The following is a 57,671-nucleotide window of genomic DNA, read 5'->3' as shown; positions in this document are numbered from 1 at the left end:
GAAGATTATCGGCAAATGCAAATAGTAAAATACCGATTATCGTACCAAAAGTAAGCGCGTACTTATATAAAAGTTGTTTTAAAGCCACCAAATCGTTGTCAGTAAATAAGATGGCGAATTTTGCAGTGCCAAGTTGAAAAGTCATTCCTAAAAAGGATAGAACTAACAGCAATGTAATTAGCAAAGCAGCCTCGCTATATGCTGCCGGACCAAGCAATCTACCTAAGACTAAATTATAAAGATAATTACCACCATTAACCAGAAGTACGCTACCCATAAAGAGTTTTTCTGGAGAAACTTTGTTAAGTACTACTTTAATTGCTATCATGGTTATTATTTTTAAAAATCTAAACTTCTACCAATTTATACGTCAAATATCTTTAAGCCTACCCTTGTAATTTGGCTGCTTTAGGCAGATGACCAGTTGCTGTAGACGAATGGCAATTATCTTACTTCCGTAACCGTAGATCCAGTTTTATCTTTACAATATTGATAATGACAAATAAATTGCAATAATTACCGTTAGGTATTTGTAGTATTAATCTCACTTTAAATGATTCATAGAGTACTTTTTCTTTTTTTGATTACAACTTCGCTATTAAGAGCACAATCTGACATGACAAAAGGGTTTGGTATGTTAGAAAAGGGAAACTTTCAAGAAGCAGAACTTTTTTTTGGTGAATACCTTAAAACTGAACCTGATAATAAAACTGCCAAATTATGTTATGGCAGAGCTGTTGGGCTTAGTGGTGAACCAGAAAAAGCAACTAATTTATTCTCTGAACTTTTAAAAGAATATCCGGGTGATTTTGAAATAGAAATTAATTATAACGAATCGTATCTATGGGCAAAAGAATACGAAAAAGCTAAACCTTTATATGCTGACTTGGTAGAGAGAAACCCTAAGCAGTTTGCAGCAGTTTTAGGGTATGCAAATACCCTTAGTAACCTAAAAGAGTATAAATCTGCTTTAAGTTGGGTTGAAAAAGCTATAGAACTTCAACCAGATAATAGCAGTGCTAAAACCTCCAGAAAATTTATGCGATTGGGCTATGCCAATGAATATGTAAATAACCAGGAATATGGTCAAGGTGAGCAATTGTTAAAAGAAATCTTTAATGATTTTCCAAATGACAAAGATGTGCTAATCAACTTGGCAAATCTTTATCTAATTACGAAACAAGTTGATAAGGCTAAGAGCATGTATATAAGGTATGCCACAACACCTAAAGATTCAATTACCTCATTAAATGGAATTGTGTTAGCAGAGCATATAGATGAAAATGACAAAGAAGCACTTAATATTTCAAAAACAGCCACTTTAAAAGCTATTAAACTAAATGATACTAAGCTTACCGAACAAACCTATGATCGTTATATACAAGCACTGATTTGGAATAGAAAATTTATTTCAGCAAAAAAACAAATTGATAGTCTTGAGAAACATTACCCAAATAGAAATTGGATTCACGCATTAAAAGCAACACGTGGTTTATACACTGGTGACCCAAAATCTAGTATAGAAAGTTATGATAAAATTTTAGTGAATGATAGCGCTTCTTTCGACGGTAATTTAGGTAAGGCAAACGCATTATTTGCGGCAGACTTAATCATACCCGCCTATAACATGGCCAACCAAACTCTTAAATTTTATAAGAATCAAAAAGATGCTAAAGGTTTTATTGAAAAACTTAACTTAATGCACACCCCTACTATTGAAGAACATGCTGCCTATACTTTCGATAATGGTAATAACATAGCATTTTTTACCAATACTACAATCGATGTTCCATTTACCACAAAGTTTAGAACTACGGTATCTTACTTTTTTAGAACGACTGAAAATAGTGTAACTGATAATAAAGCGACTTCTCGCGTGTTATTGGCTGGTTTACAATACAAGTTATTTCCTAAAACAGTTTTGAAAACAGTTATAGGTTTAAACAATTCTCGATTTTTAGATGAAGCATATACACAACCAGTTTTAGATATCAAATTAGATTTACAACCCTTTAAGTTGCAAAACTTAACACTTGGGTATCAGCGAGAAGTACAAAGTTTTAATGCCGAATTAATAGAGCGTGAAATTATACAAAACCATTACGGACTAAACTACAACTTAGGCACCAATGTTAATTTTGGTTGGTATACCCAACTAATGCACACCCAACAAAGTGATGATAACGTTCGAAATCTATTATTCACTTCTTTATATTATAATGTTCTACGTAAACCGGCACTAAAAATGGGTGTTAACTACCAGTATATTACTTTTAAAGATCAAGTACCCACCATATACTTTAGTCCCGAAAAATACAAGGCCGTTGAATTATTTGCAGATATACGTGGTATAATCTCAGAAAAAACAACCTATATGGCAAGTGCAGCCACAGGTATTCAACAAGTAGAAGATGACCCTAAAACGACTATTTTCAGAGCCGAAACTTCTATGCAACATCAATTTTCTAAACGTTTTAGTATAAGCGTTTATGGCAAGTATAGTAATATTGCCTCTGCCACTGCTGCTGGTTTTGAGTTTACAGAAATTGGATTAAAAGCTAAATGGCTGTTTTTAAAGAATCCTATATTTTATAAAAAACTAAATCTCGATTAATTTACACCAACTTATCTAGTTAACTAAATAATATTTGAAATGGCTTTACAGATGTTAAAGCCAGCCATTATTTATAGCATGTACAACCTATTATTTACATTCTATTTTTATTCTAAATGAAATCATTTTTTCAAATAAAAATTTGATGAATTATCAAGAAAATTGGTAATCGAACGCGAAGGTTTACTGAATTTTTTATTAAAGAAGATTTAGGCGTCTCATTAATTCTGGTCTATTAGAGCGACTAATAGGCACAACATTTTTCGCAATTAAAACACTGTTATCTTCAATATCAATAATCTTAGTAAAATTGATTATGTAAGACCGGTGTATCTGCAAAAATAATTTTTCAGGTAGTTTTTCCTTTATTTTTTTCAAGGTAGTATGTACCCTATATTCTTCTTTTTCCGTTTTAACATCTATATAATCTCCCTTAGCTTCAATGACCAAAATTTCATTTAATTTAAGCTTTATGAGTCTTCTATCAATATTAATATATAAATCTTCACCTTCTACAGCATCTTGTTTACTTTCAGAAATGACTCTAGGTGGTTTACTAGCCAGCCCAGAAATTTTTGTAATACATTTTTCAAATCGTTCTTGTGTTATAGGCTTTACCAAATAATCTACTATACACTCATATTCATAAGCAGTAATTGCAAAATCAGTATCTGAAGTAGTCAAAACAATATTTGGAGGATCTTTTAAGGTCTGTACAAAATCCACTCCGCTAAAACCAGGCATGTGAATATCCAAAAATATGATTTCGATATTCTGTTGGTTTAAAAACTTAATCGCCGAAATGGCATTATCAAATTCTTCAATTATATCAAGCTCAGGGATTTTTGAACACAACTGTCTCACAATTGCTCTTGCCGTAGCTTCATCATCAATTATAATACAGTTCATTTAAATTGTTTTTATATATTCTTCAATAGTTTCCAGAACCTCATTAAATTTAGATTCACTACCATTTTTTCCATCTAATAATTCCATTTCGTACGCAACTGCTAGTTTGTATGAATTCTCCATACCTAAAATATTGAATTTATGCTTAAGCTTATGAACAATTTCAGCAGTAGCTTTTACTCTATTATTAGTTACATGACCATGATATTCTTCCTTTTCTAAAGGAAACTCATCTTTGATAATCGTGATAAATTGATTTCTAAATTCAATATCATCACCTGCAAGCTCATCGACATAATTAAGATTTGGTTGTTCTATCATGAATTCTTTTTTAAGGTAATAAAAAAAGTTGTTCCTTCATTTTCCATTGATTCTAACCAAACATCACCTTCATAAAGTACAGCAATTTTCTTAACAATTGCAAGTCCGATACCAGTGGCATTGTTAGCGGTTTCTAGCTTTTTGAACATTTGAAATATTCCTTCTTGATGATTTTCTGGTATACCTTTACCATTATCGGCAACACTAAATTTCCAAAAAACTTCATCTGGTTCATAGTCAATTTTGATTACTCCTTTTTCTACATTTTCGGTAGCAGTAACGGCATTGGTGAACAAGTTCATGAACAATTGCTCTAACCTTGCTCTTTCAAACAGCATTTGTGGCAAATTATCAGCGTACTCAAAAGTAATATTCTCAGGCACGTAGATAGTTTGCACGATTTCCTTTAGAACATCGCCAACATCAAAAGAAACTCTATGCTCCTTAGTTTCACCCATTGTAGCATGGTCTAATATACCGGTAATCAATTTATCCATTTTGCCAAGATTTTGAGATACCAATGAACAGTTTTCCTTGCTTGCATCAGAAAATTTTTCCTTTTCATCATCCATAATCCAACTCATCAGGGCATTGATATTTCGTATCGGAGATTTTAAATCATGGGAAACCATTTGAGCATAGTTATTCAACGATTGGTTTTGATTCTCTAAGCTTTTAAGAAGTTTATCTTTTTCTGCGGTCATCTCAGAAACCTTTGTCGCTAAATTACTTATATAGGTGGCTAAATTCTCGGCATTAAATTCGTCTTTTATATTCTGACCAAATAGTTCTTCTTCGTTTAAATTCTCTGTTAAACTACGAATGGCATTTGCTAGAGATACCAAAATATTCTTCTGTTGAAGGGCCTCTGTTTGCAATTTACTATTCGCATCATAAAGCTCGTCTGAACTTATCTTAGAAGCTCTATGTAGCATAGACAACTTTTCATCATGATTTTCATATGACTTGTCTATCGCCTCTAAAAAACGTTCCATATCTGGATGCTTATCAAGGTCTGAAGAAAGGTGTTTTCTAAGCTGTCTTTTTAATAAAGAATGCATTATTCGCTAAATAAAGTTAAGGTCATTGTTTGATTGTGCAATTTACATTCCTGTTGACCACTAAATGGTGCCATTTCGCCATAGGAGTAAAAACCACTTATGAAAGTATCATTTCCTATAACAGATTTCACTTCCTCAATCTCTTCTTCGGTTCTTTGGTCCATGACCAATTTACGACCAATACAACTTATTAGAAGTGCCAACTCAGGATTATTTTCGCGCCCTTTCATTGCCAACTCTGCTGCATGAATGGCACCACTGACAATATCGTCTACCGATGACATCATTAATTGAACCTTTGACCCTTCTGGCACATCACCCGCTAAAATCATCGTATTTTTATCGTTATCTATATTTAAAATGGTACGAACCAACGGTTCTGAATCTTCTTCTATTCGAACACTTAATGGATACAATAACGCAGATTTAGGCAATTCGTTAGCCTTTTCACCTAAATACGTTTTATATAGGTCCAAAGCAGGTTTACCATCAAGTTCAAATAAAACATTGCCTTCAGATTTTGTGATTATTCTTTCAGGACCAAAAGGTGTCCATCCACCATAATTTGAACTCGTAATTTCTAAAGTTTCGCCATAAAAGCCAATAGCAATTATTTCGCCTTCCTTAGGGTTTTCATTATACGAAGCCAAGGTTCTTTCGAAACGACCATCGTCACCACAAAGACCTCCAGATAAGCTTATCCCCGTATTCTTAACCTTCTCTAAACCATTAATTAATGCACTACCATTAACCGAACTACCTTCTGAAATAATAAATAGGTGTTTTAAATTCTCCTTAGGAAATTCAGCCATTAAGCTCTCACCTAACTTATAATCGTTATTTTTAAAATCATTAATATTACTTCGCTTTATTACCACTGAACTTTTTTTAAACTCAATAGCAGTTAAAACAACAGTACCTTCTAAAACGCTATCATCTATGATTTCACCAGAAGTGGTACCGAACACTATATGTGAATTAGGAAATAAATCTTTCACCTCAGCATAAATATGTTCACTTTCTAACATATATCTATTTCCGAAAACCAAAACTAAAGGTTCTTTTAATAGTATTCTTTTCTCATTAAAAACAAAAGGTTCATTCGGTTTTTTAATTGCTTGAACTATTGTCATCGGTTATTTTTTCAGATTTCGTTTTTCTTAATTGTAAAATGGAATTGAGTTCCTTCTCCAACAATACTATCTACCCAAAGGGTACCATTGTAGCGATCAACAATTTTTTTAACTATTGAAAGTCCAATACCTGTTGATCTTTCATTATTACCAATAGATTGAAATATGTCGAAAATCTTTTTATGATATTCTTTAGGTATACCAACACCATTATCACTAATCGTAAATTGCCATTGATCGCCCAAATCTTTATATAAAACTTCAACTAGCCCTATTTCTCTTTCTATGTGGACAACGGCATTACCTATTATATTTTGAAACACTTGATGCATTTTAATACGATCGGCAACAATTGTGGGTAACGTTTTAGGCACTACTAACTTAACATGTTCAGGGATATAAATGGTTTCTCCAATATCAGAAATAACGTTATTTAAATCTACTAAAGAATCATCAAGTTCAGAACTGTTTGCTGTAGAGTATTCTAAGATACCGTGGATCAATTTATCCATTGAGGCAACCTTTTCTTGCATAAGCTCTAAATTCTGCTTTCCGCCTTCATCTAAAACTTCCTTATAATCTTCATATAACCAAGTAGCTAATGCACTAATGCTTCGCAAAGGTGATTTAAGGTCATGCGAAACAATGTGAGCATATTCTTGAAGCCCTTGATTACTATTTTCCAATTCGCTAAGTAATTTTTCTTTTTGAAGTTCAAGTTCCTTTTGATCTGATATATCTAAAAAAATACCTATGGATCCAATTACAGATCCCGAATCATTATATCTCGGAGCACCGCTAATGAGCCAATGCTTTATATTTTTTTGTTTATTAAATACTTCTACTTCATAAGAATCAGATTCTCCTTTCAATCTTCTGCTAGTCTTTTCAGAGAAAAATTTATTGTTTTTAAAATTAACAACATCTGCTAATACCTGACCCAACAATTCATCCTCATCATAGCCACTCATTTGATAAAAACTTTGGTTAACCATTTGAATTTTATCGTCAATGTCAATCTCTACCAACCCAAGATTCATATTAGCTATAATACTACTGTATTTTTCACGTTCTGCCTCTAAATTTTTTCGGTAATTCTTACTTATGGTAACATCATGATATGCCCATAAATAACCTTTATAATCCCCATCATTATTGATAGGTATATAGTCCCTTTCTAAGATTCTACCATCGTTCATTTCAAGTTCATCTGATAAGACGGTTTCTCTTTTTGCTAGTATTTCTTCAATTCGACTAACAAATTTTTCAGAATTCTTAAAAAACTTTTTATTATGTTCTTCAGATTCTTCACAGTCATTACCAATAAGCTGATTTGGAGTTTGCTCAATATTAAAAAGGTTACAGTACATTTGATTTGTCAAGGCAATTTTTCCATCCTCATCTTCTAGAAGCACACCTGTTTGTAAATTAGATATTAATGCCGCTAATCTATTTTCAGAGGCTTTCAGTTTTCTATCAGCTTCAAGTTCTTTTGAAATATCTTCAATTATAACCACCTGATAATCTGTCTTAACCTCATTATCTATGATTGCAGTTATCCTGGTTTTAGCCATAAACTTAGACCCATCTTTCTTTACAAACTTTAGTATAGAGGTATAGTTATTTAAATCACCAGCATGCATCTGGTCGATTGGATCATGTTTACCAGAGTCATTTTCAGGTTTTGAAATTGTCTTAAGAGAAATATTTTTAAGTTCATTGTAGTTATAACCAAGCATGTCAACAAAAGTGTTATTGGCTTTGATAATTATATCATCTTTAGCCAAAACAATTCCTAGTGGAGAATTTTCTACAATAATATCTAATTGTTTCTTCTGTTCAAAAACGAGTTTTTTCACCTCTGCTTCTTGAGTAATATCTCTAATAACGCCTTGTGCTGCAATAGGTTTATGGTCTTTATTATAAATAAGACTAGCGTTTATTTGAACAAATTTTTCTGTATGATCATCTAAGATAAGTTTTGCCCGATAATTTGTTAGCGTACCAATTTCCATCATAGAACGCATCGATTCGTTTGTGTATGATATATATTCTGGGTGAATAAACTGAGAAAGGTTTACATTTTTGGAGGTGTGATCAAAGCCTAAAAATTCTTTGGCTGATCTATTCATATTGATAACATTAAATTGAAGGTCCATAACTACATATGGGTCAATAATGTTAATGAACACACCATCTAATTCAGAAGATTTTTCACTCAACAAATTCTCTAGCTTACTGTTTGCCTCCCTTAAATGATGGGAAACATCGTAAAGCTCTTTAGATTTAACTTCTAAAATTCTCTCTGCTTGTTGACGTGCTTTTTTTTGTCTTTCTAAGGCCTTTTTTAAAAGAACAACTTCCTTATTATCCATTCTGTACGATATCAAATTTTACTTCGGTACCGTCTTCTTTTAAAAGTTCATAGGTTATTTCAGCTTTACCATTAAAATGTTCAAATGCTTTTTCAATTAACCCTTGGGCTAACCTATACAATCCTCGAGAGGAACTATAAATCATTGAAATAGAAGTATCTGTCTTTTCAAGAATCTTAAAAGTTGGCAATTCTGCCTCTGGATATAACTTTTTAACGTGTACGTGTATATGGTCTTCTATAGAATATAGAAGTGCGATTGGTGATCTATAACTCTGTATGACTTCTGGATGGGCATTCTTTAAACTAGAAAATAAGTAAAGCCCAAAAGCATAGATTAAATCTCCTGCCGGTAAATTCACCTCTTCACTGAGTTGTGTGATTAGGGCAACCATTTCATTAAACTCATAGGTTGCTACCGAGGTGTATATACCCTCTGATGGTAAGTTTGATTTTTCAATAATATTGTCAACGGTTTCTAGACCAAATTCAGCCTCAACCATTTCTAAAAACTCAGTAAATACAATTCCTTTCATTTGAAACTTTTTAATTACGTTCTAAACGTAGGAAAATTAATACGTAATTGCATAAAAATGTTGTGAAATGAGCTTTTTTGTTAGCCTTTCACTAGTTGATTAACACTCCAGTACTCTAAAACGGCATTTAACTTGTACTCATAATCTTCATATTTCAACGGCTTTATTACATAACCGGCAATACCAGCTTGATAACATTTTAGCAAATCGGCTCTATTTTCTGATGTAGTTAAAATGACCGTTGGCAAATACTGCAACAATTCATCTTCCTTTAAAATAGTTAGAAATTCTATACCGTTCATTCGTGGCATATTTAAATCTAGAAGAATGATGTCTGGTAATTTCTCCCCAGACCTTAGATAACTTAATGCTTCTTCACCATTTTTTGCCTCAATAATCGAATGCTTTAAATTCAGTTTAGAAACAGTACGTTTCAACTTCATTACTTCGATTAAATCATCTTCTATTAATAAAATATCCATTACCTATATATTTTAGTAAAACAAATATCAAAGTTAAGGAACTATTAAAATGTCTACTGTAGGTGAATGGACATTTACTGTAGGTGAATGGTAATTTAGTAACGATGAATTTTTAAACAATTTCCTTAAAATGTTCTTTCTGGACTAAAGGCTGCTAAATTCATGGAGGTTTTTTTATCGTTTATTAACTCAGAAACCAACTTTCCAGTTACAGGCCCAAGGCTCCAACCCATCATCGCATGACCCGTAGCGATAATTAAGTTTTTAATACTTGCAGACTTGCCTATATACGGCAAACCGTCAGGTGAAACTGGTCGTAGTCCCGTTTTTGCACTTTCTATCTCAGCAAAATTAATTTCTAAATCAGGATAAAATGAATGTGCGCCATTGGCAATTGCCAACACACGTTCTTTTCTAACTATATTATTATTCCCAGAAAATTCCATAGTACCTGCGAAACGTGTAAAACCATTCATGGGTGTCACCGCCATTTTGGCTTCCATCAGTATAGCGGGCATTGATATACCTGTATTACGCGCAACATTAATACGATAACCTTTTCCACCTTGTAAGGAAAGCTTTAAACTCAACTTCTTAGAAAGTTCACCACTCCAAGACCCTGCGGCCAAAATCACTTCATCTGGGTGATAATTGTTCTTATCGGTTATAACTTCCTTTATTACGCCATTACTAGTCTTTATATCGATAACTTCTTCGTTGATGCAAATATTAACTCCAACACTTTTAAGATAATTTAACATCTTGGGCATAATTTCGGTTGGGGTCGTATGGCCGTCACATTCATAATGAATGGCTCCCTCTGCATCGATATTCACGTTAGGTTCTATCTTTTTCAATTCAGAATTATTCAAATCTGAAACTTCAAGACCTAAGTAACTAGCTCTATCGGCAACCTCCTTTTCATGCAAATAGCTTGCTTGGGTTTTATATAACATCAATAAACCTTTACGTTCAAGTTGAAACTCACCTAAATCACCCGAATTTCTAATATCTGTAAATAATTCTCTACTGATGAGGTTGATTTCTTTAATAACCGGAATCGCTTTTTCAACTTTAGCCTTTGTAGAAGACTTATGAAAATACCATGACCATTTCAAGAATTCGGCATCTAGTCTTGGTTTCATATAAAACGGACTTGCAGAATTGAACATCATTTTTATTCCTTTTGCAATCATACCTGGTGATGCTAAAGGTATTATATGGCTAGGAGTTATATAGCCCGCATTTACAAATGAGGCTCCAGAGGTAATATCTCCCTTATCGATAACCGTTATTTGATGGCCTTCTTTACTTAAGTAATACGCAGAACATAACCCTACAATACCACCACCAATTATTACTATATTTTTTGCCATACTACTTGCTACTTAACCATTTCACGTTGACGAATTAAGGCTTCTAAAAAGTAATAATCAGCATAATTAATGGGCACATCAATTTCAGAGTCATTAGGTAGATGCCCTGTAGAATGTTTTAAGAGAAAACCTTCGTTCGTTCCCACTTCGGCCAAATAAGGCTCCTTGCTTAAAGTTTCTAAGATTGTATTGGCTTCATTAATATAAGCTGAATTTAAATCATCTTCAACATAGGTGCTGAGTTCATAAAGTGCCGAAGCAGTAATTGCTGCCGCAGATGCATCACGAGGTGTTTGTGCTGTAACAGGTGCATTGTAGTCCCAGTAAGGAACTTTATTTTCTGGTAGGTTTGGATGATTCATTATAAACCGTGCAATATGTTTTGCTTGATTTAAATATTTAAGATTTTTAGTTTCTCTATACATTACTATAAAACCATACAGACCCCATGCCTGCCCCCTAGCCCACGCAGATTCATCTTTATACCCTTGAGCTGTGTTTCGCTTTAAAACCTCTCCTGTCTTGGTATCATAATCCAATACATGATACGAACTATAATCTTTTCTAAAATGCTTGGCCATAGTCGTATCTGCATGTATTACAGCAATTTGATAAAAAGTAGAATCACCAGAAATCTTTGTTGCCTCGAACATCATTTCTAAGTTCATCATATTATCAATTATTACTGGGCATTGCCAACGGTCATTAGATTCCCAAGACTGTATAATTCCTGCATTCGGTTTAAATCGCGAGGAAAGCGATTTAGCTGCTTGAACCATTACTTTTTCATAGTCAGCATTATTCTCATACTTTAATGCATTACCATAACTATCACCTATCATAAAGCCAAGGTCATGGGTACCTTCCCAATATTGTGTCGTATCTAAAAGTTTTGTGTAGTGGGTGGCCCTATTCTTCCATTCCTCGTTATTGGTTAGTTTATATAAATTCCACATAGATCCTGGGTGAAACCCACTCGTCCAATCATAAACACCAACAGTATGCAATTTACCATCAACAATGGTTCTTGGCATAGGGGTGTCAGTATCCATAAATGGTAATGCATTATCATACAAAAGTTCGTACTGTGCCGAAACCTTATCTAACAAGGGAACCGGCTGTTCAGATGCTACTTGCTTTTCTTTACAACTTCCTAATACTATTAACAGGAAAACATAATACAGACTAAATTTTTTCATTGGTTGATAGTTTAAAATTTTAAATTACTTGAAATCCATAAGCGTATGGATCATCATCATCAATGGTAATGGTGTTTTGACCATAAATTTTGGCCCAACCTTTTATACTAGGTATAATTGCCGGTTTCCCAGCTAAAGTAGTTTCTTCTTCAACCCGACCTATAAACCGAGAGCCAATAAAACTCTCATGAATAAAATCTTCTCTTAATGCTAACTTACCTTTAGCGTACCACTGTGCCATTCGTGCAGATGTACCAGTACCACAAGGTGATCTGTCAATAGCTTTATCTCCATAGAAAACAGCATTTCTAGCAGTTGCGGTTTCAGAAATAGTAGTACCCGTCCATAATAAATGACTTACATTTCTAATGGTTGAATCTATTGGATGTATAAAAGTATCTGGATATTTATCATTGATTTTCTCCCTTATTTCCTGACTGAACTGAATTAATTTGCTCGCAGAAAAATCTTGTATTCCTGTGAAGTTTTCTTGCGGGTCGACAATAGCATAAAAATTACCTCCATAGGAAACATCAAAAGTTAGCTCTCCCAAATCTGATGATACTATCATTAAATCTGTCGCTGCTAAATACGATTTTACATTCGTCAATTTCACCCAATCAACTTTAGATTTCGTCTGCTGATAACTAATATTAACCAAACCTGCAGGGGTTTCCATACGCACTTGTCCCGGAATTTTAGGACTTATTAATCCTTCTTCAATACCTATTGTAATAGCGCCAATTGTACCGTGACCACACATGGGTAGGCAGCCACTTGTTTCAATAAACAAAATTCCGAAATCATTGTTTGGATCACTTGGTGGATAGAATATACTACCGCTCATCATATCATGGCCTCGCGGCTCATACATTAACCCCTTTCGAATCCAATCAAATTCTTTTAAAAAATGTTGCCGCTTTTCGCTCATGGTAGCACCGACCAAATCTGGACCGCCATGTTTTATTACTCTAACAGGATTGCCACACGTATGGGCATCGATACAAACAAATGTATTACTGGCCATAAAAAAAATTATTTCGTACGATTAATATAATCGTTTACCCTGCGCTCTAAAATAGGTAATGTCACCGTACCCTGTTCTAAAACGATTTCATGAAAATCACGAATATTAAAATTCTCAGCTAAAACTTCTTCAGCTTTTTTCCGAAGTTCCCTGATTTTCAACTCTCCTATCTTATATGATATTGCTTGACCCGGCCATGCGATATAACGATCCGTTTCAGTGTTTATCTCATGTACCGATAAGGCTGTATTATTAGTCATGTAAGCAATCACTTCTTCTCTACTCCATCCTTTTGCATGAATACCGGTGTCTACAACTAACCTGCATGCACGCCACATTTCATAAGTCAATTTACCAAATTCTTCATAGGGCGTTCTATAAATACCTAGCTCATTACCTAAAAACTCGGTGTACAGTGCCCAACCTTCACCATAGGCAGATAAGTACATATCTCTTCTAAAATATGGTATACTATCGCCCAACTCCTTATTTAAACTGCCTTGTAAATGATGACCAGGTACAGCTTCATGTGCAGTCAATGAAGGTAAAGTATACAATGGTCTACTTTCTAGTTTATAAGTGTTCACCAAATAATACCCAGGTTGTGTTTCTGATGAAGGCCCCGAGTATCTGCCACCCGTATATTTGGGTGCGATGGCATCAGGTACTTTTATAACACCATAAGGGCGGCGCGGTAATGTTGAAAAATATTTTGGTAATTCTGCATCGATACGTTTTGCTATATCTCGTGCATTCATCAAAAGTTCATCACCTGTTTTTGCATAAAATTGAGAATCGGTTCTAAGAAAGGTTAAAAACTCTGAAAAGCTTCCTTTAAAATTTACCTTTTCGATAATAGCATTCATTTCAGACTTAATACGAGCGACTTCAGAAAGCCCTATTGTGTGGATATCATCTGCTGAATATTCGGTTGTAGTTGTATAATAATTAATTCTATTTTGGTAGAATTCTAAACCATTTGGTGTTTCAGATACTCCGATAGCATTTCGTGTAGACGGTATATAATCCGTTTCAAAAAAAGTTTTGATTTTTTTGAATGATGGCACCACCTTGTCCATTATAATGTTCTGGGCAGCAACTTTAACAGAGTCTTGTTGCACTTTGCTAATTACTTCAGGTAGCTGTTGTAAGGGTCCGTAGAAACTACTTTGCGAATAATCGTTTACAATATGAGTATCATAGGTAGATTCATATCCTTTAAAAATGATTTTAGGTTGAGAAACACCTTCTTTCAATCCCTTTTTTAATAAAATAATATGTTCATCAACAAAATCAGGTATAGCACTAAGCATTTTCAGATACTGTTTTGCATCTTCATAACTTAAAATTGGTGTTATCCTATAATTAAGATTTAAATGAAAACCTTGATCTGCTTGAATAGGATTCAAATACATTTTATATTGATACTCGTCAACCTCATTTTGGAGTTGAAATCTTAACAATTCACAAGAGATCAATTCAGTTTCAGTAAGTTCGGTTTTATCTAAACTCGCTAATATGGCAAGTTGCTTTTTAGCAAATTCAGCATCTTTTTTTGCTAAAGATTCTTTATGAACGCCTAAGGGGTGTTCACTTCTGTCAAAAGAACTGTACCCTTCAATTTCTGAAAGTATCGATGATAATGCTATTTCACTTTTTTGAGCTTGAGAATATATCGTAAATAGAAGTAACGACATATTTAAAATCGTAATTACATAGTTGAATTTATAACTCAAGCTTTTCATTAGTTCCATTTTTAATTGGTATAACTGCCTTCTTCTAAACGTACTATCCCTAAAGGATTTTCATCTTGTAGTGCTTTTGGAAGAAATTTATTCGGCCAATCTTGAAAAGAAACTGGGCGCACCCATCTTTTGATAGCCGACGTACCCACAGAAGTGAAACGAGCATCGGTCGATGCAGGAAATGGCCCACCATGAACCATTGAAGAACAAACTTCTACACCGGTAGGTACGCCATTAAATAAAATTCGCCCTACCCTGCTTTGAAGTGTATCAACAACATTACCATACGTTGCAAAATCCTTTTCGTTTCCTAATATTGTACCTGTTAGTTGGCCTTCTAAATTATTTAATACTTCTTCTAGTTGTGCCGCGTCTTTGCAACTTACAATTACAGAGAAAGGCCCGAAAACCTCTTTATGAAGTTTTGCATTCGCTAAAAACTTAGCACCACTTACCTTTAGTATTGTTGGTCGCGCTACATTCGCACTAGTTTCTTTTGTATAATCTGCGATAACAGTAACCCCATCTTGCCCAGACAAATCATTTTTACCCTCGGTATATTTACCATATATATTTGGATGCAACATGGAAGTAGGCTCAAGCTTAAGAATTTCTTGAGATAAGGTTTTGGCAAAAGCATCCATTTGCTCTCCTTTTATACCTAAAACCAAACCAGGGTTGGTGCAAAATTGACCTGCCCCCATAGTTATAGATGATGCGTATTTGGTTGCCCAAACTTGGCCAGAAGCCTCAAGTGCAGAAGGAAAAATTACTACTGGGTTTATACTGCCCATTTCTGCAAAAACAGGAATAGGCTCATCGCGTTCGTTTGCCAATTTATATAAGGCCATACCACCATGTAAACTACCAGTAAAACCAACAGCCTTCACTTTAGGGTGTTTTACCAATTGTTGACCAACCTCAAAACCACTACTATTTAAGTTTGAGAAAACTCCATTTGGCATTCCTGTTTGCTGAGCGGCTTTTATAATTGCCATAGAAACCAATTCGCCAGTTCCTGAGTGCATTGGGTGACTTTTTACAATCACAGGGCATCCTGCCGCAAGCGCGCTTGCGGTATCACCACCAGCAGTCGAAAATGCCAATGGAAAATTACTGGCTCCAAAAACCACCACCGGACCTAATGGAAATAACATTTTTCTAATATCGGCTTTAGGCATTGGCTCTCGGTCTGGTTGTCCTTTTTCAATTACAGCCTCTACCCAAGAACCTTCTTTCAATAGCGCCGCAAACGCTCTTAATTGTCCCATAGTACGACCACGTTCTCCGCGGGCCCTACCTTCTGGCAAACCAGATTCTTTACAATAGGTTTCTATCAATTCATCTCCCAAAGCCTCAATTTCAAGAGCTATCGCTTCTAAAAAACCAGCTTTTTTAATGCCAGAAATATCTTTATAAACCTTATAAGCTTCAGAAGCCAATTCAACCGCTTCATTAATCTCGACCGATGTCGCCTCGTAAAATGTAAAATCGGTCTCTTTATTGGTTTTAGGATTGAATGTTTTATAGGTTACATCTCCTTGTTTTGATAACTTGTTTCCTATTATATTTTTTCCGCTTATCATTTTCTATTTTTATGTGGTACTCAAAAATAAAGAAAGAACCTGTAATAATTTCTGATTCTTACTTTACTTTTCAATCTAAATAATTTTCTGATTTCATCATAACTAATTAAAATACAACTAGTTAATTCCTTTATACTCTGGTAATTTAGGTCTAGATGCCATTCCTTTTTTAATAACAGCAGCTACACGTTCTCTTTCCGCACCGATTAAAGGCAACCTTGGCGCACGTACATTTTCAGTACCGATACCTGTAGCCACTTCTGCCATTTTAATATTTTGAACCAATTGCGGACTAATATCTAATTCTAATAATGGCAAGAACCATCTATATATCTCTAAAGCTTCTGCTATTCTTCCTGCTTTTGCAAGCTCGTAAACAGCACAAGTTTCTGCTGGAAAAGCACATACAAGACCAGCTACCCAACCATCGGCACCCATTAAAACACTTTCTAATCCTAAAGTATCGACACCTGTTAAAACTTTTAAACGATTACCGAATCTAGATTTTATTCGGGTAATATTTGAAATATCTCTCGTCGATTCTTTAACTGCTTGTATATTATCACAAATCATTAGCTCATCGAACATATCTAAAGTAACCATAATACCGTAATCTATAGGGTTATTATAAATCATAATCGGTAAGCTTGTGCTTTTGGCAGTTTCCTTAAAGTAAGTTACCGTTTCGTAATCATTGGCCTTATAGCGCATTGGCGGCAGCATCATTAAACCAGTAGCACCACATTCTTCGGCAACTTCTGCAGCATGAATAGCACCTTTAGTAGTCTGCTCTGCTATATTAATTATTACAGGAACCTCGCCCTTAACAAGCTTTACGGTTTCCTTCATTAATATTTTTTTCTCATCATAGGTAAGTGTACTCGCTTCTCCTAAAGTACCCCCAAGTATTATTCCGCTAACACCAGCGTCTAATTGCGCTTTAATGTTAACTGAAAACATATCTAAATCTAATTCATCTTTATTGGTAAACTTGGTAGTAACCGCAGGCATAACGCCTTTCCATGATATACTCATCTTATCTATTTTTAGTGATACCCAAAACTACAAGTAGCATACTAAACTTTGTACTAACATATTAACCAGACCTGAGACTATTCTACCCTATTATTATCTTTTATATGATTTAAAATGATAAATTAGATGCAAATGAAAGTGTATCCTTTTAAAATACCGAAACCTGTAGATGAACATTTAATTGTTCAGATTGACAAAGAGCCTTTATTCTATAATCGCTTACATCAACACGAAGAAATACAGATCAGCTATATCATAAATGGTACAGGAAAATTATTGGTTGGTGATAGTATACATCAGTTTTCAATAGGGGATATTTATGTAATAGGTAGTAATCTTCCACATATTTTTAAGAGCATACCGGGTGAATTAAACGCTCATATGGTTACTATTTTCTTTACCGAAAATACATTCGGAGTTGATTTTTTCAAGTTACCTTATTTCAAAGATTTACAATCTTTTTTCTTGAATTCAAATTGTGGATTCAAAGTATTATCAGGCAAAAAACAGACATCAGATTCCATATTAAAACTATCATCTCAAGACAAGTTAGAACGATTTGTTACTTTTTTAAAGCTATTAGCACTCTTAAGTACAGTAACCATTGAGCCATTGAGCAAATTTATTTACTCGAAAACCTTAACATCCAATGAAGGTGAGCGCTTACAAGTGATATTCGATTTTGTTTTCAAGAACTTTCAAAAACCAATTGCGTTAAAAGAAATCTCTAAAATGGCTTTCATGACACCCAATGCATTTTGCCGCTTTTTTAAACAACGTACCAATAAAACTTTTTTTCAATTTTTAATCGAGCTTAGAGTAGAACATGCATGCCAATTACTCAGTTCTAAGAATGAATTGAACATTAACCTTATTTCTGATTTGTCTGGTTTTAATTCAATTTCGAACTTCAACAAAAAATTTAAAAAGATAAAAGGCGTAACCCCTACACAATACCAACAATCCATTTTCATCTAGAATAGTGGTTTTCCTTATTTATTATCCACAAATATTTTATAATGAAAGATAGGTTTCTATATTTGCGCTTCTATAAATAAACAATTGCCCACGTGGTGAAATTGGTAGACATGCTACCTTGAGGGGGTAGTGTTCGTAAGGACGTGCTAGTTCGAATCTAGTCGTGGGCACAAAAAGGCTAGATTTGTATCTAGCCTTTTTTATTTTGATAATTTTAACTTTCCAGTAGTACTAGACAAACCAATTAATTGTAAATTTGTTTAATCCTTTTTTAGAAAACATGAACAATGTAAAAAAGCAATTTAGTATTAGAGATTTAGAAAACCTCTCTGGTATTAAAGCACATACTATTCGAATTTGGGAAAAAAGATATAATCTATTATCACCAGAAAGAACAGACACTAACATTAGAATGTATAGCCTTTCAAGCTTACAAAAACTACTCAATGTTACGCTTTTGTATAATAACGGTCATAAGATTTCTAAAATCGCAAAAATTTCAGACCATGACATACCCTATGTTGTAAGAGAAATTGTAGCAAAGCATAGTCATAAAAGTCAGGCCATTAATGCGTTTAAATTAGCGATGATCAATTTTGACCAGACCATGTTTTTTAATACCTATAATGCTCTTTTAGGAGAGAATTCTTTTCGTGAAATATTTAAGGAAACATTTGTGCCCTTGTTAAACGAATTAGGTCTTTTATGGCAAACAGATACTATTAGTCCTGCACATGAACATTTTATCAGTAGTTTAATTAAACAAAAAATTCTGCTGAATACCGAAAAGCTTCAACACTTAGAACCAACAAAAAAAGATAAAGTTTTTGTCGCTTTTTTACCTGAAAACGAAATTCATGATATAGGCCTTTTATATATTAATTATGAAATAATCTTAAAAGGATATAAATGTATTTATCTAGGACCAACCATTCCGATGGAAAATCTAGAAGACGTTTTAAAATATTTTGATGATATCTATTTTGTATCATATTTCACCGTTTTTCCTGAGAAAGACCGCATAAATAAGTACCTAGAAGATTTTAATACATTGGTGTCAAATTACAACAATCCTAATTTTTGGATATTGGGAAGACAAACCCATTATATTGACGAAAAAACAAAACCAAGCTTTTGTAGAACGTTTCATTCTATAGACAATTTGGTGAGTAACCTTTAATTGAAAGTTAATAAATGAAGAAAAATTGCATCGTAATAGGTTCTGGTTTCGCATCTTTATCAGCAGCGTGTTACTTGGCAAAAGATGGGTGGAACGTTTCTGTTTATGAAAAAAACGACTCTTTAGGTGGTCGAGCTTCTCAATTTGTTAAAGGCGGTTTCACCTTTGACATGGGGCCAAGCTGGTACTGGATGCCAGATATTTTCGATAAATTCTTTGCTGATTTCAATAAGAAAACTTCCGATTATTATCAACTAGATAAATTAAGCCCTGCATATAAAATCTTCTTTTCTGACGACATCATTACCATTGGTGATTCGATGGATAAAATTTGTGTGGAATTTGAAAGAATTGAATCTGGTAGCTCAAAAGAATTGAAAAAGTTCATACGAGAGGCTCAAATTAATTATGATATTGCCATCAATAAAATTGTTTTAAGACCTGGCCTTTCTCCCTTAGAGTTAGTAACCAAAGAAACCATTTTAAAAGTCGACCAATTTTTTAAGACTATAAGTTCTCAAGTTAGAAAGCGATTTAAAAATCCAAAATTGATATCTACTTTAGAATTTCCCGTACTATTTTTAGGTGCAAAACCTAGCAAAACGCCCTCATTTTATAGTTTTATGAACTTTGCTGATTTTGGTTTAGGTACGTGGCATCCTAAAGGCGGAATGTATGAAGTGATAAAAGCCATGCAAAATCTTGCTATTGAACTGGGTGTTACTATGCATACTTCCATGCCCATTGATAAAATATTAGTATCTAACGGAAAAGCAACAGGAGTATCATCTGGCGGAAAAATATTTAATGCAGATGTAATCTTGAGCGGTGCAGACTATCATCATTCAGAAAGCTTACTTGAACAAAAATATAGGCAATATTCAGAGGAGTATTGGGACAAGAAAGTATTTGCGCCATCATCATTACTCTTTTATATTGGCTTTGATACCAAATTAAAAAATGTTGAGCATCATAATCTGTTTTTTGATACCGATTTTGAGTTGCACGCAAAAGAAATATACGATAACCCACAATGGCCATCGAATCCATTATTTTATGCGAATTTTCCATCAATAACGGACACTAGCATGGCTCCAAAAGATTGCGAAACCGGTTTTTTCTTGGTACCCATTGCTACCAATTTAGAAGATACACAAGATTTAAGAGACCAATATTTCGAATTAATTATGAATAGATTCGAATTAAGAACTGGTCAAAACATCAGAAATAATATTATATTCAAGGAAATATTTTGCGTTAATGATTTTAAGGAGCGGTACAACTCATATAAAGGAAATGCCTATGGCATGGCAAACACTCTTACGCAAACGGCGTTTTTGAGACCCAATTTAAGAAGTAAAAAAGTAACTGATTTATATTTTACAGGGCAACTGACTGTACCTGGCCCCGGAGTTCCTCCCGCATTGATCTCTGGTAAATTAGTGTCAGAATTAATTATAAAAGATAATTAGTTTAACGCATGAAAGTAACTTTTGACGAAGTCTCGTACCAATGTAGTAAAGTCGTTACTGAACGATACAGCACTTCGTTTGCTTTAGCAACAAAGATGCTTCATTCTTCTATTCGTGGCCATATATATAATATTTACGGTTTTGTTCGCTTTGCCGATGAAATTGTAGATACATTTCATGATTATAACAAAGTAGTACTCTTTGATAAATTTGAACAAGAGCTAGAGTCCGCTCTAATTGATAAAATTAGTCTGAATCCTATTTTAAATTCTTTTCAACATACCTTTCATACGTTCAATATTCCTAAGCATTTGGTAGATTCTTTTATGAAGAGCATGCGAATGGATTTAGTAAAGAATGTATATCTAACAGATGCAGAATACAAAGATTACATTTATGGGTCAGCAGATGTTGTTGGTTTAATGTGTTTAAAAGTATTTGTAAAAGGCGATGTTAAGGAATATGAAAGATTAAAGGAATCTGCAATGGCTTTAGGATCGGCATTTCAAAAAGTAAATTTCTTAAGAGATGTAAAGGCAGATTTTGAAGAATTAAATAGATCATATTTCCCAAACACCAATTTAAAAGAGCTTGATGAAAATTCTAAAAAACGAATTGTTGAAGAAATTAAAGCAGATTTCAAGTTAGGTTATGAAGGAATTGTCGGCTTACCCACAGAAGCTAAATTCGGTGTTTATACAGCTTATAAATATTATTATAAATTATTGAAAAAACTGCAAAATACACCTTCTTTAGAAATTAAAAATGCGAGAATAAGGGTGCCTAACTATGAGAAATTTGGTCTTTTGGCACGGTCTTATGTTAAATTTAAAATGAACTTAGTATAATGAATATAGTAGTTTGGATATTAATATTTTTAGGAACCTTTTTGTTCATGGAATTTATGGCTTGGTTTACGCATAAATTTATAATGCATGGTTTTCTATGGACTTTACATAGAGATCACCACAAGAAAGATCATGAATCATGGTTTGAAAGAAACGATGCCTTCTTTATTTTTTACGCTATCGTTAGTATGTCTTTATTCTATTCTGGCAACACTGGTTTTTGGTACGGCTATCCACTAGGGTTTGGAATATTGGCGTATGGCATAGCTTATTTCTTAGTTCATGACATATTCATTCACCAACGCTTCAAACTCTTTAGAAACGCTAATAATTGGTATAGCAGAGGTGTTAGAAGAGCTCACAAAATGCATCATAAGCATTTAGGAAAAGGTGATGGAGAATGTTTTGGTATGCTCTTCGTTCCTTTTAAGTATTTTAAAAAGTAATTATGGCTAAAGTTCTGGTAATTGGTGCCGGCATTGCTGGTATAGCCAGTGCTTTACGCTTTCGAAAGAAGGGCTATGAAGTCATAGTTTTAGAAGCCAATAGTTATCCTGGCGGTAAATTGCATGCAAAAGAACAAGATGGTTTCCGATTTGATCTAGGGCCATCATTATTTACAATGCCTCATTTAGTAACTGAATTATTTGAGCTGTTTAATAAACAACCAGAAGACCACTTTCAATTCAATCAAAAAAAAAATATTTGCAACTACTTTTGGGAAGATGGACATCGTTTTAATGCCATTTCCAACAAACAGGACTTTATAAACTCTGCGGCCAAAAGTTTTAATGAACCAGCAGAGCATATTTCAAAATATATTGAGCGAAATAAAAGAAAGTATGATCTGACCGCTTCCTTATTTCTAGAAAAATCACTTCATAAATTACAAACTTATTTATCTAGACAGACTATACAGGCAATATTGCAAATTGGAATTCTAGATGTAAATTCCACATTAAACAAAATAAACGAGCGTAGTTTTAAGAATCCTAAATTGGTGCAATTATTTAATAGGTATGCCACCTACAATGGATCCTCCCCTTATCAATCTCCTGGAATTATGTCAATGATTCCACATTTAGAAATGGATTTTGGTACATTTTTTCCAAAAGGTGGAATGCATCAAATAAGTTTAAGCCTCTATAAATTAGCCTTGGACCAAGGTGTCCAATTTAATTTCAACGAAAAAGTTGAACAAATTATAATAGAAAATAATAGTGCTACAGGAGTAAAAACCATTAAAAAAAATTATATAGCTGATAAAATAGTTTCCAACATGGACATCTACCCTACGTATAAACAATTATTACCTAATGAAAAATCACCTAAAAAAACCTTGGCACAAGAACGTTCTAGTTCAGCGTTAATTTTTTATTGGGGAATTGAAAAAGAATTTCCAGAACTGGATTTACACAATATTTTTTTCAGTGCGTCATATGAAAAAGAATTCTCTGCTATTTTCAGGGATAAAACAATATTTAATGACCCCACGGTTTATATCAACATTACTTCAAAAGAAAATCCAACAGATGCTCCAAAAGGTCATGAAAACTGGTTTGTTATGGTTAACGCACCAGGAAATTATGGGCAAGATTGGGAAGCATTAAAGAAACGGGCAAGAAAAAATATAATACTGAAACTGAACAGGATATTAAAGATAGATATAGAAAAATTAATTACTACAGAACATGTGTTAGACCCTATGGGTATCGAATCTAATACAAGTTCCTATAGAGGTGCATTGTATGGAGCTGCGAGTAATAACAAATATGCAGCTTTCTTGAGACATCCAAATTTTTCACGTTTAATTAAAAATTTATATTTCTGTGGTGGGTCGGTGCATCCTGGTGGTGGCATTCCATTATGTCTATTATCCGCAAAAATAGTTGATGACTTAGTTCCCGAAACAATTACCCATGCTTGATATATTAAAAAAAAATAAAGTTTGGCTGAGTGTTGGAATCATCTGGTTATTCCATATCTCAGCAGTTATTGGTATCACTTTAGGCAATTTAAATTGGTTTATTGAGAAAACACCAATAAACCTAGGACTCTCATTTTTTCTTTTTTTATTTATTTATCCAATCAACAATTTAAAGAAAGTTACAGCGCTTCTTCTCTTTTTTGTTGGAGGTATGTTTGCAGAATGGCTTGGCGTAAACTATCAAATTCTATTTGGCGAATATAAGTACGGACATAATTTTGGGCCTAAATTAGACGGAGTGCCTTACTTAATTGGTGCCTATTGGGCGTTATTGACATTTATAACAGCAAGTATATTAGATTTTACCACGCTGCCCTACCGTGTAAAAATAATAGGTGCTGCTGGGTTAATGGTAATTCTTGATTTTTTTATGGAAAAAAGCGCTCCAACATTTCATTTTTGGACGTTTAGTGGTGGTATGCCAACTTTTGAAAATTATTGGACTTGGCTTTTGGTGGGCATTCTTTTTCAAGTTGTACTTAAACTATTTAACATAAAGGGGAACCAAGTATTTTCCCTTAACTTGTATTTAGCACAGCTATGTTTTTTTGTTTATTTTTATTTTTATGATTGACAACTAGCCTTAAAACTAATGAAGTATATTAATAAAAAAGCGATTGTTTTTTAAATAGGTTTAGAGAAATCGGGATTAGAAAGGGAGTTCTCCCATTGCCTCCCAAGTACCAATTGACTTATAGGGTTGAAATCTAGAAAAAAGCTCCTCACTATACCAATTTAATTTTTTTGTTTTTTCAATTGCCTGTACATGCTCTTTACTGCCATAAGCAAACTGCATAAGCGACTCTTTATCCTTCCAAATACTGAACGTAGCCATTTGTAAAAATGGAACTTCGCCTATCCCCTTTGTAAACATAAGTCCTTTATTATTTTCTAATGATTTTTGGGAAGTGGGCACATATTTCCAAAATTTATATAGTAAACTTAACTTAATGGTTGCCCTAGTTATAACGGCTATATATGGATTATTCTCAGTTATACTATCACTTTTGACAAAAGGATTTATACCAGACCATTCACCTTTAGCTTTAATGTTTTTCAAAAATAGCGAACAACGCTCTGTGGCCTTTTTTAGATATCTTTTCATTAATTCAGATTCTTCAAAAAAGACATTGGCTTCTTCCTCGTTCTCCCAAATTTGAAGTAATACGTAAACTGACCAGTCTGCAAATGGATTGAACCCATCCTTTCCACTACCCATTAATTTATAATCCTGGAGCCCTTTAACCTCGGATAATGCTACATGTGCAAATTGCATCATACCAAAAGCCCAAATTTTATTTCGTAAAGTGTGGTATTTAAAAAAAGTTATCGTCGTAACTTGAGACATATTTTATTCCGAAATAAGCTCATTTAGCAGTGTATCCACTTTTTCATTGTCCCAATCAGCAATAGCGTTTTGGTGAATTACGATAAAACCGTTTTTATCTATTACGTAAGAACCTGGTGGCTTAAGTAATGATAATGGACTCTTTTCTCCTATAATTTGGTACGTTACAGGAAATGTGTACCCCTGCTCTTTCATAAAAAGTTCAACAGGCTCTCTTTCCTCGTTTGTTATAATATAGAACTTTATCTTATTCCCAAAAGTATCATACAAGTACTGAATGTCTTTTAATTGTGCCTGTGATGGCATGTGCCAGGATGTCCAAAAAGTAATGAAGGCTACTTTTCCTTTAGTTTCATTAAAATTGATAAATTTCCAACTCTCATCTTTAAGCTTCCAATCATAATCGGAAATTTTACCTCTTTTTTCTAGCTGTATAATGGTTGGTGAAGTAGCAAAAATTCTATTAAGGAGTATTTTGCTGTAATCACCCAAAGGCGTAACAAAAAATGAAAGCACAAATGCAATAATCATTAGGGTAAAAACCGTCTGTCTCTTCATTGGAATTTAATAGGGTTCAAAACTAAAAAACTCCTGATAATAATCAGGAGTTTTGCTTACTTATTTTAAGCTATTGATTTATGAAGCGTTTTCTCTCTTAATTACATTAAGAGCAGAACCTTCTCTATACCATCCTATTTGGGCAGCATTATACGTATGATTTACTTTAACTACATCTTTACTACCATCAGCATGAACAACCTCGATTGTTAATTGTTTGTCTGGTGCAAATTCTGAAATATCAAGAAAGTTAAATGTATCATCTTCTTGAATTAGGTCATAATCACTTTCATTTGTAAAAGTCAAACCTAACATTCCTTGTTTTTTAAGGTTTGTTTCATGTATACGTGCAAATGACTTCACTATAACGGCTGCAACCCCTAGATGACGTGGCTCCATTGCAGCGTGCTCACGAGAAGACCCTTCACCGTAGTTATGATCACCAACAACAATACTTCTTACACCAGCAGCTTTATATGCCCGTGCTGTATCAGGAACACCACCAAAGTCTCCTGTTAATTGATTTTTAACCAAATTAGTTTTGTGACCAAAGGCATTAACAGCACCAATTAAACAGTTATTCGATATATTATCTAAATGACCACGAAAACGTAACCACGGACCTGCCATTGAAATATGATCAGTAGTACATTTACCAAAAGCTTTAATCAATAATTTAGCTCCTTTTAAGCTTTCATCTTTTATCGGGGTAAATGGCTCTAATAATTGTAGTCTTTCAGAATCTAAAGCTACTTTAACAGCTACACCAGAACCATCTTTATCTGGAGCAAGGTAACCTGCATCTTCTACTTCAAAACCTTTTGGTGGTAATTCCCATCCCGTTGGCTCATCAAACATTACTTCTTCTCCATTTTCATTGATTAATTTATCCGTCATCGGATTAAAATCTAATCTACCTGCAATTGCAATAGCTGCAGTTATTTCTGGAGAAGCTACGAAAGCATGCGTATTTGGATTACCATCTGCACGTTTAGCAAAGTTTCTATTGAAAGAATGTACAATACTATTTTTAGGTGCATTTTTAGGATCACTGTAACGAGCCCATTGACCGATACATGGTCCACAAGCATTTGTGAATATTTTAGCATCTAATTTCTCGAATATTCCAAGAATACCATCACGAGCAGCTGTAAAACGTACTTGTTCTGAACCAGGGTTAATTCCTAATTCAGCCTTCATTTTTATTCCTTTATCGATAGCTTGTTGTGCGATTGAAGATGCTCTAGACAAATCTTCATAAGAAGAGTTTGTACAAGAACCTATCAGTCCCCACTCAACAGCTAGTGGCCATTCATGAGCAGTCGCCTTTTCAGTCATATCATGACCAACTTTAGTGGACAAATCTGGTGTAAAAGGACCATTCAATAATGGAGTTAATTCTGACAAGTTAATTTCAATAACTTCATCAAAATATTTTTCTGGGTCTGCATATACCTCGTCATCAGCCGTTAAATGTTCTCTAACTTTGTTTGCAGCATCAGCAATATCAGCTCTATCGGTAGCTCTTAAATAACGCTCCATAGAGTCGTCATAGCCAAATGTAGATGTAGTAGCACCAATTTCAGCGCCCATATTACAAATAGTACCTTTACCAGTACATGATAAAGATTTAGCACCAGAACCAAAATATTCTACGATTGCTCCTGTTCCACCTTTTACGGTAAGAATTTCAGCAACCTTAAGGATTACATCTTTAGGTGCCGTCCAACCAGAAATTGTTCCAGTTAACTTAACACCGATTAATTTTGGAAACTTTAATTCCCAAGCCATGCCTGCCATAACATCAACAGCATCAGCTCCACCAACACCAATTGCAACCATTCCTAATCCACCAGCATTAACAGTATGTGAATCTGTACCGATCATCATACCTCCTGGAAATGCATAATTCTCAAGTACAACTTGGTGAATGATACCTGCACCTGGTTTCCAAAAACCAATTCCGTATTTATTTGAAACCGATTCTAAAAAATCGAATACTTCAGCACTGGTTGTATTTGCAGATTTTAAATCTGCAGTAGCACCATTTTTTGCCTGAATCAAGTGATCACAGTGAACAGTAGTTGGCACGGCTACTTTAGGTTTACCAGCTTGCATAAATTGCAATAAAGCCATTTGAGCGGTTGCATCTTGACAAGCGATACGATCCGGAGCAAAATCAACGTAATCTTTACCTCTTGTAAACGCCTTACTTGGCGTGCCATCCCATAGATGAGAATACAAAATTTTCTCAGAAAGAGTAAGAGGTTTCCCTACAATATTCCTTGCCTCGTCAACACGTTTAGCCATATTGGCGTAAACTTCTTTTATCATATCAATATCAAATGCCATTCTTTATCTAATTTTATGTTAGCGCAATTCGGTAAATTTAAGAAAATCTATAACGCAATTAAAATTAAATAAGTATGATTATTAGCTTTTTCTTAAATAGGATAAAATAGCAAGATGTACCACATTCTATTGAAAGTGACTATTCCATAATTTTACTTACGAAAAACTTAGAAAGTAAGGGATTGTTTTAAAGCAATTTATCTATGATATCCTCTTCTGTGATACCTTCGGCTTCTGCTTTATAATTTTTGATAATTCGATGGCGAAGTATACCTTTTACTACCACATGAACATCTTCTATATCTGGAGAAAATTTACCATTAATTGCAGCATTTGCCTTGGCACCTAAAATAAGATTTTGCGATGCCCTTGGGCCAGCACCCCAATCTAAATATTGCTTTACAAAATCTGAAGCTGAATCTAAATTTGGTCTAGTACTATTCACTAATTTAACAGCATACTCTACAACATTATCAGCAACAGGAATTCTTCGAATTAATTCTTGAATTTCTATAATGTCTTTGGCGTTAAAAAGCGGGTTTATTGTCTGCTTAATATTAGCTGTTGTATTCTTAACCACTTGAATTTCTTCTGCAACAGAAGGGTATTTTAATTCTATCGCAAACATAAAACGGTCTAATTGGGCTTCTGGTAAAGGATAAGTTCCTTCTTGCTCAATAGGGTTCTGGGTTGCCAAAACAAAATATGGTAATTCTAATTTATGCTGATGGCCGGCAATAGTAACCGATCTTTCTTGCATTGCCTCTAAAAGTGCCGCCTGCGTTTTTGGTGGAGTTCTATTAATCTCATCAGCCAAAATGATGTTAGAAAAAATAGGGCCTTTAAGAAATTTAAAATTTCTATTCTGATCTAATATTTCACTACCAAGTATATCACTAGGCATTAAATCTGGTGTAAATTGTATTCTTTTAAAATCTAACCCTAAAGCTTGAGCAATGGTATTCACCATCAACGTTTTTGCTAGACCAGGAACACCTATCAATAATGAGTGACCACCCGTATAAATTGAAAGCAGAATCTGTTCAATTACCTCTTCTTGACCAACAATAACCTTTGCTATTTCTTTTTTAAGCTCGGCATGTTTTACAACTAGGCGTTCTATAGCGGCAACGTCTGACATATATCTATTCCTTTACCCAATTGTTAGCGAACTCACAATCTCTGTTATCGTCGTTCACACTAATATAGGTCTCTTCAATATGCTCGTCCATCCATTTTTTAATGGCATTATACTTTTTCTCAGTAAGTGCTAAATCTTGAATTTTGGTATAATCTTTTGAGAAATTAGCCACGTGCTCATCATATCTATTGGTAATCTTTAGAATCTTATATTTTGGTGGACCACCTCGGGGATCTTGCTCTAATACCGGATAAGTAATTTCATTATCCTTTAAATTCTGAACTTGATTATATAAAGTAGGATCCATTTTAGTCAGTTCGAATCTTGAACTGAAATCTTGAGGATTTCTTAGCAATCCGCCATCAAACTTAGTTTCTTTTTCATCAGAGAAATTCAGTGCGGCTTCAGCAAAAGTAAATTCTTTATTGATTATTTTTTTACGAATACTATCCAATTCCTTCTTTGCTTCATCAAGCACATTTTGAGAAATTTCTGGTTGAATAAGAATATGTCTTAAATCTAATTCTTGACCTCTAATCTTCTCAATAAAAATTATGTGATATCCAAATGTAGTTTCGAAAGGCTCAGAAACCTCACCCTCTTTTAAACTAAAGGCAACATCTTTAAAAGTCTTATCAAAGCCTGTAGTTTTTGTAATACTATAAAAACCACCTTTAGATTTTGAACCAGGATCTTGAGAATATAATATAGCCTTTACACTAAAACTTGCATCGTTATCGTCAACATCGGCTTTAATCTGACTAAGCTTATCTATTACTTTTTGTTTTTCTTCTTCAGATGGTTTTGGCTCCTTTGTGATTTGTGCTATTTCTAATTCAGCACCAAAATTTGGACGTTCATCTTCAGGTATCTTGTTAAAGAATTGACGAACCTCTTCAGGTGTAATTTCAATTTCTTTAATGATATCTTGCTGCATACGCTCAGAAAGCATTCGCAATTTATTTATTTTGTATAACTCTTCTCTAAAAGTCGCTTCATCTTCTTTCTTGTAGTACTTCAAGACTTTATCCATAGAGCCTATTTGTTGCACTAAAGATTGTAATTGACGATCACCTGTTGCATTCACCTCATCATCAGACACCAAAATACTATCTTGAACAGCCTGATTAGCATATAAACGGTCTTCCATCAATTTACCTAAAAGGCCACAGTGGGTAATATCTTCTGTCGAAGCTCCCTGACTTTTCAAATCAATTAATGTTTTTTCTATATCAGAATCTAAGATTACATAATCACCAACAACAGCGGCAATACCATCTAATTTAACTCTTTTGAAATTGATTGATGAGTCCTTTTTTGAAACAGTTGCTTCTGCAACAGCCTCGATTGGCTCCACTTCATTATCGGTTACTGTAGGTATGGAATCTTGTGCTGCAACAACACTAGAAAACAGCATAACCGAACCGATATAAATACTATTTGTTACTTTCGAAAACTTCAAATTCTTTATCCTTGATTGCTTCATCTAATAATTCAGTTTCTAATTTACGCAGGTAGTCCATTTTTCTGCGGCTTAATAAAACTTGTTCTATGGTAGGCTTAATAAAAGATAAGGGTGCAATTTCATTAACATCCTTTATTTCTTCTATTTTCCCCAAATATACCCCGATTGAATCCTCCAATTCAAAAAATTGTGAATTTTTTAAGTACTTATCGGCATTGTCAATGTTAATTGGCGGTATTTCTTCGAAAATTCTCGTGTAACGTACCCAAATAGAATCGTTAAAGTTTAACTTATTGAATTGAACACCGATAGAATCTAAATAACGAACATCTTCATTCTTAAACCTCTTTAACCGTTTAGACACCTCATCTTTATCCATAAATCCTTTTGGTAAAGAGACAAAGCGTACTCTAGCAATTCTTTCTTTAAGTTTAAAGTTTTCTTTTCCCTTTTCGTAGAAAGCTTCTAGTTGAGCATCCGTAATAACGGTATCTGTAGCTTGCGAAACCAAAGCTTCCTTATAAACACGGGTATACAAATCAGTTCTATAGTCGTCTACCAGTGCATTGTACTCCGCTAATTTGTCTTCAGACAAATTAATTTTGGCTTTTGACAGTAGTAATTGTTTTGATGCCCAGTTATTAATATAGTTGACAGCAAAAGAAGCACTGTCCCCTTTTGTCATGTTTTCAGTAATCAATGGCGCTAAATCTTTTTGAAATAAATAAACATCTCCTACTCTAGCAATTGGGTTCTTCTGCTCTTCTTTTTTAAAAAGACCATCACAAGAAACGACTACAACAGATAGCAATCCTATTAGTAAAATAGAATATGCTTTAAGGACTATAAGTTTTGATTTAATAATAAACATCAAGCAAAAATAGCAATAACCCTATCGTGTGCAAATGCTTATTGATTTACTTAACACAAATTTTGGTGTTACAATATAGAACGAAAACCTTATTATGGATTAAAAATGAAGGTTTGCAATGTTGTAAACTATTGCACATTAGCAAATGAACTAATGATTTTTAGGTAAATTTGCCTATCTATAGTCGTTAATTTTAAAACCATCAATTACTTGAGTAGACAAATAAAATTACTTTGGGATTTTAGAGGACCCGCTGCGCTAAAAACAGCTGAGCACCATGAAAAGCATTTAAAGGAGTTTATTGCTATGGAAAATACAGCCCTTAATATTACAGGTTTTAAAGAAATCAATGATATGCATAGCATCGCCTTTATGGTAGTGGAAGAAAAAGAAATGATTTCGGTTAGGGATATGCTAAAACCACATCGTGGCGAAGTATACACACCTTAAAAAATTCATTATTCATGAAACAACTCTTACTTCTTATATCCTGTATTTTTTTAATCTCTTGCTCTTCAAAAGAGCAAAATTTAAATTTTCTTGAGACGGCTTTATCTTCCAAAAATCCAAAAATTAAAAGGGTGATGGATAGTATTGAAAATTATCAGGTTCAAATACGATACACCCAGATTGATAGAAGAAATGATAGTGTGATTTTCACTGACTATGATTTTCAAGTAAACGATAGTAATTATTTTTATCCAGCAAGTACCGTTAAATTCCCGACCGCAGTATTGGCCTTAGAAAGATTAAACACTACCGATACACTAACTATGAACACCAGATACTATGTAGAAGGTGATACCATTGAAAGTACTTTCAAACAAGATGTATCTGAAATTTTTGCAGTAAGTGATAATTTAGCCAACAATAGGTTAGTAGAATTATTAGGCTTCGAGGAAATTAATAATTCCTTAAGAAAAAAGGGCATTACACCCGTTAGAATTGCACATAGGCTTGGGCAACATTCAGATGATTTAAGAACCAAACCATTAATAGTTTATTTAAATGATTCTTCCACTGGTATAACCAAATCAATATTAAACAAGACTCCTTTAGAACTAAACCTTTTGAACATAACTAAAGGATCTGGTTATTACCAAGATGATATTTTGATTATAGAACCTTTTGATTTCAGTAGCAAAAATTACTTTCCTATTTCATCGCAACACAATCTTATAAAAAGAGTCATCTTCCCTCAAAATTTCGATATAAGCGAACGTTTTAATCTAAGTGTTGAACAGCGTAAATATTTGTTATCAACTATGCATACCGTACCTCGAAAAGCAGGGTATGACCAAAATTCATATTATGACGGGTACTGCAAGTTTTTCATCTATGGGGATACCAAAGAAAATATACCTGAACATCTTGAAATTTATAATAAAGTGGGCTTTGCATATGGAACCTTAACCGATTGCGCCTATATAAAAGATACCGAAAAAAATATCGATTTTCTTTTAACTGCCACTATCTTGGTAAACAAAGATGGAATATTCAATGATGATGCATATGAATATGATGAAATTGGTATTCCATTTTTAGCACAATTAGGGAGAGAAATATATCAACAGGAATTAAAACGTAAATAATACCCGAAACCGCAAGAGAAATTATGCAAGAAAATTCCAATAAAACAAGAATTAATAAATATCTAAGCGAAGCAGGGTATTGTTCTCGAAGAGCCGCAGATAAACTTATAGAGCAGGGTAGGGTTACTATTAATGGTGCCGTACCAGAAATGGGTACAAAAATCTCTACAGGTGATCTTGTAAAGGTTGACGGTGAATTAATAAAGGAACCTAAAGGAAAATCAACTTATTTAGCTTTCAACAAACCTGTCGGAATAGTCTGTACCACAGATACAGGTGTTGAAAAAGATAATATCATTGACTACATCAATTACCCTAAACGTATTTTCCCTATTGGTAGATTAGATAAACCCAGTGAAGGACTTATTTTTCTTACTGATGATGGTGACATCGTGAATAAAATTTTGAGAGCACGTAACAATCATGAGAAAGAATATTTAGTAACTGTTGACAAACCTATTACTATAGATTTTCTTAATCGTATGCGTAGAGGTATTCCCATCTTAGATACAGTAACTAGAGAATGTGAAGTTTTTGAAGTTAGCACGTATCAATTTCGAATTATTTTGACTCAAGGTCTCAACAGGCAGATACGTCGAATGTGCGAGTATTTAGAGTACCGAGTAAAAAAGTTGAAACGAATTAGAATCATGAATGTACATTTAGATGTACCAGTTGGAAAATGGAGAGACCTTACCGAGGAAGAATTGAAAGAAATTAATAGACTAGTAAGTTCATCTTCTAAAACCTTCGACAGCAACCAGTAATTTGAATTAAATTCTATGGTTTTCAAAAGGTTTAACAGTCAAATTATTGCTCAAAAATCAAGCTTAATTCACTAAAAATCATTACCTTAATATGAAAAAGAAACGTAATGAAAACAGTACAAAATATCAAATCAGGAAAGTATAAGACAAAGTTCCTGCTACTTATTTTTCTCTTTATAGGTACAGGAGCAAATTTAATTTTTGCGCAAAATCCAAATTTCATAGAATATACAGGTGAAGTTCTCGATTCGAACAATAAGAAACCTTTAGTATTTGCTACACTAACAATTGAGAACACTAATCACAGCACTATTACCAATTCAGAGGGGCATTTCGCTCTCAAAGTACCCAATGATGCCGTAAATGGAAATTTAATAATTGGATTTTTAGGATATAAAACAAAGTCAATTCCGCTAGCTGAATTGGATAAGGATAGCAGCAAGATATTGATGGATGAATTTGCAATGGCACTATCAGAAGCAAGAATAGATGCTCCTAATGATGCTAAAACATTAGTAATGGAGACGCTTAATCAGAAAGGCGAAAATTACCTGAACGAGAATACAGTAATGACAGCTTTTTACAGAGAAACCATTAAAAAGCGAAGAACAAATGTTAGTTTATCAGAAGCTGTTGTAAATATCTATAAAGCTCCATATTCATCTAACAAAAATGATGCGTTAGAATTATACAAGGCAAGAAAGAGTACCGATTACAATAAATTAGATACTGTTGCCTTAAAGTTACAAGGTGGTCCTTTCAACACATTATTTGTAGATATGGTTAAGTATCCTGATTATATCTTCACTGAAGAAACCCTCTCCTATTATGACTTTTCTTTCGATACATCAACACGGGTAAATGATCAATTAATTTATGTGGTCGATTTTAAACAAAAGCCAGAAATCATTGACCCTTTATTTAAAGGGAAATTATACATCGATGCAGAAAATAAAATTTTAACTAGTGCCGTATACTCATTAAATATAACGGACAGAAGATTAGCTTCTCAAATGTTTGTGCGCAAAAAACCTAGAAATGCAGAAGTTTGGCCAACTGAAGTATCTTATAGAGTGGATTATCGGGAAAAAAATGGAAAATGGTATTACGGGTATAGTAATGTACTTTTAGAATTCAAGATTAACTGGGACAAGCGCTTGTTTAATTCTGTCTATAGTATGAGCTGTGAAATGGCCATTACAGATTGGGAACGAAATATTGATAATGTTATACCAAAGTCAAAAAATAGAATTAAGACCTCTATAATCTTAAGTGACGAATCTATCGGTTTCGCGGATCCAAATTTCTGGGGAGAATATAATATTATTGAACCTGAGAAATCAATAGAATCTGCCATTAAAAAAATACAACGACAGTTACGTAGAGGTAAGTTTGATACTGACGGTACATCTAAACCATGAGCAAAAAAAAATAAATTATAAAGCCCATCTAAATTATAGATGGGCTTTTATTTTAGGGGAAACTAAAATTACTTAGGCATTACAACAGTATCAATTGCATGTATAACACCATTACTTGTAGCCACATCTGCCATAACAACAGTAGCCATGTTTCCTTTTTCATCTTCCAACATTACTTTATCACCATTCAATGATAATATAATTGTACCACCTTGTACAGTTTCAACAGGAAAAGAACCTTTATTTCCCTTAATAGCTTTTACGACATCACCAGCCATATATTTACCGGCAACAACGTGATACGTTAACAAACCAGCTAAAGCCACTTTACTTTCAGGTTCTAACAAGCTTTCTACAGTACCAGATGGTAGTGCGTCAAAAGCACTATTTACAGGAGCAAAAACTGTAAATGGCCCTTCACTACTAAGTGTCTCTACTAAATCAGCAGCTTTAACGGCAGTAACCAAGGTTGTGAAATTTTCATTCCCAGCGGCAACACCGACAATTGTTTCAGATTGGGCGAATGAAGTAGAAACAAATAATAAAAAGGCACTTAACGTTGTAATTTTTAAAATTTTCATAGTTCTTTTTTTTAGATTTCTGTAAATGTAGTTGGTTACATTTCAAAAGAATCTTAAATTTTGTTTAATTTATTTTAAATTATGTTAAACAAAATTTAAAATGCTAAAAATCAACAATTATAAAAGTTATTCGCTATAAACTAGGAGATAAAAATGAAAGCTTACTAGATACTTCGGATAAAAAACTTTGTAGTAAAATTCATCTAAGAATTACAATAGCAATTAATAAGTCTTAAAACCAGTAAATATCTTCATGAAAATTTATATGATAAGAGGCATTAATTAATAAGAGGTGATATTCTCCGTTTTATTGGGTCACATCACCTCTTAATAATATGTTCTAAAGGTCGTTGAACTATAGAGACTATACTTTTTACTATATATTGATTATTAAATCACAAATTCACTTTCTAGTTAGCAACCTCGCTGATGAATTTCAATCGGTATAGGCGAAGTTCCTCTTCTTCGTATTCACCGTCAAATTCACTCATAGCTTCCTCCAAATCATCGGTATCAGCTTCTAAAAAGTACTCATGAATTTCTTCTTGTTGATCCTCATCTAAGATTTCATCAATCCAATAATTCAAGTTTAATTTAGTACCACTATAAACGATTTGCTCCATTTCTTTAATAAGATCCGGAATTCCCAAGCCTTTCGAGGAAGCTATATCCGACAAAGGTAATTTTCTATCCACGTTCTGAATCACATAAAGTTTCAAAGCAGAATTAGCACCAGTACTTTTAACAACCAAATCATCTGGCCTAATAATATCATTTTCGGTTACATAATCATTAATAAAAGTAATGAAAGGCTTACCGTATTTTTTTGCTTTCCCTTCACCTACCCCATGAACATTCAACAATTCATCATGAGTAATAGGGTATTTCAATGCCATATCTTCTAATGAAGGATCTTGAAACACAACAAATGGAGGCACTCCTAATTTTTTAGCTTGTGCCTTTCTTAAATCTTTTAATTGTTTTAAAAGTCGCTCATCTGCAATACCACCAGATTTCGCAGCTCCTACAATAGCATTATCATTTTCAGCATTATAAACATGATCTTTGGTCATCATAAATGAAACCGGAGTTTTCAAAAATTTCTTTCCATTTTCGGTCAAATGCAAGACACCATACTGCTCTATTTCTTTTCTTAGAAGACCTGCTACTAGAGTTTGGCGCACTAATGCCATCCAATAACTTTTATCTTTATCAGAGCCAATTGCAAAAAAATCTTTTTCGTTGGTTTTATGAGAAGATATAATGGCATTCAATTTACCACGTAATGCATTTACAATCTCTTTAGACTTAAATTTTTCGCTTGTACCCTGTACTACCTTAAGTAGCTTTACAACATTATTCTTTGCTTCTTCTTTCTCCTTTGGATTTCTAGTATTATCATCCATCTCAGCACCATCACCATTGATTTCATCAAACTCCTCACCGAAATAGTGTAGCATAAATTTACGTCTAGACATAGACGTTTCAGCATAAGCGACAACTTCTTGAAGCAGTGCATTTCCAATTTCTTGTTCAGCTACTGGTTTACCCGACATGAACTTTTCTAATTTCTCAATATCCTTATAAGAGTAATAGGCCAAACAGTGACCTTCACCCCCATCACGACCAGCTCTACCTGTTTCTTGATAGTAACTTTCAATACTTTTTGGAATATCATTATGAATAACAAAACGAACATCGGGCTTGTCTATTCCCATACCAAAAGCAATTGTTGCTACAACGACATCCACATCTTCCATCAAGAACATGTCTTGATATTTAGACCTTGTCTTTGCATCAAAACCTGCATGATATGGTACAGCACTTACACCATTCACTTGCAATACTTGAGCTAACTCTTCAACTTTTTTACGGCTTAGGCAATAAATAATTCCAGATTTTCCAGAATTTTGTTTTACAAATCTTATAATATCAGCTTCTACATTTTCGGTTTTAGTGCGTACTTCATAGAAAAGATTAGGGCGATTAAAAGATGCTTTAAATAACTTCGCACCACCTATGCCTAAATTTTTAATAATATCCTCTTGAACCTTAGGTGTCGCTGTTGCCGTTAAACCAATTATTGGAATATTATCGCCTAAGCGTTCTACAATCGATTTAAGGTTACGATACTCAGGTCTAAAATCATGTCCCCATTCAGAAATACAATGTGCTTCATCGACTGCAACAAAAGAAACCGTCACTGACCTTAAAAACTCGACATTTTCTTCTTTCGTTAATGACTCTGGGGCAACATATAACAACTTAGTAATACCATCGGTTATATCTTGTTTAACTTGTTTTATCTCACCTTTATTCAATGAGGAATTTAAAACATGGGCAATTCCTATTTCAGAGGAAACACCACGAATGGCATCAACCTGATTCTTCATTAAAGCAATTAAAGGAGAAACTACAATCGCGGTACCTTCTTGCATAAGGGCCGGCAATTGGTAGCAAAGTGATTTACCCCCACCTGTGGGCATAATCACAAACGTATTATTCCGTCGTAAAACATTTTTGATTACTTCTTCTTGAAGTCCCTTGAACTGAGAAAAACCAAAATATTTTTTTAATGAGGAATGTAAATCTATATTCTCAAAATCTTTACTATCTGTCACATTTTACATTTAAGGGGGCACTACGTATACTAAAACTCATAAGTGAACAAAAATATTATTTACCTTGTTTGGCTATTCTAAATTATCATACGATAATCAGCATATAAAATTAAGTTTGTTTAATTTTGTATTCTTAAAGATAACACATTCTTTTAGGAATACAATCCATAATTTGAATAATAGATTGATAGCTACGGACACCATTATTGACTTGGCAAAAAAAACCATTGAAACTGAGCGTGATGCCATAGAACATCTCTCAACACTTCTAACAGACGATTTTGCGAAAGTTGTAAATTGCATAATTGAATCAAAAGGCCGCGTAATTATTTCCGGTATTGGAAAAAGCGCCATAATTGCCACAAAAATAGTAGCCACTTTAAATTCCACTGGTACTCCTGCAATTTTTATGCATGCCGGAGACGCTATTCATGGTGACTTAGGTACAGTTCAAGACAATGATGTAGTTATTTGTATTTCTAATAGTGGCAATACTCCTGAAATTAAAATGTTAGTTCCACTTTTAAAAAGAGGTACGAATAAATTGATTGCCATGACTGGCAACACTGAATCTTTTCTAGCAAAACAAGCAGATTTTATTCTGAATACATTTGTAAAAAAAGAAGCTTGCCCTAACGGATTGGCTCCTACTACGAGTACCACTGCCCAATTAGTAATGGGCGACGCCTTAGCTATAGTTCTTTTAGAGATAAAAGGATTTAGCAGTACAGATTTCGCGAAATACCACCCAGGTGGATCATTGGGCAAACGACTTTATCTAAGAGTTGCAGACTTGGTAAGTAAAAATCAAGTGCCAAGTGTTCAGAAAGATTCCGAGGTTAAAAAAGTTATCGTAGAGATTTCTGAAAAAATGCTTGGGGTTACCGCTGTATTAGATGGTAAAAAAGTTGTTGGTATCGTAACCGATGGTGATATTAGACGAATGCTTAATAAGTATGATAATATTAAAGACTTGACAGCCGAAGATATCATGACAAGTAACCCAAAAACCATACCTGCAAACACCTTAGCTATTAAAGCATTGGAGCACATGCAGAAAAAAGGAATTTCACAATTACTTGCCATGGATAATGGCACCTATGTTGGTGTTATTCATTTACATAATTTAATTAACGAAGGTATTTTATAATGAGTTCCAAAGCTACTAAACCTCACAACGAGATGTCATTTCTCGACCATTTAGAAGAATTAAGATGGCATTTAATTCGGTCTACTGTGGCAATCGTTATCATAGGCTCTGCAGCCTTTTTAATGAAAGATTTCATTTTCGATACGGTTATTTTCGGGCCTAAGAAAATGGATTTTCCAACGTATAAACTCTTTTGCGATATTGCTACTTATTTTGGTTTCGATTCAGCGTTCTGTGCAGAAAAATTACCATTCACCATTCAAAGCAGGTTAATGTCCGGACAGTTTTCTGCCCACATTTGGACATCTATTTGGGCAGGTTTTATCGTCGGATTTCCTTATGTTTTATATGAAATGTGGAAATTCATCAGCCCTGGCCTTTATGAAAAAGAACGTAAAAGCTCAAGAGGCTTTATATTGATTGCTTCTTTATTATTTTTCATGGGTGTCCTATTCGGTTATTATGTAGTAGCGCCGCTATCTATAAACTTTTTAGGAACCTATCAAGTAAGTTCAGAAGTGACTAACGAGTTCGATTTAGCTTCTTATATATCAACCGTAAGAGCTTCTGTAATTGCGTGTGGTATACTTTTCGAACTACCGATTATAATTTTCTTCTTAACAAAAGTGGGTCTTGTAACCCCAGAGATAATGAAGAAGTATCGAAAAATTGCTTTGGTAATCGTACTTATTTTATCAGCAGTTATTACACCTCCAGATGTTGCAAGTCAAATAATTGTAGCAATCCCTGTTTTAGTATTGTATCAGGTAAGTATCTATATTTCTGGAATGGTGCTTAGAAAAGAAAGAAAAAAAGCAGAGAAAGAAAAAAAATCAAATAAAAATGTCAAATCAAATTGATGAATTTAATGCCTATCGTTCTAAAATGAACGAGAAGCTGTTGGCAGATAACAATAAAATTGTTAAACGAATTTTTAATTTAGACACCAATGCCTTTGCTGCAGGAGCATTAGACGTCAAAACCAAAGAATTATTAGGGCTTGTAGCCTCTACTGTTCTTCGTTGCGACGATTGTGTAAAATATCATTTAGAAAGTTCGCATAAAGAAGGTGTTACAAAGGAAGAAATAATGGAAACCTTGGGAATTGCTACCTTGGTAGGCGGCACCATAGTTATACCCCATTTAAGAAGAGCCTATGAGTATTGGGAAGAATTAGAAAACCATCAAGGTTAAATAAACCCTAATTACTTTTCTAACAGACCAATAACCAATAGATTTGAAAACATGAAGTTACGTGCCGACAATATTATGAAGTCCTACAGAGGTCGTAGGGTGGTTAAGGGAATTTCCTTGGAAGTTAATCAAGGGGAAATCGTAGGACTCTTAGGGCCTAATGGTGCCGGTAAGACAACTTCCTTCTATATGATTGTAGGTCTTATCAAACCTAATGGAGGCAGTATTTGGTTAGATGATATGGAAATCACTAAATTCCCCATGTATAAACGTGCCCAGAACGGTATTGGTTATTTGGCGCAAGAAGCTTCGGTCTTTAGAAAGCTTAGCATTGAAAAAAATATTCTAAGCGTACTTCAACTTACTAAACTAAGCAAGAAAGAGCAACACATGAAAATGGAGTCGCTCATTGAAGAATTTGGTTTAGGTCATATTCGTAAAAGCCGAGGCGATTTACTTTCGGGTGGTGAACGAAGAAGAACTGAAATAGCAAGAGCTTTGGCAACAGACCCTAAATTTATTCTACTTGATGAACCTTTTGCTGGTGTCGACCCGGTAGCCGTAGAAGACATACAACGCATTGTAGCTCAATTAAAAGATAAAAACATTGGTATTCTTATTACCGACCACAACGTGCAGGAAACGCTTGCTATTACAGAACGTTCTTATTTAATGTTCGAAGGTGGCATCTTAAAGTCTGGAGAACCCGAAGAATTGGCTGCAGATGAAATGGTACGTAAAGTATACTTAGGGCAAAATTTTGAGCTACGTAAAAAGAAATTAGATTTTTAACACTTGTAATTTGCGTTACCATTCATTTTAATCACTGTATTTATTCAAATTATACAGTCCCCAAACGAAAAACAAAAGCTCTAAAATTAAGGCAGGAGTAAACATTGTAGAGACTCCATCAAACAGAGTGCTCACAATTCTACCCAACGAAATACCTCCCATAAATAGCACATTACTTAATGTGGCACCAGACCAAAGTTTTGGCTTAAAAGCACCCAATAACCAATACGTTCCAATACCAAGGTAAATACCCATTACAGCACGCAACATATTTTTTAGCTCTAATGCCTCGACTTTAAAATTAAGAACCTCTGGCATAATGTACGTTGGGTGGCCACCATAAACCAAGCCGGCAATTATTACGATGATACCCGATAACAGGAGGTTAAGGTTTTTTGGAAATTTCATTGATTGGTTTACCATAAAGTTGAAAATATCTAAATGCAGCTATACCACCAATAAATGAAAATACCGCCAACATCCAAAATACATGCTGATGTCCTTCCAAACCTGGTGAAGCATCAAGTAAATATCCCATAGCAGGACCGGCAAAAATATCAGGAGTATATCCCACTAAAGAAATCAAACCTACCGCAGTGCCTGTGAATACTAGAGGAATTTTACCACTTTGCATAACCGCAAAATATAAGGATCGTGCAGCATAAACTCCAATAGCAACGACCAATATCGAGAGCAGAAATACAAAATATGGAATATTGGATACCAAGCCAGACGCAAAAATAATAGCACCGAAAAAAGTAATTATAAAACTGATAAATAGCCATAAGCTAGGTCTAGAACGGTCAGCTAAAACACCAATAAAAACTCCCACAACCGGACGTGCAAATAACAAAAAAGTACCCACCTGAGCAGAACCTACCTCATCGAACAACATAACATCTTGCGCATATAGCGAGAATACGTCTGTAATCTTATACCCAACATAAGCACACAGTATAATTACCATTAATAACACTACGGAAGGAAGGCGAACTACTTCTTTAATTTGCGAAACGGTAATTTTATCAACTATAATTTCCTTTTCTAAATGTTCGGGTAGTTTCATAAATATCCAAACCAACAAGCCTACCACAGCAACAATGGCAGAAGAGGTTAGAATTACATATCGAAATGCAAACCTACTTTCTTGCAAGGTTGCCACCTCCAAATTTGCTGACATAAAATGAGAAAAAACAACAACACCCAAAGTACCAAATAGAGCACCTACCAATCCTCTACCACCATCTAAAAATCCAAATGCTTTGCCTTGAGATTTTTTACCGCCCCAAACCCGTGTTGCTTTTATCATCGGTGACCAAAAAAGAAAAATCGTTGTAAAGCCCCAAAAACCATATAAAATTTGAAGGGTTGAATACTCTGGAAAAGTAGCAAAGACCAAACCACCTAGAGCAGTCATCCAAAGCGCAATAGCTATCAATTTTCTAGGTTGATATTTATCTGCCAAAGGCCCTCCCAACAAATAAGATATTAGTGCCACAAAACCATATACTGAGAAGCATAGTCCAAGTTCTACATTATCTAATTCAAAAACTTTTAAGACTGTGGGCCTAAACACACGTTGCAAAACAAAGGGTAATATAAAAACGCTCTCCCCAGCTAAAATCAATAGAAATAAATAATACCAAGGTGCTTTTTCAGGGTCTTTCATTTAGTCTTAATCGGAATCCAAATTTCCTCTTCTGAGGTGGGATTATTAAATTTATACTTGGCTCCCAAAACTTCGAAATGAGGACGGTCGTCTAGTTGATATTTGGATTTAGGAATCCATTCTCCATAAATATATTGAAAAATATCTTGGGGCGAAACAGAACCCTTATGCTCAAAAACTGCATATGAACCACCAGGTATCGTTAGAGAAGACATTTCATGTGGAAGGTTTTCAATACTCCCAACCTCAACACATGCCCATTTTACAAAACGATTTGCAGGGTTAAATACATCAAAATAACCATTAGTGAATAATTGAAGAGAAATAAAATTTTCAGATATTCTATTTTTTATTTCACTACTACGAACTCTAAAACTTTTCCAAAGCTCAAATGTCTGATTATCTACAAGACTCATCTCTTGAGATATGCCAATTACTTTTCTAGATTTCAGTTCTATTATTCTTGGTGCCATTTTCATTTTTTAGCTAGGTCTATTTCGAATAAACATACAGGACCTTCTTTATAATGCGGTGGCAATTCATCAACGTTCGGCAGATCAAACATGCCTAAAAAATCAAAGCCACAATTACAATAATGATTAATTAGGCGAGTGTTTTCGCCTATAGTATCTAACCGAATAAATTGTTTTGTATGAACGTTGGCATAATCTTTAGCCCAATCTACAATTGCACCAACAAAATTATGACCGCGAAACTTTGGATTCGTAGCTATACGATGAATATAAATAGCTGGATCCTCATTTCGTTTTTCCCAAATTTGGGCATCAGAAAAAGTGATAGCCCAAATACAAGCAATCTCGTCATCAATAAGTAACTTAAACTGCCTATGCTCTGCTATTTCCTGAGAAACCATTTCACGATCGAAATCAGGCCAAACGACAACGGTTTTTTTACTTTTTTGGTAATTAGATGCTATATTATATAATCGAAATATTTCATCTATATCTTCTTTTCTAACATTCTTTACAACCATTTTATATTGATTAAATTATAAAACTAAAAGGCCATGTTCGCGTAAACCTACTACTTGTTTAGAGTACCAGAATAATTCAAAATCTTCCAATTGAGATTCATAATCCTTTTTTAGCTGACCGTAACTTAATGGTTTGTTTTCTGGTTTTAATTTTTCTAAACTAGAAAGCAGCCATTGCCCTTTATCTTTATCTACTGTGATTTCATACAAATCAGCCTTAGTATGAAAACTTAATTCAAGCTGCTGCCAAGTCATTCCTTTTTTCTTCTTTACACGCTCATTGGTCATAGGCACGGGACCAATCCAAGCTACTTTAGCTGTCGATTTTGTATTCAGAAGTAATTCTTTTTCTAGGCAATTGTATATATAATCTGGGGATATTGTTGAAGTTGGAATTTTAAAATCGAACCATTCTTGCAAACTCATATCAAAGCCAATACCATGCATGAAATTGAAGAGTGATTTTTTTAATCCGAAACTAAATTTGCTATGGTCTATACCAGTTTTATCTTTAAAGTCGATATCGTTGTTGGCAAAGCTAATGGATTTTAAATCTGGCATAACCCCGTATTCTTCAGGATGTAGACCAACCGGACTATGAGCTGTTAATGCGAATTGATGCCAAAAACCAGATTGTATAATTCCCAACTCGAACAACTGCCGTACCATTTCTAAACTATCTACCGTTTCTTGTACCGTTTGCGTTGGGTAGCCGTACATTAAATACGAATGCACCATAATATTCGCTTCGGTAAAATTTCTGGTTACTTGTGCCACTTGTTCAACTGTAACCCCCTTATCAATTAGTTTCAGTAAACGGTCAGATGCAACTTCCAATCCGCCAGAAATGGCGATACAACCCGATGCTTTCAGCAAAAAACACAGATCTTGAGTAAAGTTCTTTTCAAAACGAATATTTGTCCACCACGTAATGGTCAAGTTTCTTTTAAGGACCTCTAAAGCAAAAGATTTCATTAAAGAAGGCGGAGCTGCCTCATCTACAAAATGAAATCCTGATTCCCCTGTTTGTGCTATTAAAGTTTCTACACGGTCAACCAAAAGACTTGCCGCAACGGGTTCGTATATTTTAATATAGTCTAATGAAATATCGCAAAAAGTACATTTACCCCAATAGCACCCATGTGCCATGGTCAATTTATTCCACCGACCATCACTCCACAAACTATGCATAGGGTTGGCAATTTCTATGACCGATATGTATTTATCCAAAAACAGATCTGAATAGTCTGGAGTACCCACATCTTGCTGCTTATAATCTGGTCGTAAACTGTCATTTTTATAAACAACTTGATTATCCTCTAAAATAAAGGTGCGTTTTAGTTCTCCGCCTCCATTCATCAAATAATGATAAATAAGTTCTAAGGGAAGTTCCCCATCATCTAACGAAATAAAATCGAAGAATTCAAAGACACGCACGTCGGTAAGACCACGTAATTCTGTATTGGGAAAGCCACCACCCATTGCAATTTTGACCGATGGGTAACTTGCCTTAATAAATTGTGCACATCTAAAAGCACTATATAAATTTCCCGGAAAAGGAACCGAAAAACATACCAGTTTAGGCTGTATATTCTTTAACTGCTCTGAAAGCAAGCCAAGCGTTAATTCATCTATAAAAGTTGGCTGTTCATTTAGGTGACCATAGAGTTCATCAAACGAATTGGCACTACGCCCTAATCGCTCGGCATATCTACTGAAGCCAAAATTTGCATCTATACATTCTACAATGAAATCGGATAAATCCTCTAGATATAACGTCGCAAGATGCTTGGCTTTATCTTGCATACCCATATTCCCAAAAGCCCATTCCAAATCATCTAACTGCTGAAAACGCGATGCTTGAGGAAGAAAATTATCAGTACACAACTGCCTAGCCAACGTATCGTTCTTACCTTGTAGAAAAAGAATAACAGCATCTAACGTCTTCAAATAATCTTGACGAAGCGCATATATTCTTTGGCTGTTTTCAGAAACAATAACATCTGCGTCAAAAGCCATTTCAAAAAGTTTCTGAAATGTATTTTTATTAAAGAGTGATAAAATAACCTCAATACCTAGATCTGATTGAAAAGATGAAATATCCTTTGTATTCAAAAAACCCTTTATATATGACGTTGCCGGATAAGGGGTATTCAATTGAGTAAATGGTGGTGTTATTAAAAGGAGGTCTTTCACAAGGTAATTTTTGTACTAAGCAACAAAGATAGCGGATACCTTATTCATTATTCAATATCTCACGTACCGCTTGCTGATATGCCCTAGGATTATTGGCTTTCTTTATTTTCTTGAATGCCTTATGCGGATTGGAAGTTGATTGTGAAAAATACTCCCAAAAGCCCTGCATTTTCATTTTAATAGGCGTTGGTCCTGATAACGCTTCATCATATTGCTGATAGATAGTATCATGAAATTCAGAAAAAATCTTCCAACGATCTTTTGGGTATTCCGTGGTATTATTTTTAATCATGCTCGGTAAAAACGGGTCGGCAATGAGACCTCTACCCATCATAAAATGGTCAATGGTAGGGAAACGCTCTTGCATTTCGGTAAACTTTGCCACCGTGGTAATATCTCCGTTATAATATAATTTATGCTTGGTACTTTCTACACATCGTTGAAAAGACTCTAAATCTACTCCGCCTTTATACAATTGCTTACCTATACGCGCATGAATGGCAATATTTTTTAACGGATAAGCATCTAGAATTGGAAAAACCTCTAAAATCTCCTCTGCATTTTCATAACCCATTCGCATTTTCATGGAAACAACAACATCGGTTTCTTCATGGGCACGCTTAAGAATATGGTCAATTTTCTCAGGATTACAAATAAGTCCGCTACCCATGCCCTGCTTAGTAACCATAGGGTAAGGGCAACCTAAATTCCAATTGAGCTCCTTATACCCTAAACTCTGAATGTACTTTATCACAAACAAAAATTCATCGGCATCACCTGTCATCACCTGTGGTATAACCTCTAGGGTCGTATTATTCTCTGGCTGTAAATCTTTTTGATACGAGTTTTTAATGACCATTTTCCCATTCAATCTAATGTATGGCGCATAAAATGTATCAATACCACCAAAATAATGATGAAACGCATTACGGAATCTAAAATCGGTAAAGCCCTGTAAGGGAGATGATAATAAGGTAACTGACATGTATTTACGACTGTGTTATGTGCAAGCTCTTAAGTTTTGCAACAACAGATTCAGTTGCAAAAATAGCTCCTTCCATGTAACCAGAGTGATGTTTTGATGTTTCTGATCCAGAAATAAACAACTTATTATCGAATAAAGGTTCTTGATAAAGGGAATGTCCTCCATTTTGATGAGGAAATAAATTATCATCCTGTCTATTCGATTTGGTGAATTCTTCTTGATACCAGGCAGTTTCATTATAAGATTCATACTGCAACGCCTCATCACCAAATACCATTTTCAATTGCCCTTCTATTTTCTCTATACGTTGTTCTTTAGTAAAACGTGCACAGTTACCAGATGCAAAACCTACAAGTGCATAAGAAGCTGTTTCTATATTAGATTGGTCATAGAATTCTGTTAGCGGACCAACATTACTAAATATAGTGCCCGATTTCCCTTGTTCTCGCCAAAATGGCTTGTTATAAGTAAGGGCCACTTTAATGCAATCTTGCATCCAAGTATGGGTTTGCTCAGCCAAAGAAACCAACTCATTTGGCAATGAAGGTGAAAATGTTATTTGGTCAATTAATGCGGCAGGTGGTAATGTGGTAATTACTACATCTGCTTTTAAAGTTCTAGAATTAGTTTTTACTTCTGAGCTATTTTCAGACACTAAAACCTCCTTTGCCACCTCATTCAAAAAGACCGTATTCGGTTTTAGTCTAGTATATATAGCATTCAGCAAATCGATTGTTCCATTATTAAATCGGTAACTAGGACTATCATTTGGCACAGCAATTTCTTGCGGTGGTACATTTGAAAAAGTTTGAAAATAAGATATACCTGTTAGAAATTGTTCAAAAAAAAGAACCTTAAACTCGTGAATGATATCTAACAAATGGTAATGACTTTCATTGAACCAAGTTGCTCCCATTTCCACTTTGGCATTACCTGATTCTAGGGTATGGATCCTACCTCCTATTCGGTCTCTTGCCTCTACAACCGTTATGCTATAACCAAGTTCTTGCAAGCGGTATGCTGTTAAAAGTCCGGTTAAACCTGCACCGATAATTACGACCGATTTATTCATTGTAGTATTTTGTTCTGATTAAAAATGAACTATGAGATATTGGATTGCAGTACACTTGTGGTAACCAATAACTGACCTATATGTCTTTGACTATGCTCTGCAGCGTGAAATAGGAGACCTATTACCGTAGATGGTAATTTCTTTCTACCCACAGTACGTTTTTCGGTAAGTGTATGTTCTGAAATGGTTTTAAAATATGCTAAAGCTTCAGCAACCTTTAAAGAAAATTGTTCGCGTAAGTCTTCAACTTCAGTTCCCAAATTAAAAGCACCTTCCTGTTTTAAAAAGGCAAACTGTTCATCAGTTAAGGATTCACTTTTTGCATACGTCAACATTCTATCCAAAACACCCGTTAAATGGTTCATATGAAAACCTACCGATGCTCTGCCCGCTACTTTTGCCCATAAAAGTTCTTTTGGAAAATCTGCAGTATACTTTTTCAACTCACGCTCAGATTGCAAAAGTGCATGAGCTGCAGGCTGTAAAGCATCTGGTATGTAGGGTATAGGTCCTGCTAACCAAAATTCAACTTGTTCCTGTTCATTATCCATAATTCTCCGTAATAAATATTACCTGTATTAAAGTCTCTCCTGAATGACAGAACTTACTACATAAAATAGAATAATCAATGGAATAGCCATGAATTTCATAGTAACAATCAGAACAAGGCTAATGATTAAAAAGATATAGCGCATGGCATTATCCTTAAAGCTGGTATTTTTAAATTTTAAAGCGAATAATGGCAGATTAGCATTTAGGAGATATGCACTAACAAATGTTAGTATAATTAAGAACCATTGGTTAAGAATCATACTATTTAAGAAATCATTGTTCTGATATAATAATATTAGTGGTAATGATAGAATTAAAAGGGCATTAGCGGGAGTTGGCAATCCAATAAACGAGGATGTTTGATTTTCATCAATATTAAATTTCGCCAATCTATACGCAGAAGCCATAGTAATTACGAAACCTAAAAATGGCAATAAGTGTATAAATTTTAATTCCCCAGATTCCATAAAAAAATGAGAACCATCTCCCCAACCGCTAGTCTGCGACATGGCTAGCAATTGAAACATTACAATACCCGGAACTAGTCCGCTAGTAATCATATCCGCCAACGAGTCTAACTGCAATCCCAATTCACTTTTCACATCAAGAACACGAGCTGCCAATCCGTCGAAAAAATCAAAGAAAATTCCCAACGCAACAAAAATTGCCGCAATTTCTAATCGGTTCAATACTGCGAATATTGTAGCCACACAGCCACAGAAAACGTTCAATAGGGTAATAAAATTAGGGATATGTTTTTTCATAGGAATCTGGCTTTGGCTACAACAATTGTATTGTTCATAATTAGAGAAATAAGGAATTCTCGAATATATAATATGTTATAAAAATAAGATAATTCTATTGGTTCTAACTTTTAAACCCATAAAGTAAAACGAGTTTCAAACTAAAGAATGATACTTGATCTCGTTCAATCAGTAAATTATAAAAGCTTTTAGAATTAAATATCTTAGTTATTCGCATCTTTGCAGCTGCTATGAGCTAGTAAAGGTATGTTCAGAAAAATTACTTTTTTTTTAATTCTACTTTTTACTGCATTTTTGGGACTATCTCAAAATGCAGAACTATCTCCATTATCAAAAATAAGTTTATTGACCGTAGGAACAGGGGAAGATTTAGCTGCCAAATTTGGACATAGTGCGATACGATTACAAGACCCTACACTAGGTATTGATGAAGTTTATGGTTATGGTACATATGATTTCGAAGACCCTAATTTTTATCTGAATTTTACTAGAGGTAAGTTAGCTTACACCATTTCGAGAATTCCGTTCAAATACTTTGACTACTCTTATCAACAAGAAAAACGTTGGATAAAAGAGCAGGAATTAGATTTAAACTTACAACAACGAACACTAATTGTTGGCTTTTTAGAAAATAACTTATTGCCAGAAAACAAGAGGTATAAATATGATTTCTTGTTCGATAATTGCGCAACCAGAATACCCATGGTTTTTGAGAAGACTTTAGGGAGCACTTTTAAATTTGATTACTCCTATTTAGAAAACCATCTCACATTTCGCGAGTTAATACGATTAAAATTAAATCCGAATACCTGGTCTAATTTCGGCATTGATTTAGCATTAGGCTCCGTCATTGACCGAAAGGCAACACCTTACGAACATTTGTTTTTACCTATTTATGTGTACCAACAAATGAAACATACTACATTAAACGGCAAATCAATTGTTAAAAAGGAATCTGTTTTGTTGGATATTCCTGAACAAAATGACAATTCGCTTTTATTTCTAACACCTGCCTTTTGGCTCGGTCTTCTTTTGGCCCTTGTCACTTGGGTAACCTTTAAAGATTATAAAAACGAAAGACGAACCAAATGGCTAGATTTTTCACTATTTATGCTCACAGGTTTTTCTGGTATGTTAATCTTATTTCTTTGGTTTGGAACAGACCATTTAGCTACAAAAGCGAATTACAACGCTTTATGGGCTTTTGCTCCTAATGCCATCATCGGATTTTTAATCCTAAAAGAAAAAGTTCCTAAATGGATTAAATTTTATTTGATCTTATTAATTGTGATGTTATTCATTACCTGTATTCTTTGGATGTTTAAAATTCAAGTTTTCTCAATACTATTAATCTTAGTTATTCTAGCTTTAGCTATACGCTACCTATTTCTGTTGTATCATTTTAAAAATGTGATTCAACTTAAAAAATAAAAATCAAGATACCCTACATGAATTTACTTACCGTTGAAAATATTTCTAAATCCTATGGCGAATTGGTGCTTTTTGAAAACCTTTCTTTTGGAATCAATAAAGGCCAAAAAATTGCCTTAATCGCTAAAAACGGTACCGGAAAAACTTCCATTTTAAATATCCTTTCAGGAGCTGATACTCCAGATACAGGACAAGTAAACTATCGTAAATCTACACGTGTTTCCTTCTTGGCCCAAGAACCGGTAATGGACCCGAATCTAACAGTAGAAGAAACTATTTTCGCATCAGACAATGAGATTCTACAGGTTTTAGCTAATTATGAAAAGGCTTTATTAAACCCAGAAGACGCAGATGCCTATCAAAAAGCATTTGAGGCGATGGACCGTTTTGAGGCTTGGGATTTTGAAACTCAGTACAAACAAATACTTTCAAAGCTTAAACTTGATGATTTGAGTGCCAAGGTCGATAAACTTTCTGGTGGACAAAAGAAACGTTTGGCGTTGGCTAATGCACTCATCAACAAACCAGACCTTTTGGTATTAGATGAACCTACCAACCACTTAGATCTAGAAATGATTGAATGGTTAGAGGAATTTTTCGCTAAAGAAAACATGACCCTCTTTATGGTAACCCACGACCGTTACTTTTTAGAGCGTGTTTGTAATGAAATTATAGAACTTGAAAACGGAAAGTTATATCCATATAAAGGCAATTACTCTTATTACCTTGAAAAAAAGGAAGCCCGCATAGAACAAGAGGCAACGGAGCAACATAAAACAGAATTACTTTTTAAAAAGGAATTGGATTGGATGAGAAGGCAACCCAAAGCCCGTACCACCAAATCAAAATCTAGAATAGATGACTTTGCTGTAATTAAGGATAAGGCAAGTCAACGTAGGAAAGACCATGAAGTACAGCTAGAATTGAATATGGAGCGTGTAGGAAGCAAAATTCTCGAGCTTCACAAGATATCTAAGTCGTACCCTAACAAACCTATTCTAGATAAATTCGAATATGTTTTTCAAAAAGGAGAACGAATAGGGATTATAGGTAAAAACGGTACAGGTAAATCTACTTTTTTAAATATACTTAGTGGACGCGACCAACCTGATAGTGGCAAAGTAATAGTAGGTGACACTATTAAATTTGGTTACTATACTCAAAAAGGTATTGAGATTAAAGAAGGTCAGAAGGTTATCGATGTTATACGTGAATTCGGTGATTATATACCTTTAATGAAAGGAAAACAAATATCAGCACAGCAATTGCTTGAACGTTTTCTATTCGATAGAAAAAAGCAGTACGATTTTGTAGATAAATTGAGTGGTGGTGAACGTAAACGTCTTTACTTGTGTACCATACTTATACAAAATCCGAACTTCTTAATTCTTGATGAGCCTACTAACGATTTAGATATCGTAACGTTAAACGTATTAGAAAGCTTCTTGTTGGATTTCCAAGGATGTCTTTTAGTAGTTTCGCATGACCGTTATTTCATGGATAAAATCGTAGATCACTTATTTGTGTTTAGAGGTGATGCCGTAGTGGAAGATTTCCCCGGTAACTACTCAGATTTCAGAGCATACGAAGACAGCCAAATTCAAGACAAAAGAGAACAGAAGGAAATTCAAAGTTCTACTAAAACCAGCTGGAAAGAACCAGATAACACTCCTAAAATCTCTTATGCAGACCAACAGGAGTATAAAAAACTAGAACGTGAAATTCAGAAATTGGAAAAACAAAAAGTAGTTCTTCAGGGGAAATTCACCGATGGTTCATTGGGTGGCGATGATATTAAAGCGCTGTCTATTGAATTAAAAGAACTAACCAATTCAATTGAAAGTAAAACTCAACGTTGGTTCGAGCTTTCATCACTTATGGAGGGTTAGACACTATAAAAACTTAGAATTCATATTACATTTTACTACGTCTAAAAAATAGTAGACGGGTGGTTTTCACCATTCGTCTACAGCAAAATGTCGTTCAACTATATACGACAAATTATGTTTGTTCATGCCTGTACTTTAGCAGTGTAAAACAAATATCATGAAATCAATTATCCTTTTAACTGTTCTTTTCTTCACTACTTTCTTAGCTCAAGCACAAGCAAACAATGAAAATGTTTCTTTAGAGGTTGAAAGTGTTCCAGTTGAAATGGTTCAAACAATTGAAACTTCTAATAGTACTGTTCCAACTATAGAAACTGAAAAGACAATTGAAGTTGCAAGATTATATAAGAACAAAAACAATAGAGTAATTAAAGCTTTGGAATTCACCACTAAATTGAACAGCGCTAAACTTTCATAATTAATTACCTAATGCCCTTTTTGTCCCAAACTTTAAACCCACCCCCATTTCATACCTTTATCTACTACTTTAAAAACATTAAACTTTACAGTTTCAATTCTAAGTTGCACCACTATCATTACTTTTGACAAAAATTGAAAAATTAATTCGTGTTTCGGTTTATATCCTATATTAAATTCCTTTTTTCGGCAACCAATCAACATGGGGTTCATTCGCCATTTGTATATGATTATGTGACCAAATGTCTTTATACGCGAAAGCAATTAAAACTTCCCATATCCTTAAAGATTCTTGTCAAAAGTATCGATTACTTCAAATATCATTCAATACGTATTTTAAATAATGAGGACAATATTGAGGAAACTATCCAACAATATTGCCCAAATGTTTCCTTTACTAAAAATGTTTCCGATGTTTTAGTTGGGAGCATATCTGAACTTAACATGGGTATAGAAGTTAATAATCTACCAAATGACTCTATGCTATTTTTAGACGGAATTCATAAAAACCCGAATAATCATAAAAGTTGGAAAAAGCTGAAAGCATTAGAGCATGTTAAGGTAACGGTTGATTTATTTTACTGCGGGGTCATATTCTTTAGAAAGGAACAAGCAAAGGAACATTTTAAAATACGGATATAATCCAGTAATTTTAAACTAAAGTAATTTTCAATGAACAGTAATACCATATATATAATTCTAGGAGTCGTATTTGCCATTTATTTAGTCATTCGTATCACCAGTAGAGGTAAGTCTAGTGACCGAAAATCAAGAAAGTTCATGGGTGATTATGAGCGAAAAGAAAAAAAGGACAATTAAATCGAATAGAAAATTTTTATCCTTTTTAAATACAATTTAATCTACTTCATAATTTTCTTTAATCCACAGAATGAAAATATATACTAAAACAGGTGATGATGGCACAACAGGTCTTTTTGGTGGGACTCGAGTACCAAAGCATCACATTCGTATAGATAGCTATGGTACAGTAGATGAATTAAATTCTTGGCTAGGCCTTATTCGAGACCAAAATATTGACCAAAATAGCAAGCAGCAACTAATAACCATACAAGATCATTTATTTACGGTAGGCGCTATTTTGGCTACAGATCCAGAAAAAGAAGTTCTAAAAAATGGTAAACAGCGTTTAAACATAACAAAAGTAGGTACTGAAGAAATCAACTTTTTAGAAATTGCCATAGACGAAATGGATAGTCAATTGCCACAAATGACTCATTTTATTTTACCTGGCGGCCATACTACAGTGTCATACTGTCATATAGCACGAACTGTTTGTAGAAGAGTAGAACGCATTTCAACATTATTATTTGAAAACGAACCTTTCGACAGTAATGTACTCTCCTTTTTAAATAGACTTTCAGATTACTTATTTGTGTTGGCACGGAAATTGTCAAGTGATTTAAAGGCGAATGAAATAAAATGGGTTCCTAAAAAAAAGGACTAATAAATCTGTAATTTATTCGTTATCAATTAATAGTTGTAGAAAAATATTGAGATTATATTGAAATAAATCAATAATTTCTTGGCTGTCTCGATTTAAAAATTACTTTTGCAAAAAATTAAAATTAAACAATTACTATGTATTGGACATTAGAATTAGCATCTTATTTAAGTGATGCACCTTGGCCGGCAAGTAAAGATGAGTTAATAGATTACTCCATCAGAACTGGAGCCCCTTTAGAAGTCGTAGAAAATTTACAATCTATGGAAGAAGAAGGTGGCGAGATATATGAATCAATCGAAGAGATTTGGCCTGACTATCCAACGGAAGAAGACTACCTCTGGAACGAGGACGAATATTAATATTCGATATCATAATAACTACTTAAAAGTCTCCTCGGAGGCTTTTTTTTTATGTAATTTTGGCAGGTATTTAGGTTAAACAGATTAAAAAACAAGACTGGAATACCTTTTGCTAATTTACAGCGTCGGCCATATTTGTCGTCTCTATAATATTTTGAAAATCTCCTTACCTATTTTTGGGTTAAGTAAATTTCAATTCTAATAGTTTAAAATATATGAGTTTCATTAATTCCATCCTAAAGGCATTCGTTGGTGATAAATCACAAAAAGATGTAAAGGAATTACAGCCTTTAGTAGATCAGATAAAGTCATTTGAATCGCAGCTTGAAAGCCTTAACCATGACGAACTAAGGCAGAAAACCATAGAATTTAAGAAGATAATTCAAGATTCTTACAAAGAGAAAACTGACCAAATAAAAACTTTAGAGGAAGAGGTTAAGAACTCTACAGATATTGATAAGAACGAAGACATCTATACTGAAATAGATAAATTAAAAGAAGAGGCTTATGTTATTTCTGAAGAAACTTTAAATAAGTTACTTCCAGAAGCTTTTGCCGTAGTAAAGGAAACTGCCAAACGTTTTGTTAATAATGAAACTTTAAAAGTAACAGCGTCAGAATATGACAGAACATTGTCAGGTTCTAATGATTATGTCACCTTAGAGGGCTCAGATGCCATTTGGAGAAATTCTTGGAACGCAGCTGGTAAAGAAGTGATCTGGGATATGATACATTACGATGTACAGCTTATAGGTGGTATTGCCATGCATCAAGGTAAAATTGCTGAAATGCATACTGGTGAGGGTAAAACTCTTGTAGCTACATTACCATTATACTTAAATGCACTAAGCGGAAACGGTGCTCATTTGGTAACCGTTAATGATTATCTAGCAAAAAGAGATAGTGCTTGGATGGCACCAATATTTCAATTTCATGGCCTTTCTGTAGATTGTATAGATCATCACCGACCAAATTCCGATGGTAGACGTGCAGCTTACAACGCAGATATTACCTATGGTACAAATAACGAATTTGGTTTCGACTACCTTAGGGATAATATGGCTCACACACCTAAAGACTTGGTGCAACGTCCTCATAATTATGCCATTGTTGATGAGGTCGATTCTGTATTGGTAGATGATGCTCGTACACCTTTAATTATTTCTGGTCCTGTACCAGAAGGTGATCGTCATGAATTTAACGAATTGAAGCCTAAAGTTGGGGAAATCGTACAAAAGCAACGTCAACATTTAACCAGTGTTTTGGCAGAAGCTAAGAAACTGATAGCAGAAGGCGATTCTAAAGAAGGTGGATTTCTTTTACTACGTGTATTTAGAGGATTACCTAAGAATAAAGCATTGATCAAGTTTTTGAGTGAAGAAGGTGTAAAACAGCTACTTCAAAAAACCGAAAATTTCTACATGCAGGATAATAATAGGGAAATGCCCAAGGTAGATGAAGACCTATTATTCGTTATTGATGAGAAAAATAACCAGATTGAATTAACCGATAAAGGTGTTGACTATATTTCTGGAGAAGAAAACAGAGACTTCTTTGTAATGCCAGATATCGGTGGTGAAATTGCAAAAATTGAGAATCAGAATCTTGAAATTGAAAAAGAGGCCGAATTAAAAGAGGAACTTTTCAAAGAATTTACGATTAAAAGTGAGCGAATTCACACCATGAGCCAATTATTAAAAGCATATACCCTATTTGAAAAAGATACGGAATATGTGGTGATGGAAAATAAAGTAATGATTGTCGATGAGCAGACTGGTCGTATTATGGATGGCCGTAGATATTCTGACGGACTACATCAAGCGATAGAGGCAAAAGAAAATGTAAAGATTGAAGCATTAACACAAACTTTTGCAACAGTTACTTTGCAGAACTACTTTAGAATGTATAGCAAACTGTCTGGTATGACAGGTACTGCTGTTACTGAAGCAGGGGAATTTTGGGAAATCTATAAGTTAGATGTTATGGAAATTCCGACCAACAGACCTATTGCTAGAGATGACAGAAACGATTTAATTTATAAGACAAAAAGAGAAAAATACAACGCGATTATTGAGGAGGTTACCAAATTAAGTAATGCAGGCAGACCTGTATTAATTGGTACAACATCTGTTGAAATTTCAGAATTACTTTCAAAACTATTA

Annotated in this window: 55 protein-coding genes and 1 tRNA gene (2 of these 56 cut by a window edge); 25 read left to right on the top strand and 31 right to left on the bottom strand. The window is 34.2% G+C overall.

Annotated features, from left to right (window positions below; all coding sequences use genetic code 11):
- Positions 1-328, bottom strand: partial view of an MATE family efflux transporter gene (locus B5X55_RS19185; protein ID WP_317042666.1) — the 5' portion only. 107 nt of this gene lie to the left of the window's left edge; the window shows 328 of its 435 coding nt (coding positions 1-328); the start codon lies at positions 326-328; its stop codon lies beyond the left edge, outside the window.
- A gap of 225 nt (positions 329-553) precedes the next feature.
- On the opposite strand from B5X55_RS19185, the gene B5X55_RS02675 reads away from it, so the two are divergent.
- Positions 554-2,614 (top strand): tetratricopeptide repeat protein, encoded by a 2,061-nt coding sequence (locus B5X55_RS02675; protein ID WP_079511031.1) that lies wholly within the window; start codon positions 554-556, stop codon positions 2,612-2,614.
- Positions 2,615-2,812: 198 nt separating this feature from the next.
- Here the strand turns inward: B5X55_RS02675 and B5X55_RS02670 are convergent, their stop codons facing one another.
- From B5X55_RS02670 to B5X55_RS02610, 13 genes are all read right to left on the bottom strand, one after another.
- On the bottom strand, positions 2,813-3,523 hold the full coding sequence (locus B5X55_RS02670) for a LytR/AlgR family response regulator transcription factor (protein WP_079511030.1): 711 nt from the start codon (positions 3,521-3,523) through the stop codon (positions 2,813-2,815).
- Positions 3,524-3,844 carry a histidine kinase gene (locus tag B5X55_RS02665; protein WP_079511029.1) on the bottom strand — a complete coding sequence of 107 codons (321 nt, stop codon included), beginning with the start codon at positions 3,842-3,844 and terminating at the stop codon, positions 3,524-3,526.
- The gene (locus B5X55_RS02660) at positions 3,841-4,905 is read right to left on the bottom strand and encodes a sensor histidine kinase (RefSeq protein ID WP_079511028.1); all 1,065 of its coding nucleotides are present in this window, start codon (positions 4,903-4,905) and stop codon (positions 3,841-3,843) included. Before B5X55_RS02660 ends, B5X55_RS02665 begins: the two co-directional genes overlap by 4 nt.
- Complete coding sequence (locus tag B5X55_RS02655; RefSeq protein WP_079511027.1) at positions 4,905-6,038, bottom strand: FIST signal transduction protein; 1,134 nt, start codon at positions 6,036-6,038, stop codon at positions 4,905-4,907. The genes B5X55_RS02660 and B5X55_RS02655 overlap by 1 nt, the downstream gene beginning before the upstream one ends.
- Before the next feature lie 11 nt (positions 6,039-6,049).
- On the bottom strand, positions 6,050-8,413 hold the full coding sequence (locus tag B5X55_RS02650) for a PAS domain-containing sensor histidine kinase (protein ID WP_079511026.1): 2,364 nt from the start codon (positions 8,411-8,413) through the stop codon (positions 6,050-6,052).
- On the bottom strand, positions 8,406-8,948 hold the full coding sequence (locus B5X55_RS02645) for a heme NO-binding domain-containing protein (RefSeq protein ID WP_079511025.1): 543 nt from the start codon (positions 8,946-8,948) through the stop codon (positions 8,406-8,408). Before B5X55_RS02645 ends, B5X55_RS02650 begins: the two co-directional genes overlap by 8 nt.
- Positions 8,949-9,028: 80 nt before the next feature.
- Positions 9,029-9,430: a response regulator gene (locus tag B5X55_RS02640; protein WP_079511024.1), complete on the bottom strand. Its 402-nt coding sequence runs from the start codon at positions 9,428-9,430 to the stop codon at positions 9,029-9,031.
- Between the two features lie 125 nt (positions 9,431-9,555).
- Positions 9,556-10,806 carry an NAD(P)/FAD-dependent oxidoreductase gene (locus tag B5X55_RS02635; protein ID WP_079511023.1) on the bottom strand — a complete coding sequence of 417 codons (1,251 nt, stop codon included), beginning with the start codon at positions 10,804-10,806 and terminating at the stop codon, positions 9,556-9,558.
- Positions 10,807-10,814: 8 nt separating this feature from the next.
- Complete coding sequence (locus tag B5X55_RS02630; protein ID WP_079511022.1) at positions 10,815-12,005, bottom strand: glycoside hydrolase family 88 protein; 1,191 nt, start codon at positions 12,003-12,005, stop codon at positions 10,815-10,817.
- Between the two features lie 19 nt (positions 12,006-12,024).
- Positions 12,025-13,032, bottom strand: coding sequence for a 4-hydroxyproline epimerase (locus B5X55_RS02625; RefSeq protein ID WP_079511021.1), 1,008 nt, complete (start codon positions 13,030-13,032; stop codon positions 12,025-12,027).
- Positions 13,033-13,040: 8 nt separating this feature from the next.
- Positions 13,041-14,777: a DUF885 domain-containing protein gene (locus tag B5X55_RS02620; RefSeq protein WP_079511097.1), complete on the bottom strand. Its 1,737-nt coding sequence runs from the start codon at positions 14,775-14,777 to the stop codon at positions 13,041-13,043.
- A gap of 11 nt (positions 14,778-14,788) precedes the next feature.
- Positions 14,789-16,363 carry an aldehyde dehydrogenase (NADP(+)) gene (locus tag B5X55_RS02615; protein WP_079511020.1) on the bottom strand — a complete coding sequence of 525 codons (1,575 nt, stop codon included), beginning with the start codon at positions 16,361-16,363 and terminating at the stop codon, positions 14,789-14,791.
- 117 nt (positions 16,364-16,480) lie between these two features.
- Positions 16,481-17,398, bottom strand: a complete 918-nt coding sequence (locus B5X55_RS02610; protein WP_079511019.1) for a dihydrodipicolinate synthase family protein — start codon at positions 17,396-17,398, stop codon at positions 16,481-16,483.
- A 132-nt stretch (positions 17,399-17,530) separates the two neighbouring features.
- Between B5X55_RS02610 and B5X55_RS02605 the strand changes: the two genes are divergently transcribed.
- The 8 genes from B5X55_RS02605 to B5X55_RS02570 all read left to right on the top strand — a co-directional run bounded on the left by B5X55_RS02605 (position 17,531) and on the right by B5X55_RS02570 (position 24,437).
- Positions 17,531-18,376, top strand: coding sequence for an AraC family transcriptional regulator (locus B5X55_RS02605; RefSeq protein WP_079511096.1), 846 nt, complete (start codon positions 17,531-17,533; stop codon positions 18,374-18,376).
- 86 nt (positions 18,377-18,462) lie between these two features.
- Positions 18,463-18,546 (top strand) — tRNA-Leu (locus B5X55_RS02600).
- Positions 18,547-18,656: 110 nt separating this feature from the next.
- Positions 18,657-19,556 carry a MerR family transcriptional regulator gene (locus B5X55_RS02595; protein WP_079511018.1) on the top strand — a complete coding sequence of 300 codons (900 nt, stop codon included), beginning with the start codon at positions 18,657-18,659 and terminating at the stop codon, positions 19,554-19,556.
- 14 nt (positions 19,557-19,570) lie between these two features.
- Entirely contained in the window at positions 19,571-21,028 is a 1,458-nt protein-coding gene (locus B5X55_RS02590; protein ID WP_079511017.1) for a bifunctional phytoene desaturase/3,4-desaturase, read from the top strand.
- Positions 21,029-21,036: 8 nt separating this feature from the next.
- Positions 21,037-21,876 (top strand): phytoene/squalene synthase family protein, encoded by an 840-nt coding sequence (locus tag B5X55_RS02585; protein ID WP_079511016.1) that lies wholly within the window; start codon positions 21,037-21,039, stop codon positions 21,874-21,876.
- The gene (locus B5X55_RS02580) at positions 21,876-22,322 is read left to right on the top strand and encodes a sterol desaturase family protein (protein WP_079511015.1); all 447 of its coding nucleotides are present in this window, start codon (positions 21,876-21,878) and stop codon (positions 22,320-22,322) included. Before B5X55_RS02585 ends, B5X55_RS02580 begins: the two co-directional genes overlap by 1 nt.
- 2 nt (positions 22,323-22,324) lie before the next feature.
- Positions 22,325-23,803, top strand: coding sequence for a 1-hydroxycarotenoid 3,4-desaturase CrtD (gene crtD / locus B5X55_RS02575; protein WP_200811580.1), 1,479 nt, complete (start codon positions 22,325-22,327; stop codon positions 23,801-23,803).
- On the top strand, positions 23,796-24,437 hold the full coding sequence (locus B5X55_RS02570) for a carotenoid biosynthesis protein (RefSeq protein WP_079511013.1): 642 nt from the start codon (positions 23,796-23,798) through the stop codon (positions 24,435-24,437). The genes crtD and B5X55_RS02570 overlap by 8 nt, the downstream gene beginning before the upstream one ends.
- 75 nt (positions 24,438-24,512) lie before the next feature.
- Here the strand turns inward: B5X55_RS02570 and B5X55_RS02565 are convergent, their stop codons facing one another.
- The 6 genes from B5X55_RS02565 to B5X55_RS02540 all read right to left on the bottom strand — a co-directional run bounded on the left by B5X55_RS02565 (position 24,513) and on the right by B5X55_RS02540 (position 31,598).
- Positions 24,513-25,211, bottom strand: a complete 699-nt coding sequence (locus B5X55_RS02565) for a DUF3291 domain-containing protein (RefSeq protein ID WP_079511012.1) — start codon at positions 25,209-25,211, stop codon at positions 24,513-24,515.
- 3 nt (positions 25,212-25,214) lie between these two features.
- Positions 25,215-25,769, bottom strand: coding sequence for a TlpA family protein disulfide reductase (locus B5X55_RS02560; RefSeq protein WP_079511011.1), 555 nt, complete (start codon positions 25,767-25,769; stop codon positions 25,215-25,217).
- Positions 25,770-25,847: 78 nt separating this feature from the next.
- A complete protein-coding gene (locus B5X55_RS02555) occupies positions 25,848-28,121 on the bottom strand; it encodes an aconitate hydratase (RefSeq protein ID WP_079511010.1) in 2,274 nt (757 codons plus the stop codon).
- Between the two features lie 187 nt (positions 28,122-28,308).
- Positions 28,309-29,262: an AAA family ATPase gene (locus B5X55_RS02550; protein WP_079511009.1), complete on the bottom strand. Its 954-nt coding sequence runs from the start codon at positions 29,260-29,262 to the stop codon at positions 28,309-28,311.
- 4 nt (positions 29,263-29,266) lie between these two features.
- A complete protein-coding gene (locus tag B5X55_RS02545; protein WP_394332825.1) occupies positions 29,267-30,748 on the bottom strand; it encodes a peptidylprolyl isomerase in 1,482 nt (493 codons plus the stop codon).
- Positions 30,699-31,598 carry a peptidylprolyl isomerase gene (locus B5X55_RS02540; protein ID WP_079511008.1) on the bottom strand — a complete coding sequence of 300 codons (900 nt, stop codon included), beginning with the start codon at positions 31,596-31,598 and terminating at the stop codon, positions 30,699-30,701. Before B5X55_RS02540 ends, B5X55_RS02545 begins: the two co-directional genes overlap by 50 nt.
- Positions 31,599-31,808: 210 nt before the next feature.
- Between B5X55_RS02540 and B5X55_RS02535 the strand changes: the two genes are divergently transcribed.
- The 4 genes from B5X55_RS02535 to B5X55_RS02520 all read left to right on the top strand — a co-directional run bounded on the left by B5X55_RS02535 (position 31,809) and on the right by B5X55_RS02520 (position 35,378).
- Positions 31,809-32,048, top strand: a complete 240-nt coding sequence (locus tag B5X55_RS02535) for a hypothetical protein (protein ID WP_079511007.1) — start codon at positions 31,809-31,811, stop codon at positions 32,046-32,048.
- 14 nt (positions 32,049-32,062) lie between these two features.
- Complete coding sequence (locus B5X55_RS02530; protein WP_079511006.1) at positions 32,063-33,190, top strand: serine hydrolase; 1,128 nt, start codon at positions 32,063-32,065, stop codon at positions 33,188-33,190.
- 23 nt (positions 33,191-33,213) lie between these two features.
- A complete protein-coding gene (gene rluF, locus B5X55_RS02525) occupies positions 33,214-33,957 on the top strand; it encodes a 23S rRNA pseudouridine(2604) synthase RluF (protein WP_079511005.1) in 744 nt (247 codons plus the stop codon).
- Between the two features lie 107 nt (positions 33,958-34,064).
- Entirely contained in the window at positions 34,065-35,378 is a 1,314-nt protein-coding gene (locus tag B5X55_RS02520; protein WP_079511004.1) for a carboxypeptidase-like regulatory domain-containing protein, read from the top strand.
- A 68-nt stretch (positions 35,379-35,446) separates the two neighbouring features.
- Here B5X55_RS02520 and B5X55_RS02515 read toward each other — a convergent pair whose 3' ends face one another.
- Entirely contained in the window at positions 35,447-35,959 is a 513-nt protein-coding gene (locus B5X55_RS02515; RefSeq protein ID WP_079511003.1) for a fasciclin domain-containing protein, read from the bottom strand.
- A 410-nt stretch (positions 35,960-36,369) separates the two neighbouring features.
- Positions 36,370-38,580: a RecQ family ATP-dependent DNA helicase gene (locus tag B5X55_RS02510; protein ID WP_200811579.1), complete on the bottom strand. Its 2,211-nt coding sequence runs from the start codon at positions 38,578-38,580 to the stop codon at positions 36,370-36,372.
- Between the two features lie 172 nt (positions 38,581-38,752).
- Here B5X55_RS02510 and B5X55_RS02505 point away from each other — a divergent pair, with 172 nt between their 5' ends.
- Genes B5X55_RS02505 through lptB form a run of 4 tightly spaced genes read left to right on the top strand, consistent with a single transcriptional unit; the run spans position 38,753 to position 41,716 of the window.
- Positions 38,753-39,730, top strand: coding sequence for a KpsF/GutQ family sugar-phosphate isomerase (locus B5X55_RS02505; protein ID WP_079511002.1), 978 nt, complete (start codon positions 38,753-38,755; stop codon positions 39,728-39,730).
- 32 nt (positions 39,731-39,762) lie between these two features.
- Positions 39,763-40,590: a twin-arginine translocase subunit TatC gene (gene tatC / locus B5X55_RS02500; RefSeq protein ID WP_234999647.1), complete on the top strand. Its 828-nt coding sequence runs from the start codon at positions 39,763-39,765 to the stop codon at positions 40,588-40,590.
- Positions 40,574-40,924 carry a carboxymuconolactone decarboxylase family protein gene (locus tag B5X55_RS02495; RefSeq protein WP_079511000.1) on the top strand — a complete coding sequence of 117 codons (351 nt, stop codon included), beginning with the start codon at positions 40,574-40,576 and terminating at the stop codon, positions 40,922-40,924. The genes tatC and B5X55_RS02495 overlap by 17 nt, the downstream gene beginning before the upstream one ends.
- 51 nt (positions 40,925-40,975) lie before the next feature.
- Positions 40,976-41,716 carry an LPS export ABC transporter ATP-binding protein gene (lptB, locus tag B5X55_RS02490; protein WP_079510999.1) on the top strand — a complete coding sequence of 247 codons (741 nt, stop codon included), beginning with the start codon at positions 40,976-40,978 and terminating at the stop codon, positions 41,714-41,716.
- Positions 41,717-41,743: 27 nt separating this feature from the next.
- Here the strand turns inward: lptB and B5X55_RS02485 are convergent, their stop codons facing one another.
- The 9 genes from B5X55_RS02485 to B5X55_RS02445 are packed head-to-tail and all read right to left on the bottom strand — an operon-like array spanning position 41,744 to position 49,948.
- Positions 41,744-42,124 (bottom strand): DUF4345 domain-containing protein, encoded by a 381-nt coding sequence (locus B5X55_RS02485; RefSeq protein ID WP_159447515.1) that lies wholly within the window; start codon positions 42,122-42,124, stop codon positions 41,744-41,746.
- Positions 42,102-43,385, bottom strand: a complete 1,284-nt coding sequence (locus B5X55_RS02480; protein WP_079510997.1) for an MFS transporter — start codon at positions 43,383-43,385, stop codon at positions 42,102-42,104. The genes B5X55_RS02485 and B5X55_RS02480 overlap by 23 nt, the downstream gene beginning before the upstream one ends.
- Positions 43,382-43,858 carry a GyrI-like domain-containing protein gene (locus B5X55_RS02475; RefSeq protein WP_079511093.1) on the bottom strand — a complete coding sequence of 159 codons (477 nt, stop codon included), beginning with the start codon at positions 43,856-43,858 and terminating at the stop codon, positions 43,382-43,384. The genes B5X55_RS02480 and B5X55_RS02475 overlap by 4 nt, the downstream gene beginning before the upstream one ends.
- A 2-nt stretch (positions 43,859-43,860) precedes the next feature.
- Positions 43,861-44,379 carry a GNAT family N-acetyltransferase gene (locus B5X55_RS02470; protein WP_079510996.1) on the bottom strand — a complete coding sequence of 173 codons (519 nt, stop codon included), beginning with the start codon at positions 44,377-44,379 and terminating at the stop codon, positions 43,861-43,863.
- 15 nt (positions 44,380-44,394) lie between these two features.
- Positions 44,395-46,575 carry a B12-binding domain-containing radical SAM protein gene (locus tag B5X55_RS02465; RefSeq protein ID WP_079510995.1) on the bottom strand — a complete coding sequence of 727 codons (2,181 nt, stop codon included), beginning with the start codon at positions 46,573-46,575 and terminating at the stop codon, positions 44,395-44,397.
- Positions 46,576-46,615: 40 nt separating this feature from the next.
- A complete protein-coding gene (locus B5X55_RS02460; RefSeq protein WP_079510990.1) occupies positions 46,616-47,560 on the bottom strand; it encodes a tRNA dihydrouridine synthase in 945 nt (314 codons plus the stop codon).
- A 4-nt stretch (positions 47,561-47,564) separates the two neighbouring features.
- Positions 47,565-48,632, bottom strand: coding sequence for a flavin monoamine oxidase family protein (locus B5X55_RS02455; protein WP_079510986.1), 1,068 nt, complete (start codon positions 48,630-48,632; stop codon positions 47,565-47,567).
- Between the two features lie 29 nt (positions 48,633-48,661).
- Entirely contained in the window at positions 48,662-49,183 is a 522-nt protein-coding gene (locus B5X55_RS02450; RefSeq protein WP_079510984.1) for a DinB family protein, read from the bottom strand.
- 27 nt (positions 49,184-49,210) lie between these two features.
- Positions 49,211-49,948 carry a CDP-alcohol phosphatidyltransferase family protein gene (locus B5X55_RS02445; protein WP_079510982.1) on the bottom strand — a complete coding sequence of 246 codons (738 nt, stop codon included), beginning with the start codon at positions 49,946-49,948 and terminating at the stop codon, positions 49,211-49,213.
- Between the two features lie 246 nt (positions 49,949-50,194).
- Here B5X55_RS02445 and B5X55_RS02440 point away from each other — a divergent pair, with 246 nt between their 5' ends.
- The 8 genes from B5X55_RS02440 to secA all read left to right on the top strand — a co-directional run.
- Positions 50,195-51,379, top strand: coding sequence for a lipoprotein N-acyltransferase Lnb domain-containing protein (locus tag B5X55_RS02440; RefSeq protein ID WP_079510980.1), 1,185 nt, complete (start codon positions 50,195-50,197; stop codon positions 51,377-51,379).
- A 17-nt stretch (positions 51,380-51,396) separates the two neighbouring features.
- On the top strand, positions 51,397-53,268 hold the full coding sequence (locus B5X55_RS02435; protein ID WP_079510978.1) for an ABC-F family ATP-binding cassette domain-containing protein: 1,872 nt from the start codon (positions 51,397-51,399) through the stop codon (positions 53,266-53,268).
- 157 nt (positions 53,269-53,425) lie between these two features.
- Positions 53,426-53,686, top strand: a complete 261-nt coding sequence (locus B5X55_RS02430) for a hypothetical protein (protein WP_079510977.1) — start codon at positions 53,426-53,428, stop codon at positions 53,684-53,686.
- A gap of 149 nt (positions 53,687-53,835) precedes the next feature.
- Positions 53,836-54,327: a hypothetical protein gene (locus B5X55_RS02420; protein WP_143814383.1), complete on the top strand. Its 492-nt coding sequence runs from the start codon at positions 53,836-53,838 to the stop codon at positions 54,325-54,327.
- Positions 54,328-54,357: 30 nt separating this feature from the next.
- Entirely contained in the window at positions 54,358-54,504 is a 147-nt protein-coding gene (locus tag B5X55_RS18840) for a hypothetical protein (RefSeq protein ID WP_200811578.1), read from the top strand.
- Positions 54,505-54,574: 70 nt separating this feature from the next.
- Positions 54,575-55,150, top strand: coding sequence for a cob(I)yrinic acid a,c-diamide adenosyltransferase (locus tag B5X55_RS02415; protein WP_079510974.1), 576 nt, complete (start codon positions 54,575-54,577; stop codon positions 55,148-55,150).
- A gap of 134 nt (positions 55,151-55,284) precedes the next feature.
- Positions 55,285-55,509 (top strand): DUF2795 domain-containing protein, encoded by a 225-nt coding sequence (locus B5X55_RS02410; RefSeq protein WP_027064442.1) that lies wholly within the window; start codon positions 55,285-55,287, stop codon positions 55,507-55,509.
- 215 nt (positions 55,510-55,724) lie between these two features.
- A protein-coding gene (gene secA, locus B5X55_RS02405) for a preprotein translocase subunit SecA (RefSeq protein WP_079510973.1) crosses the window boundary here: on the top strand, positions 55,725-57,671 show its 5' portion. 1,416 nt of this gene lie beyond the right edge of the window; only the first 1,947 of its 3,363 coding nucleotides appear in the window; the start codon lies at positions 55,725-55,727; the stop codon falls past the right edge of the window.

Source organism: Maribacter arcticus, assembly GCF_900167935.1.
Taxonomy (GTDB): domain Bacteria; phylum Bacteroidota; class Bacteroidia; order Flavobacteriales; family Flavobacteriaceae; genus Maribacter; species Maribacter arcticus.
The sequence above is the reverse complement of the archived record's forward strand: the minus strand, read 5'-3'. Positions and strand labels throughout refer to the sequence as shown.

Coding starts and splice junctions, on each gene's coding strand:
- B5X55_RS02550 (WP_079511009.1), bottom strand. CDS start 29,262: ATGTCAGACGTTGCCGCTATAGAACGCCTAGTTGTAAAACATGCCGAG.
- B5X55_RS02655 (WP_079511027.1), bottom strand. CDS start 6,038: ATGACAATAGTTCAAGCAATTAAAAAACCGAATGAACCTTTTGTTTTT.
- B5X55_RS02620 (WP_079511097.1), bottom strand. CDS start 14,777: ATGAAAAGCTTGAGTTATAAATTCAACTATGTAATTACGATTTTAAAT.
- B5X55_RS02615 (WP_079511020.1), bottom strand. CDS start 16,363: ATGATAAGCGGAAAAAATATAATAGGAAACAAGTTATCAAAACAAGGA.
- B5X55_RS02450 (WP_079510984.1), bottom strand. CDS start 49,183: ATGGATAATGAACAGGAACAAGTTGAATTTTGGTTAGCAGGACCTATA.
- B5X55_RS02460 (WP_079510990.1), bottom strand. CDS start 47,560: ATGTCAGTTACCTTATTATCATCTCCCTTACAGGGCTTTACCGATTTT.
- rluF (WP_079511005.1), top strand. CDS start 33,214: ATGCAAGAAAATTCCAATAAAACAAGAATTAATAAATATCTAAGCGAA.
- B5X55_RS02430 (WP_079510977.1), top strand. CDS start 53,426: ATGAAATCAATTATCCTTTTAACTGTTCTTTTCTTCACTACTTTCTTA.
- B5X55_RS02635 (WP_079511023.1), bottom strand. CDS start 10,806: ATGGCAAAAAATATAGTAATAATTGGTGGTGGTATTGTAGGGTTATGT.
- crtD (WP_200811580.1), top strand. CDS start 22,325: ATGGCTAAAGTTCTGGTAATTGGTGCCGGCATTGCTGGTATAGCCAGT.
- B5X55_RS02560 (WP_079511011.1), bottom strand. CDS start 25,769: ATGAAGAGACAGACGGTTTTTACCCTAATGATTATTGCATTTGTGCTT.
- B5X55_RS02540 (WP_079511008.1), bottom strand. CDS start 31,598: ATGTTTATTATTAAATCAAAACTTATAGTCCTTAAAGCATATTCTATT.
- B5X55_RS02640 (WP_079511024.1), bottom strand. CDS start 9,430: ATGGATATTTTATTAATAGAAGATGATTTAATCGAAGTAATGAAGTTG.
- B5X55_RS02630 (WP_079511022.1), bottom strand. CDS start 12,005: ATGAAAAAATTTAGTCTGTATTATGTTTTCCTGTTAATAGTATTAGGA.
- B5X55_RS02670 (WP_079511030.1), bottom strand. CDS start 3,523: ATGAACTGTATTATAATTGATGATGAAGCTACGGCAAGAGCAATTGTG.
- B5X55_RS02660 (WP_079511028.1), bottom strand. CDS start 4,905: ATGCATTCTTTATTAAAAAGACAGCTTAGAAAACACCTTTCTTCAGAC.
- B5X55_RS02565 (WP_079511012.1), bottom strand. CDS start 25,211: ATGTCTCAAGTTACGACGATAACTTTTTTTAAATACCACACTTTACGA.
- B5X55_RS02595 (WP_079511018.1), top strand. CDS start 18,657: ATGAACAATGTAAAAAAGCAATTTAGTATTAGAGATTTAGAAAACCTC.
- B5X55_RS02605 (WP_079511096.1), top strand. CDS start 17,531: ATGAAAGTGTATCCTTTTAAAATACCGAAACCTGTAGATGAACATTTA.
- B5X55_RS02475 (WP_079511093.1), bottom strand. CDS start 43,858: ATGGCACCAAGAATAATAGAACTGAAATCTAGAAAAGTAATTGGCATA.
- B5X55_RS02645 (WP_079511025.1), bottom strand. CDS start 8,948: ATGAAAGGAATTGTATTTACTGAGTTTTTAGAAATGGTTGAGGCTGAA.
- B5X55_RS02495 (WP_079511000.1), top strand. CDS start 40,574: ATGTCAAATCAAATTGATGAATTTAATGCCTATCGTTCTAAAATGAAC.
- B5X55_RS02440 (WP_079510980.1), top strand. CDS start 50,195: ATGTTCAGAAAAATTACTTTTTTTTTAATTCTACTTTTTACTGCATTT.
- B5X55_RS02580 (WP_079511015.1), top strand. CDS start 21,876: ATGAATATAGTAGTTTGGATATTAATATTTTTAGGAACCTTTTTGTTC.
- B5X55_RS02555 (WP_079511010.1), bottom strand. CDS start 28,121: ATGGCATTTGATATTGATATGATAAAAGAAGTTTACGCCAATATGGCT.
- B5X55_RS02530 (WP_079511006.1), top strand. CDS start 32,063: ATGAAACAACTCTTACTTCTTATATCCTGTATTTTTTTAATCTCTTGC.
- B5X55_RS02625 (WP_079511021.1), bottom strand. CDS start 13,032: ATGGCCAGTAATACATTTGTTTGTATCGATGCCCATACGTGTGGCAAT.
- B5X55_RS02570 (WP_079511013.1), top strand. CDS start 23,796: ATGCTTGATATATTAAAAAAAAATAAAGTTTGGCTGAGTGTTGGAATC.
- B5X55_RS02470 (WP_079510996.1), bottom strand. CDS start 44,379: ATGGTTGTAAAGAATGTTAGAAAAGAAGATATAGATGAAATATTTCGA.
- B5X55_RS02675 (WP_079511031.1), top strand. CDS start 554: ATGATTCATAGAGTACTTTTTCTTTTTTTGATTACAACTTCGCTATTA.
- B5X55_RS02610 (WP_079511019.1), bottom strand. CDS start 17,398: ATGAGTATATCATGGAAAGGCGTTATGCCTGCGGTTACTACCAAGTTT.
- B5X55_RS02650 (WP_079511026.1), bottom strand. CDS start 8,413: ATGGATAATAAGGAAGTTGTTCTTTTAAAAAAGGCCTTAGAAAGACAA.
- B5X55_RS02435 (WP_079510978.1), top strand. CDS start 51,397: ATGAATTTACTTACCGTTGAAAATATTTCTAAATCCTATGGCGAATTG.
- B5X55_RS02480 (WP_079510997.1), bottom strand. CDS start 43,385: ATGAAAGACCCTGAAAAAGCACCTTGGTATTATTTATTTCTATTGATT.
- B5X55_RS02665 (WP_079511029.1), bottom strand. CDS start 3,844: ATGATAGAACAACCAAATCTTAATTATGTCGATGAGCTTGCAGGTGAT.
- B5X55_RS02545 (WP_394332825.1), bottom strand. CDS start 30,748: ATGAAGCAATCAAGGATAAAGAATTTGAAGTTTTCGAAAGTAACAAAT.
- B5X55_RS02520 (WP_079511004.1), top strand. CDS start 34,065: ATGAAAACAGTACAAAATATCAAATCAGGAAAGTATAAGACAAAGTTC.
- B5X55_RS02485 (WP_159447515.1), bottom strand. CDS start 42,124: ATGAAATTTCCAAAAAACCTTAACCTCCTGTTATCGGGTATCATCGTA.
- B5X55_RS18840 (WP_200811578.1), top strand. CDS start 54,358: ATGAACAGTAATACCATATATATAATTCTAGGAGTCGTATTTGCCATT.
- B5X55_RS02515 (WP_079511003.1), bottom strand. CDS start 35,959: ATGAAAATTTTAAAAATTACAACGTTAAGTGCCTTTTTATTATTTGTT.
- B5X55_RS02410 (WP_027064442.1), top strand. CDS start 55,285: ATGTATTGGACATTAGAATTAGCATCTTATTTAAGTGATGCACCTTGG.
- B5X55_RS02590 (WP_079511017.1), top strand. CDS start 19,571: ATGAAGAAAAATTGCATCGTAATAGGTTCTGGTTTCGCATCTTTATCA.
- B5X55_RS02445 (WP_079510982.1), bottom strand. CDS start 49,948: ATGAAAAAACATATCCCTAATTTTATTACCCTATTGAACGTTTTCTGT.
- B5X55_RS02455 (WP_079510986.1), bottom strand. CDS start 48,632: ATGAATAAATCGGTCGTAATTATCGGTGCAGGTTTAACCGGACTTTTA.
- tatC (WP_234999647.1), top strand. CDS start 39,763: ATGTCATTTCTCGACCATTTAGAAGAATTAAGATGGCATTTAATTCGG.
- lptB (WP_079510999.1), top strand. CDS start 40,976: ATGAAGTTACGTGCCGACAATATTATGAAGTCCTACAGAGGTCGTAGG.
- B5X55_RS02585 (WP_079511016.1), top strand. CDS start 21,037: ATGAAAGTAACTTTTGACGAAGTCTCGTACCAATGTAGTAAAGTCGTT.
- B5X55_RS02415 (WP_079510974.1), top strand. CDS start 54,575: ATGAAAATATATACTAAAACAGGTGATGATGGCACAACAGGTCTTTTT.